Origin of the sequence: Pajaroellobacter abortibovis (assembly GCF_001931505.1) — a bacterium.
Classification (GTDB): Bacteria; Myxococcota_A; Polyangia; order Polyangiales; family Polyangiaceae; genus Pajaroellobacter; species Pajaroellobacter abortibovis.
Window position 1 is genome coordinate 1 of sequence record NZ_CP016908.1, and the last position, 57,671, is coordinate 57,671.

At 46.9% G+C, this 57,671-nt stretch carries 55 protein-coding genes, 1 tRNA gene and 3 pseudogenes (1 of these 59 running past the window's edge); 27 read left to right on the forward strand and 32 right to left on the reverse strand.

What is annotated here, in order from left to right; all coding sequences use genetic code 11:
- The first annotated feature begins 208 nt into the window (after positions 1-208).
- The 4 genes from dnaN to clpB all read left to right on the forward strand — a co-directional run bounded on the left by dnaN (position 209) and on the right by clpB (position 7,925).
- Positions 209-1,363, forward strand: a complete 1,155-nt coding sequence (dnaN, locus tag BCY86_RS00005) for a DNA polymerase III subunit beta (RefSeq protein ID WP_075275866.1) — start codon at positions 209-211, stop codon at positions 1,361-1,363.
- Positions 1,360-2,496: a DNA replication/repair protein RecF gene (gene recF / locus BCY86_RS00010; RefSeq protein ID WP_075275867.1), complete on the forward strand. Its 1,137-nt coding sequence runs from the start codon at positions 1,360-1,362 to the stop codon at positions 2,494-2,496. Before dnaN ends, recF begins: the two co-directional genes overlap by 4 nt.
- A gap of 75 nt (positions 2,497-2,571) precedes the next feature.
- Positions 2,572-5,106 carry a DNA topoisomerase (ATP-hydrolyzing) subunit B gene (gene gyrB, locus BCY86_RS00015; protein WP_075275868.1) on the forward strand — a complete coding sequence of 845 codons (2,535 nt, stop codon included), beginning with the start codon at positions 2,572-2,574 and terminating at the stop codon, positions 5,104-5,106.
- Between the two features lie 188 nt (positions 5,107-5,294).
- Positions 5,295-7,925 (forward strand): ATP-dependent chaperone ClpB, encoded by a 2,631-nt coding sequence (gene clpB, locus BCY86_RS00020; protein WP_075275869.1) that lies wholly within the window; start codon positions 5,295-5,297, stop codon positions 7,923-7,925.
- Between the two features lie 44 nt (positions 7,926-7,969).
- Here the strand turns inward: clpB and BCY86_RS00025 are convergent, their stop codons facing one another.
- Positions 7,970-8,770: a purine nucleoside phosphorylase YfiH/LACC1 family protein gene (locus BCY86_RS00025; RefSeq protein ID WP_172824744.1), complete on the reverse strand. Its 801-nt coding sequence runs from the start codon at positions 8,768-8,770 to the stop codon at positions 7,970-7,972.
- 135 nt (positions 8,771-8,905) lie between these two features.
- Here BCY86_RS00025 and BCY86_RS00030 point away from each other — a divergent pair, with 135 nt between their 5' ends.
- Entirely contained in the window at positions 8,906-9,559 is a 654-nt protein-coding gene (locus BCY86_RS00030) for an ABC transporter ATP-binding protein (protein ID WP_075275871.1), read from the forward strand.
- Here BCY86_RS00030 and bioD read toward each other — a convergent pair.
- The 6 genes from bioD to aroC all read right to left on the reverse strand — a co-directional run bounded on the left by bioD (position 9,553) and on the right by aroC (position 15,316).
- A complete protein-coding gene (gene bioD, locus BCY86_RS00035) occupies positions 9,553-10,218 on the reverse strand; it encodes a dethiobiotin synthase (protein ID WP_075275872.1) in 666 nt (221 codons plus the stop codon). The two genes, BCY86_RS00030 and bioD, sit on opposite strands and share 7 nt — an antisense overlap.
- The gene (locus tag BCY86_RS00040; protein WP_075275873.1) at positions 10,203-11,324 is read right to left on the reverse strand and encodes an aminotransferase class I/II-fold pyridoxal phosphate-dependent enzyme; all 1,122 of its coding nucleotides are present in this window, start codon (positions 11,322-11,324) and stop codon (positions 10,203-10,205) included. The genes bioD and BCY86_RS00040 overlap by 16 nt, the downstream gene beginning before the upstream one ends.
- 78 nt (positions 11,325-11,402) lie before the next feature.
- Positions 11,403-11,699: a cell division protein ZapA gene (locus BCY86_RS00045; protein ID WP_075275874.1), complete on the reverse strand. Its 297-nt coding sequence runs from the start codon at positions 11,697-11,699 to the stop codon at positions 11,403-11,405.
- Positions 11,700-11,709: 10 nt separating this feature from the next.
- Complete coding sequence (locus BCY86_RS00050) at positions 11,710-12,507, reverse strand: hypothetical protein (protein ID WP_156864922.1); 798 nt, start codon at positions 12,505-12,507, stop codon at positions 11,710-11,712.
- A gap of 32 nt (positions 12,508-12,539) precedes the next feature.
- On the reverse strand, positions 12,540-14,117 hold the full coding sequence (locus BCY86_RS00055) for a bifunctional shikimate kinase/3-dehydroquinate synthase (RefSeq protein ID WP_075277479.1): 1,578 nt from the start codon (positions 14,115-14,117) through the stop codon (positions 12,540-12,542).
- 29 nt (positions 14,118-14,146) lie between these two features.
- Positions 14,147-15,316, reverse strand: a complete 1,170-nt coding sequence (gene aroC, locus BCY86_RS00060; RefSeq protein WP_075275876.1) for a chorismate synthase — start codon at positions 15,314-15,316, stop codon at positions 14,147-14,149.
- 103 nt (positions 15,317-15,419) lie between these two features.
- Between aroC and dapF the strand changes: the two genes are divergently transcribed.
- A complete protein-coding gene (gene dapF / locus BCY86_RS00065) occupies positions 15,420-16,274 on the forward strand; it encodes a diaminopimelate epimerase (protein WP_075275877.1) in 855 nt (284 codons plus the stop codon).
- On the opposite strand, the gene pyrH is transcribed toward dapF, so the two are convergent.
- Complete coding sequence (pyrH, locus tag BCY86_RS00070; RefSeq protein WP_083604066.1) at positions 16,265-17,074, reverse strand: UMP kinase; 810 nt, start codon at positions 17,072-17,074, stop codon at positions 16,265-16,267. The genes dapF and pyrH overlap by 10 nt on opposite strands.
- 152 nt (positions 17,075-17,226) lie before the next feature.
- On the opposite strand from pyrH, the gene BCY86_RS00075 reads away from it, so the two are divergent.
- Positions 17,227-18,246: a peptidyl-prolyl cis-trans isomerase gene (locus BCY86_RS00075; RefSeq protein WP_075275878.1), complete on the forward strand. Its 1,020-nt coding sequence runs from the start codon at positions 17,227-17,229 to the stop codon at positions 18,244-18,246.
- A 231-nt stretch (positions 18,247-18,477) separates the two neighbouring features.
- Here the strand turns inward: BCY86_RS00075 and BCY86_RS00080 are convergent, their stop codons facing one another.
- The 7 genes from BCY86_RS00080 to BCY86_RS00100 form a co-directional block, all read right to left on the reverse strand.
- On the reverse strand, positions 18,478-18,666 hold the full coding sequence (locus BCY86_RS00080) for a hypothetical protein (protein ID WP_156864923.1): 189 nt from the start codon (positions 18,664-18,666) through the stop codon (positions 18,478-18,480).
- Between the two features lie 858 nt (positions 18,667-19,524).
- Positions 19,525-19,983 (reverse strand): hypothetical protein, encoded by a 459-nt coding sequence (locus BCY86_RS00090; RefSeq protein WP_075275881.1) that lies wholly within the window; start codon positions 19,981-19,983, stop codon positions 19,525-19,527.
- A 135-nt stretch (positions 19,984-20,118) separates the two neighbouring features.
- Positions 20,119-20,253, reverse strand: a complete 135-nt coding sequence (locus tag BCY86_RS10405) for a hypothetical protein (RefSeq protein ID WP_275935830.1) — start codon at positions 20,251-20,253, stop codon at positions 20,119-20,121.
- Between the two features lie 135 nt (positions 20,254-20,388).
- Positions 20,389-20,625 (reverse strand): hypothetical protein, encoded by a 237-nt coding sequence (locus tag BCY86_RS09440; RefSeq protein WP_156864924.1) that lies wholly within the window; start codon positions 20,623-20,625, stop codon positions 20,389-20,391.
- A 57-nt stretch (positions 20,626-20,682) separates the two neighbouring features.
- Entirely contained in the window at positions 20,683-20,937 is a 255-nt protein-coding gene (locus BCY86_RS09445) for a hypothetical protein (protein WP_156864925.1), read from the reverse strand.
- A gap of 13 nt (positions 20,938-20,950) precedes the next feature.
- Positions 20,951-21,298, reverse strand: a complete 348-nt coding sequence (locus BCY86_RS00095) for a hypothetical protein (RefSeq protein WP_075275882.1) — start codon at positions 21,296-21,298, stop codon at positions 20,951-20,953.
- 339 nt (positions 21,299-21,637) lie between these two features.
- Positions 21,638-21,934 carry a hypothetical protein gene (locus BCY86_RS00100; protein ID WP_075275883.1) on the reverse strand — a complete coding sequence of 99 codons (297 nt, stop codon included), beginning with the start codon at positions 21,932-21,934 and terminating at the stop codon, positions 21,638-21,640.
- 177 nt (positions 21,935-22,111) lie between these two features.
- Between BCY86_RS00100 and BCY86_RS00105 the strand changes: the two genes are divergently transcribed.
- From BCY86_RS00105 to BCY86_RS00115, 3 genes are all read left to right on the forward strand, one after another.
- The gene (locus tag BCY86_RS00105; RefSeq protein WP_075275884.1) at positions 22,112-22,576 is read left to right on the forward strand and encodes a YbhB/YbcL family Raf kinase inhibitor-like protein; all 465 of its coding nucleotides are present in this window, start codon (positions 22,112-22,114) and stop codon (positions 22,574-22,576) included.
- 600 nt (positions 22,577-23,176) lie between these two features.
- On the forward strand, positions 23,177-24,082 hold the full coding sequence (locus BCY86_RS00110; protein ID WP_172824745.1) for a UbiA prenyltransferase family protein: 906 nt from the start codon (positions 23,177-23,179) through the stop codon (positions 24,080-24,082).
- Between the two features lie 7 nt (positions 24,083-24,089).
- Positions 24,090-24,857 carry a CPBP family glutamic-type intramembrane protease gene (locus tag BCY86_RS00115; protein ID WP_075275886.1) on the forward strand — a complete coding sequence of 256 codons (768 nt, stop codon included), beginning with the start codon at positions 24,090-24,092 and terminating at the stop codon, positions 24,855-24,857.
- Here the strand turns inward: BCY86_RS00115 and BCY86_RS00120 are convergent.
- A complete protein-coding gene (locus BCY86_RS00120; protein ID WP_075275887.1) occupies positions 24,830-26,068 on the reverse strand; it encodes an MFS transporter in 1,239 nt (412 codons plus the stop codon). The two genes, BCY86_RS00115 and BCY86_RS00120, sit on opposite strands and share 28 nt — an antisense overlap.
- Positions 26,068-26,886 (reverse strand): TlyA family RNA methyltransferase, encoded by an 819-nt coding sequence (locus BCY86_RS00125; RefSeq protein WP_245776234.1) that lies wholly within the window; start codon positions 26,884-26,886, stop codon positions 26,068-26,070. Before BCY86_RS00125 ends, BCY86_RS00120 begins: the two co-directional genes overlap by 1 nt.
- A 93-nt stretch (positions 26,887-26,979) precedes the next feature.
- Between BCY86_RS00125 and BCY86_RS00130 the strand changes: the two genes are divergently transcribed.
- From BCY86_RS00130 to BCY86_RS00140, 3 genes and pseudogenes are all read left to right on the forward strand, one after another.
- On the forward strand, positions 26,980-27,225 hold the full coding sequence (locus tag BCY86_RS00130) for a molybdopterin-binding domain-containing protein (RefSeq protein WP_075275889.1): 246 nt from the start codon (positions 26,980-26,982) through the stop codon (positions 27,223-27,225).
- Between the two features lie 145 nt (positions 27,226-27,370).
- Positions 27,371-27,478 (forward strand): annotated as a pseudogene (locus tag BCY86_RS10615) (CinA family protein); the annotation flags it as partial.
- Complete coding sequence (locus BCY86_RS00140) at positions 27,448-27,687, forward strand: CinA family protein (RefSeq protein WP_156864927.1); 240 nt, start codon at positions 27,448-27,450, stop codon at positions 27,685-27,687. The pseudogene BCY86_RS10615 and the gene BCY86_RS00140, both read left to right, overlap by 31 nt.
- Before the next feature lie 129 nt (positions 27,688-27,816).
- Here BCY86_RS00140 and rpe read toward each other — a convergent pair whose 3' ends face one another.
- Positions 27,817-28,485, reverse strand: coding sequence for a ribulose-phosphate 3-epimerase (gene rpe, locus BCY86_RS00145; protein ID WP_075275891.1), 669 nt, complete (start codon positions 28,483-28,485; stop codon positions 27,817-27,819).
- Between the two features lie 160 nt (positions 28,486-28,645).
- Between rpe and BCY86_RS00150 the strand changes: the two genes are divergently transcribed.
- Entirely contained in the window at positions 28,646-29,155 is a 510-nt protein-coding gene (locus BCY86_RS00150) for a cyclic nucleotide-binding domain-containing protein (RefSeq protein ID WP_075275892.1), read from the forward strand.
- Between the two features lie 11 nt (positions 29,156-29,166).
- On the opposite strand, the gene BCY86_RS00155 is transcribed toward BCY86_RS00150, so the two are convergent.
- The gene (locus BCY86_RS00155) at positions 29,167-29,697 is read right to left on the reverse strand and encodes a hypothetical protein (protein ID WP_075275893.1); all 531 of its coding nucleotides are present in this window, start codon (positions 29,695-29,697) and stop codon (positions 29,167-29,169) included.
- A gap of 381 nt (positions 29,698-30,078) precedes the next feature.
- On the opposite strand from BCY86_RS00155, the gene BCY86_RS00160 reads away from it, so the two are divergent.
- Together BCY86_RS00160 and BCY86_RS00165 are read left to right on the forward strand one after the other, a co-directional pair.
- A complete protein-coding gene (locus tag BCY86_RS00160) occupies positions 30,079-30,549 on the forward strand; it encodes a cytochrome c maturation protein CcmE (RefSeq protein WP_075275894.1) in 471 nt (156 codons plus the stop codon).
- A gap of 186 nt (positions 30,550-30,735) precedes the next feature.
- Positions 30,736-32,646 (forward strand): serine/threonine protein kinase, encoded by a 1,911-nt coding sequence (locus BCY86_RS00165; RefSeq protein WP_156864929.1) that lies wholly within the window; start codon positions 30,736-30,738, stop codon positions 32,644-32,646.
- Between the two features lie 28 nt (positions 32,647-32,674).
- Here BCY86_RS00165 and BCY86_RS00170 read toward each other — a convergent pair whose 3' ends face one another.
- Both BCY86_RS00170 and gshB read right to left on the reverse strand, forming a co-directional pair.
- Positions 32,675-33,649, reverse strand: a complete 975-nt coding sequence (locus tag BCY86_RS00170; protein WP_075275896.1) for an FHA domain-containing protein — start codon at positions 33,647-33,649, stop codon at positions 32,675-32,677.
- Positions 33,650-33,789: 140 nt separating this feature from the next.
- Positions 33,790-34,764, reverse strand: a complete 975-nt coding sequence (gene gshB, locus BCY86_RS00175; protein WP_075277481.1) for a glutathione synthase — start codon at positions 34,762-34,764, stop codon at positions 33,790-33,792.
- A gap of 314 nt (positions 34,765-35,078) precedes the next feature.
- Between gshB and ggt the strand changes: the two genes are divergently transcribed.
- Positions 35,079-36,767, forward strand: coding sequence for a gamma-glutamyltransferase (gene ggt, locus BCY86_RS00180; protein WP_172824746.1), 1,689 nt, complete (start codon positions 35,079-35,081; stop codon positions 36,765-36,767).
- On the opposite strand, the gene BCY86_RS00185 is transcribed toward ggt, so the two are convergent.
- Positions 36,764-38,380: a HAMP domain-containing histidine kinase gene (locus tag BCY86_RS00185; RefSeq protein ID WP_075275898.1), complete on the reverse strand. Its 1,617-nt coding sequence runs from the start codon at positions 38,378-38,380 to the stop codon at positions 36,764-36,766. The genes ggt and BCY86_RS00185 overlap by 4 nt on opposite strands.
- A 125-nt stretch (positions 38,381-38,505) precedes the next feature.
- Here BCY86_RS00185 and BCY86_RS00190 point away from each other — a divergent pair, with 125 nt between their 5' ends.
- From BCY86_RS00190 to BCY86_RS10410, 3 genes are all read left to right on the forward strand, one after another.
- The gene (locus tag BCY86_RS00190; RefSeq protein ID WP_075275899.1) at positions 38,506-41,103 is read left to right on the forward strand and encodes an efflux RND transporter permease subunit; all 2,598 of its coding nucleotides are present in this window, start codon (positions 38,506-38,508) and stop codon (positions 41,101-41,103) included.
- A 93-nt stretch (positions 41,104-41,196) separates the two neighbouring features.
- Positions 41,197-41,270: transfer RNA gene (locus tag BCY86_RS00195), tRNA-Arg, on the forward strand.
- Positions 41,271-41,463: 193 nt separating this feature from the next.
- On the forward strand, positions 41,464-41,598 hold the full coding sequence (locus tag BCY86_RS10410) for a hypothetical protein (RefSeq protein ID WP_275935831.1): 135 nt from the start codon (positions 41,464-41,466) through the stop codon (positions 41,596-41,598).
- Between the two features lie 865 nt (positions 41,599-42,463).
- Here BCY86_RS10410 and BCY86_RS00215 read toward each other — a convergent pair.
- Entirely contained in the window at positions 42,464-43,618 is a 1,155-nt protein-coding gene (locus BCY86_RS00215; protein WP_216636020.1) for a cation:dicarboxylate symporter family transporter, read from the reverse strand.
- 780 nt (positions 43,619-44,398) lie between these two features.
- A complete protein-coding gene (dnaK, locus tag BCY86_RS00220) occupies positions 44,399-46,294 on the reverse strand; it encodes a molecular chaperone DnaK (protein WP_075275904.1) in 1,896 nt (631 codons plus the stop codon).
- Positions 46,295-46,503: 209 nt separating this feature from the next.
- Between dnaK and BCY86_RS00225 the strand changes: the two genes are divergently transcribed.
- Both BCY86_RS00225 and pcnB read left to right on the forward strand, forming a co-directional pair.
- On the forward strand, positions 46,504-47,616 hold the full coding sequence (locus BCY86_RS00225) for a glycosyltransferase (protein WP_156864930.1): 1,113 nt from the start codon (positions 46,504-46,506) through the stop codon (positions 47,614-47,616).
- A 52-nt stretch (positions 47,617-47,668) separates the two neighbouring features.
- Complete coding sequence (pcnB, locus tag BCY86_RS00230) at positions 47,669-48,934, forward strand: polynucleotide adenylyltransferase PcnB (protein WP_075275906.1); 1,266 nt, start codon at positions 47,669-47,671, stop codon at positions 48,932-48,934.
- A gap of 13 nt (positions 48,935-48,947) precedes the next feature.
- Here the strand turns inward: pcnB and BCY86_RS00235 are convergent, their stop codons facing one another.
- From BCY86_RS00235 to BCY86_RS00255, 6 genes and pseudogenes are all read right to left on the reverse strand, one after another.
- The gene (locus BCY86_RS00235) at positions 48,948-49,241 is read right to left on the reverse strand and encodes a hypothetical protein (RefSeq protein ID WP_075275907.1); all 294 of its coding nucleotides are present in this window, start codon (positions 49,239-49,241) and stop codon (positions 48,948-48,950) included.
- On the reverse strand, positions 49,238-49,444 hold the full coding sequence (locus BCY86_RS00240) for a hypothetical protein (RefSeq protein ID WP_156864931.1): 207 nt from the start codon (positions 49,442-49,444) through the stop codon (positions 49,238-49,240). The genes BCY86_RS00235 and BCY86_RS00240 overlap by 4 nt, the downstream gene beginning before the upstream one ends.
- Before the next feature lie 130 nt (positions 49,445-49,574).
- The gene (locus BCY86_RS00245; protein ID WP_075275909.1) at positions 49,575-49,910 is read right to left on the reverse strand and encodes a hypothetical protein; all 336 of its coding nucleotides are present in this window, start codon (positions 49,908-49,910) and stop codon (positions 49,575-49,577) included.
- A gap of 216 nt (positions 49,911-50,126) precedes the next feature.
- Positions 50,127-50,348, reverse strand: coding sequence for a hypothetical protein (locus BCY86_RS09450; RefSeq protein WP_156864932.1), 222 nt, complete (start codon positions 50,346-50,348; stop codon positions 50,127-50,129).
- A gap of 228 nt (positions 50,349-50,576) precedes the next feature.
- Positions 50,577-50,771, reverse strand: a pseudogene (locus BCY86_RS10620) (DUF255 domain-containing protein); the annotation flags it as partial.
- Positions 50,772-51,209: 438 nt separating this feature from the next.
- Entirely contained in the window at positions 51,210-51,539 is a 330-nt protein-coding gene (locus tag BCY86_RS00255) for a hypothetical protein (protein WP_075275910.1), read from the reverse strand.
- Between the two features lie 406 nt (positions 51,540-51,945).
- Here BCY86_RS00255 and BCY86_RS00265 point away from each other — a divergent pair, with 406 nt between their 5' ends.
- Positions 51,946-52,176, forward strand: coding sequence for a DUF167 domain-containing protein (locus BCY86_RS00265; protein ID WP_075275912.1), 231 nt, complete (start codon positions 51,946-51,948; stop codon positions 52,174-52,176).
- A 106-nt stretch (positions 52,177-52,282) separates the two neighbouring features.
- On the opposite strand, the gene BCY86_RS10625 is transcribed toward BCY86_RS00265, so the two are convergent.
- Positions 52,283-52,606 carry a GNAT family N-acetyltransferase gene (locus BCY86_RS10625; protein WP_083604317.1) on the reverse strand — a complete coding sequence of 108 codons (324 nt, stop codon included), beginning with the start codon at positions 52,604-52,606 and terminating at the stop codon, positions 52,283-52,285.
- Between the two features lie 790 nt (positions 52,607-53,396).
- On the opposite strand from BCY86_RS10625, the gene BCY86_RS10630 reads away from it, so the two are divergent.
- Both BCY86_RS10630 and BCY86_RS09465 read left to right on the forward strand, forming a co-directional pair.
- Positions 53,397-53,561 carry a Fic/DOC family N-terminal domain-containing protein gene (locus tag BCY86_RS10630; RefSeq protein WP_420814562.1) on the forward strand — a complete coding sequence of 55 codons (165 nt, stop codon included), beginning with the start codon at positions 53,397-53,399 and terminating at the stop codon, positions 53,559-53,561.
- An 88-nt stretch (positions 53,562-53,649) separates the two neighbouring features.
- Positions 53,650-53,928, forward strand: a complete 279-nt coding sequence (locus tag BCY86_RS09465) for a Fic family protein (protein WP_245776235.1) — start codon at positions 53,650-53,652, stop codon at positions 53,926-53,928.
- A gap of 238 nt (positions 53,929-54,166) precedes the next feature.
- Here BCY86_RS09465 and BCY86_RS10225 read toward each other — a convergent pair.
- Positions 54,167-54,400, reverse strand: a pseudogene (locus BCY86_RS10225) (IS1595 family transposase); the annotation flags it as partial.
- Between the two features lie 1,523 nt (positions 54,401-55,923).
- On the opposite strand from BCY86_RS10225, the gene BCY86_RS00290 reads away from it, so the two are divergent.
- Both BCY86_RS00290 and BCY86_RS00295 read left to right on the forward strand, forming a co-directional pair.
- Positions 55,924-56,190, forward strand: a complete 267-nt coding sequence (locus BCY86_RS00290; protein ID WP_156864934.1) for a hypothetical protein — start codon at positions 55,924-55,926, stop codon at positions 56,188-56,190.
- Positions 56,191-56,417: 227 nt separating this feature from the next.
- A protein-coding gene (locus BCY86_RS00295) for a hypothetical protein (protein WP_156864935.1) crosses the window boundary here: on the forward strand, positions 56,418-57,671 show its 5' portion. It continues 57 nt past the right edge of the window; the window shows 1,254 of its 1,311 coding nt (coding positions 1-1,254); its start codon is at positions 56,418-56,420; the stop codon falls past the right edge of the window.

Genomic DNA, 57,671 nt, shown 5'->3' on the forward strand with positions numbered 1-57,671 from the left:
TTATCCACATTTTCCACAACCTTTACTACTACTGACAATTATTAATTTTAAATAGAGATGGAGAGGAGAGATCAAAACCTGAGTGAAAGCTCACAGCAGGTGAGAAAAAAGAAACTTGAAAGTGGCTTTAGCTTATACTTCTCTGTGAAAAGCTTCTAAAAATCTCATGCGGGCAGTTACTCTCACGCTCTTGAGAAAGGCAAGGATAATGGAATTTACAGTCAGTAAACGAGAACTTCTTAGGCTCATGGCAAGGATGCATGGAGTTGCTGAGCGGAAAAGTACAATGACTATCCTTTCCAATGTTTTCGTCCTTGCTCGCGAAGGGAATGTTCACTTATCTGCTACAGATCTTTATTTGGGTGTAACGGGAAGGACCGCTGCTGAAGTTACAAAAGAAGGGAAATTGGCTGTTTCAGCACGCGACTTTTTAGAGCGTATTAAAATGATGCCAGAAGGTCCTCTTCAGATCCTGACGCAAGATCATTCAGCGCTGGTTATCAAAGGCTCAGGAACAGCGAGACGCTATACACTGCGCGGAATACCAGGGGATGATTTTCCTCGCCTTCCCAGCCCTTCTGAGGGGGCTGAAGCGCTCACGATAGGAGCGCAGCTTTTTGGAGAGCTAATCAGCAAAACCTATTTTTCAGCTTCTGTTGATGAAACGAGAGCTCACCTCAATTCCGCTCTTTTTGAGTGGGAAAATGATACCGTTCGTATGGTATCTACAGATGGTCATCGGCTTTCCAAGATGGAAATGAAAGTTGGGAAACAGACGGCTTCAGCGAGAGCGAGAATGTTAATCCCTCTTAAAGCTCTCCATGAGCTTCGACGTCTTTGTGAAGACGTTAGTGCGGGGGTTTTCCAAAAAGAGGGCTCTAAATCAGATCAGAAAGGCCTTATTTCCATTATGCAGAGCCAATCTAATGCTTTTTTTGAGGGGTCTGGAGTCTGTTTTAGCGTCAAGTTGGTTGATGCCCAATTTCCTCCTTACACTCAAGTGATCCCAAAGACATCCAGCAAAAAGTTCGTTATCCGGCGTGCCACATTTGCAGAAGCTCTTCGAGCTGTTTCTATTGCAGCAGGCGAGCGAATTGCTGGCGTCAAGTTGGTTTTAAACGCCGGTACCGTCCGAATTCTCAGTGAGTCACCGGAAGGTGGAGATGGCCTCGATGAGCTCCCAATTGAATATGGAGGTCCTTCTATTACAGTTGGTTTCAATGCGAAGTACTTTCTCGATGTGCTTACAGCGATGAATGAGGAAGAAGTTGAAGTTCTTTTGAACGGGGAGCTGGATCCTGCTCTTATTCAACCTGTTGGTGATAAAGATTGTGTTTTTGTAATCATGCCTATGCGCGTTTGAACGAGGGTATAGATCAAGCCCACCCTGTAAATACAGGGGCTCTTCTGACGAAAGAGGTAGAAATCCGCTCTCTTAGAAACCTTAGATCAGTTAATTGGGAGCCTGCCGAAAGGTTTAATATTCTTGTAGGAGATAATGGGCAAGGGAAGACCAGTCTGCTTGAAGGTCTCTATCTTCTTTCTACTTCTCGTAGTTTTCGTGGATGTAAATTGGCTGAACTGGTCACTCATGGAGAACAGATTGCAAGCATTCGAGGGATTTATCAAAAAGGGGGGCGAGATAGAGAACAGACAGTCGGAATCAGAAAAGGGGTTCGAGTTGTCCGGATGGAGGGGAAAAAACCGAAAAACCTTGCTGTCTATGCAATGGAGACTCCTATTGTTGTTTTTTATCCTTTGTCGATCCAGCTTTCGATGGGGGGGGGGAGTGAGAGGAGGAAGCTTCTCGATAGGGTTGGTCTCTATTTTTCAGAAACGGTCCTTGACGATTTGAACTCCTATCAACGAGCGCTTCATGCCCGTCAGCGTATTCTTCAGACGCGTGGAATTTGGGAAGCGGACATTGATGGCTGGGAGAGGTTGATCGCAGTGCATGGTTTTTCCCTTTTTAAAACGCGAACGAGAGCAGCAGAAAGTCTGGCTCTGGCTGCAAAAAAAGTCTTTGATCGCGTTGGTCCCTCCCTTTTTGATTTGGCGTTCGAGTACATAAGTAATGTTCCCAGTGACGAGCAGCAGTATCAGGGAATATTAAGAGAAAAGCGGGTCTCCGATGTGCGCCGCAATACTCCCGAAATAGGACCTCATAGAGATGATGTTGCGCTTCATCTTAATCAGACTCCCGTACGGGGTTTTGCTTCGCAGGGACAACATCGAACGGTAGCGCTAACTCTTAAGCTAGCTGAGATGGCTATCTTGCGTTCCTTGACAGGCCTCAATCCTATTTTTTTACTCGATGATGTGTTGAGCGAGCTCGACCCTTCTCGCGTGAGCGCCCTGCTTTCTTTTCTTCTTGAAAACAAGGGGCAAGTTTTCTTAACAACAACTGACCCGGATTTGCGGAGCAGTTGGTCTCTTCTTCCTCATTCGTGTTCTGCACGATTTTTGGTTCGAGAGGGGACAGTTCGATCTCTTTAAAGTCCTTCTTATCTCTCTCTCAGGATGAGCAGCCCTTTCCATTCTCCCCCATTTCATGATAGAACCAACCAATTAATGAACGAAAGGCTACTTTCCCCTCCTTCTTCTCGACATTCTTCCTATAGCAGTAAAAGTATCACTGTCCTTGAGGGGCTTCAGGCGGTTCGAAAGAGACCTGGGATGTACATCGGGGATGTCCACGATGGCTCCGGCCTCCATCATCTGATATGGGAAGTCGTTGATAATGCGGTCGATGAGCATCTAGCTGGATTTTGTACGAGCATTGAAGTCACTCTCCACTTTGATGGCTCTGTTACAGTTAAGGATAATGGTCGTGGGATTCCGACCGGTATGCACGCAAAAGGGGTCAGTGCTGCGGAAGTGGTGATGACTGTTCTTCATGCTGGCAGCAAATTTGACCACGCGAGCTATGATGTATCTTCGGGGTTGCATGGAATTGGGGTTAGCGCAGTTAATGCAGTTTCGGAATGGCTGAAATTGGAAGTTGAAAATCATGGGTTGGTTCATTTCCAACAGTATCATCGTGGTACCCCTTTAAACCCTCTCAGCGTCGTTGGAGAAACCAATAAAACAGGGACAAAAGTCTCTTTTAAACCCGATGCGGAAATTTTTACCAATACTCACTTTCAGTACGATCTCATCGCCAGTCGACTTCGGGAACTCTCTTTTCTCAATGCTGGGCTGGCGATTGCTTTAAAAGATGAGCGAGAAGAAAAACCGTGTTCAGAAATATTTGAATATCGGGGGGGGATATATGAATTTATTGAGCTCCTCAATAAGAATAAAGAACCTATTCACCCTCAAGTGATTCATATTCTTGCTCAGCATTCCCCAGGCTCAGAAAAAGAGCAGGATGGTTCTATTCCAGTTACTGTAGAAATCGCCCTTCAGTGGAACTCTACCTACACAGAACAGGTTTTTTGTTACACCAATAATATTCACAACCGAGATGGGGGGACTCACCTCACGGGATTTCGATCTGCTTTAACTCGGGTTTTTAATCAGTATGGGACTGAGAAAAACCTCTTTAAAGATATTAAAAGTGGACTGACAGGGGAAGATATCCGAGAAGGCTTGACGTGTGTGATCAGTGTTAAACATCCGGATCCTTCTTTCGATTCTCAGACCAAATCCAAGCTTGTTTCCAGTGATGTCAAGAGCATTGTGGAAGCTGTGGTGATGGACAAATTCAGGCAATTCTTTGAACAAAACCCAGCTGTCGCGAAGAAAATCATTGAGAGGTCGATTCTTTCAGCAAAAGCGCGTGAGGCTGCGCGGAAGGCGAGAGAAGGTGTGCGGAAAGGGCAACTCGACACGAGTTATTTGTTGGGGAAACATGCGGATTGTCAGTCTAAAGATCCGACGGAATCCGAAATTATTATTGTAGAAGGGGTCAGTGCAGGGGGTACAGCAAAGCAAGGAAGAAACAGAAGATTTCAGGCTATTCTCCCCTTGCGTGGCAAGATCCTCAATGTGGAGCGCGCCCGGATTGATAAGATGCTCTCTTCCAATGAAATCGCCCTTCTGATTTCTGCTCTTGGTTGTGGTATTGGAGAGGGGAACTTCAGCATCGAAAAGCTTCGGTATCATCACATTATCCTGATGACAGATGCGGATATCGATGGGAGTCACATCCGGACACTGCTGTTGACTTTCTTCTATAGGCAAATGCCTGAAATCATTGAGCGTGGATATCTCTATATCGCCCAGCCCCCCCTTTTTCGTGTAAAGAGAGGGAAGAAAGAGGAGTATTTAAAGGATCAGGCAGCGTTAGATAAATGGTTTTTGGATCGGGGAGTGGAAGGGATTTCCGTAAGAGCTTTGCAAGGCCCCATCTTGAGAGGAGATCCTCTCTTTCGACTGGCCGAAAAGCTGCAAACGTTCCGGCGGACCCTTCTTAAGATGGTCCAGGATACACGAATGATGATGGAGATTCTGTCCTTGGGAGGTCTTACTTGCATGGAACTCAGAGAAAAAGAGAAGGTGGAGCAATTTGTATCCCTCCTCCAGGCTCGTTTAGAAGAGAAGCATCCCTCTTTGGTCCCGCTCCAAATCACGATTTCATGGGAAAAGGAGCACGGAGCAGCTTCTCTTCACCTGGTTCCCTCCTCCAGCTCGAGTAGTCGACCGGTTCTTTTCAATTGGGAATTGATTAACTCTCCCGAGTATGAAGAGCTCTATTCGCTTTACCAGGATATTGCTTCAATCGGATCGCCCCCCTATTTTGTGAAGGAATACAGAAACAACTTTTCTTCATCTTCTCCATCCGAGGAGGATGGGCAAGAGCAACCCCCTACAGAAACGTCGGAAGGGCATCTTTTGAGAGATGCGTGGGCTCTTTGGGAGTTCATTGATGCGAGAGGACGCAAGGGGACTCAGATCCAGCGTTACAAAGGGCTAGGGGAGATGAATCCTGAGCAGCTATGGGAGACAACACTTAATCCTGAAGCGCGTATGATGCTCCAGGTAAAAATAGATGATGTGGTTCAGACTGATCAATTATTTACGATTTTGATGGGTGATCAGGTCGAACCGAGGCGCCAGTTTATCGAAGGAAATGCTTTGAGCGCGAGGAATCTAGACGTTTAGTAGAAGCGAGAAACTGCGCTGAAGGTGGTTTTTTCGCTTAGATGTGGGTCGAGGTTTCGAAAGGCGAAAGAAAAAGTTAATCCTTTTATGGATTGCAACTTTAAAAGTCGAGTTTATTCTTTCTTTTAAATACGATGCAGTACATGGGGTGGGGAAGCTGCTCTACCTTGAGCTGGAGGGTTGATCGAATGAATGCTGAGAAATTAACGACAAAAAGTCACGAAGCTTTTCAAGCAGCTACTAAAAATGCATCACAGTCCGGCCATCCTGAACTTGTTCCTGAGCACCTGATCCTCGCGTTGTTAGACCAAGAACAGGGGATTGTGTCTGCCCTCTTTCAAAAGGCGGGAGGGAATGGAGATAGGCTAAGAAACAGTCTCCAGCAACACCTAAAAGGCCTCCCCCGTGTCAGGGGGGGGGCTGGGCCTTCCCCTTCTAGGCGAATGATGGAATTGATGCAGCGTGCTGAAGAGGAGAGCAGTAAGCTCAAAGACGAATACATTTCTGTAGAACATTTCTTGCTTGCTGCTTCAAAGCACGACAGCGAAATTTCGTCTTTGTTAAAACTTGCGGGGGAGGTTACTTACGATAAACTTCTTTCTGCTTTGGCAGAAATTCGCGGTAGCCAGAGGGTAGCGGATCGGGATCCGGAAGATAAATTTCAGGCGCTTGAAAAATACTGCCAGGATTTAACAGAGGCAGCTCGAAAGGGGAAACTTGACCCTGTGATTGGGAGGGATGAAGAGGTCCGCCGTGTGATGCAGGTCCTTTCAAGGAGAACGAAAAATAATCCTATTTTAATTGGTGAACCCGGTGTTGGGAAAACAGCAATTGTTGAGTGCATCGCCCAGCGGATAGTGAGTGGAGATATGCCTGAGTCCCTTAAGAATAAGCGGTTAATTTCGCTCGATATGGGCTCGTTAATTGCAGGAGCAAAATATCGAGGTGAATTCGAGGATCGCTTAAAGGCTGTTCTCAAAGAGGTGGAGAATGCAGCGGGAGGAATTATCCTCTTCATTGATGAGATTCACACCATTGTGGGAGCGGGTGCAGCTGAGGGTTCACTGGATACGGCGAATATCATTAAACCACCTCTTGCTCGAGGGATGCGGTGCATCGGGGCAACCACGACGGGTGAATATAATAGGAAGATACAACCAGACCCTGCTCTCGATAGGAGATTCCAGCCAGTTTTCGCGTCTCAGCCCTCTGTGGAAGATACCATTGCGATCTTGCGAGGGATTAAAGAGCGGTATGAACTACACCACGGCATCCATATTCAGGATGCTGCGCTTGTGGCAGCTGCTACACTATCGGATCGTTATATCACCAATCGCTTTTTACCGGATAAGGCGATCGATCTGGTGGATGAGGCAGCAGCAAAAATTAAGATGGAAGCGGACAGTATGCCTGCTGAGATTGATCAGGCTCAACGCCGTCTCACCCAGTTGCAGATCGAAAAGGAAGCTATTAAAAAAGAGCGGGATGCCAATTTACAAAGCCGGTTAGATCCGATTGGGCATGAAATTGCCGATCTTGAAGCGCAAATTAGAACGATGCGAGCCCAGTGGTTACGTGAAAAAGAACTCATTGAGAATATGCGGGGCTTTCAGGATCAGCTTGAGACCTTGAGACTAGAAGCAGCAAAGGCGCAGCGTGAAGGAGAGTTAGGTCGAGCCGCTGAGATTTTGTATGGCAAAGTCCCAGAGCTTGAGAAAAAACTCGAAGAATGTCGGGGCGAGTTTGCTAGGATACAAGAAAAAGAGGCTTACCTGCGCGAAGAGGTCACAGAACAGGATGTAGCCGCGATTGTAGCGAAGTGGACGGGGATCCCGGTTACTAAGCTCTTGCAAAGGGAGGTGGATAAGCTGCTTCATTTAGAGGAGCATTTGCAGAAGCGGGTGGTTGGTCAAGAAGAAGCAGTTGCAGCGGTGTCTAAAGCAATACGCCGCTCTCGAGCGCGGTTGGGGGATGAGAAGCGACCGATAGGCAGTTTCCTGTTTTTAGGACCTACGGGTGTAGGTAAAACGGAGCTTGCAAAAGCAGTTGCTGAATTTTTATTCAATGATGAGCGTGCCATGGTTCGGTTGGATATGAGCGAATACATGGAAAAGCATACCGTTTCGAGACTTCTTGGCGCGCCACCTGGGTACGTGGGATATGGAGAGGGAGGGCAGTTGACAGAACCAGTTCGAAGACGCCCCTATTCTGTGATTTTGTTTGATGAAGTGGAAAAGGCTCACCATGATGTATGGAATGTTTTGCTTCAGGTTTTGGATGATGGTCGCCTTACGGATGGGCAAGGGCGCACGGTTGATTTTAAGAATACTGTGCTCATTTTGACCAGCAATCTTGGCTCTGCTGCAACTGCTTCTCTGGAGGAGCAAGTTGGGCTTTCTGCAGAGGAGAGGAAAAAAATGACTCACGCGATTGTGCTAGCAGAAGTTCGTCGCGCGTTCCGACCTGAATTCATCGCGCGGTTGGATGATATTCTCGTGTTCAATCGCCTGGAGAGGCAACAACTCGCGCGTATCGTCGAAATTCAATTGCAGCGAGTTCTTCAACGCCTCTCGCGTCAAAATTTCGCTATCGAATTCACATCCGAGGCAAAAGACTTTCTGGCAGAAGTTGGGTGGGATCCTACTTATGGTGCACGACCCATAAAAAAAGCCATACAGCGTTATATGGAGGATCCGTTGGCGATAAACATCCTATCGAGTGAGGTGTTGCCAGGAAGCACCATTCGTGTGGATCATCAGGCAGAAGCAGATGAGTTGGAATTCGTCTTTTCTGCTCCCACTGTTGCTCCAACTGCCTGAGAGAGGGGCCGTCATTTTTTTTCTTTTTCTACCTGTGCTTTCTCTTAGGAAGAGGGAGTATTAGCAGCTCGCGCTTCGATTAAAGAAAGAAGTCGTCCTGCGCGTTCTCCATCCCGTCGGTAGGAAAAATAGAGTTCCTTGTTGCAATAGGTGCATCCTCCTACGTTTTCAATGCATAGGGGGGGGATCGATCTGGTCTCTAATTGACTGCGGGCTGCTTTTCTGAGGTTGACGTACCTTTTCTCGTGATGGGAGCGTTCAATCACATGTGGATTGGAGCAGCTGTCGACAATCGCTTCTGCAGTTGCCCTTTCTACTTCAAAACAGCATCCTCCAATGCAAGGTCCTGCGGCGATGAGAAGAGGAAATGCACCGAGATGATCCATGAAATCCAACGTGGCAGGAATAATCCCCTTCACGATCCCTTGCCAGCCTGCATGAATGCAGGCAACCATACCTGTTGTAGGGCTTGCACAGAGCAAAGGGACGCAATCAGCAGTAAAAACAGCGACAGTAGGTTGTTCCTGATAGGGCATAGATTGAGCAACGATGGCATCAGCTTCTATGGTTTGAGATTGAATAGGATCCCCCTGTGCTAGAAAAACATGGTTTCCATGGACTTGTCGAACGCAATAAAAATGTTCTGAACTGAGCCCGAGCTTTTTCTGAACACGCCATATATTTTCTTGAAGATCGATCAGCTGCTGTTCTCTAGGAACAGAGGATTGTGGGGCGATCGAGAAATTGAGCGAATCACAGGGGAGAGAGCTTACTCCACCTATTCGTGTAGTGAAGCCATGACGAAATCCTGCTGCTGTTAGCAAGGGACTTTGATGGATCAACATATTCCTTAACTCTAGATCAGGCATCGATAGACAAGATAGATATCATATTCCTTTCTTTTTTTCTTCTGTGCGGTCATCTTTCTCTTTTACTCTGTCTAAGTATCCTCTCTGTTTTTCAAGCTTGATGTTAATTCGATGAATGCAACACCTTCTCTTCTGTTCAAGACTTGTAACCTAACCAAGATTTATGGTTTGCATCGGATCCTTGTAGATGTCTCTATTGATTGTTACAGCCATCAAATCAGTATTATCCAAGGGAAAAATGGGGCGGGGAAAACCACGTTATTGCGGTTGTTAGCGGGGCTGATCAAACCCACCAGGGGGAATATCCTCTGGGTCGGAGGAGAGAGACCACAGATCGGTTGGGCGGGGCACGAATGCTCGTGTTATGAATCGCTCTCAGCGAAGGAAAACATTGCATTTTCTGCGAGCCTTTATGGTATTAACCCGGAGAAAGCATGGGCGTGGGCGTGTGATTGGTTTGGCTTAAGTCTTCTTGAGCAACGTCCTTTATCGAGTCTTTCGTTTGGGCAGAAGCAGCGGCTCGCTTTAGCTCGGGCTACGCTTCATCGCCCTTTGATTTTACTTCTGGACGAGCCGATCGGCGGCCTTGATCGGCATTCTTGTGCTCGACTGGAGCAATTTCTGAAGAAGCAAGCAGCAGCAGGGGTTTGTGTTCTTCTGTCTACGCATGACACTTGCTTTGCAGCGAGGATGGGGGATCGTTTTCTTGTGCTCGAGAAGGGGAAAGTGGTTCAGAAAGCTTATCAGAGTGAAGTAGGTCAATGAATCGCTCTCCAGAGTTCAGATAGTCCTTTTGCGATTTCGTGAGGTTGAGCCCGTGGGACACTCCCCAAATAGGGTATTGAACAGTGACGTTGAATTTCATCTGCGTTGGTTCCGGTCGATCGGTCTGCGTCTTTCGGGTGATTCATAATAAATCCAGAAAGTGCGATCCCGCTTCGATACGAGGCTCTTTCGACGGCGATTGTGTCATGGATTGCACCTAATTGATCGGGGACAATCAGAAGCGTCCTTGTCGGATTCAGCTGAACGCATAGATCGACGTTGAGTTGCTTATCAGTCAGGGGACTAAAAAGCCCCCCAGGAAGCTCTACGAGAACGCCATCCGCTTGCTTTCGGATGGATTCGATCTCTTGAACAATAAGATTAAGATCGATCGGAAGATTTTCTTGCCTGCTTGCTTGAGACGGGGAGATAGGTTCTCGGAAGGAATAGCAGCAGGGGAGGGGATGTTTCACGTGCAACGTAGAAACCGCTGCGAGCCGAGCGCTGTCAGACAATTCCGCTTTTTGGGACCCGCTTTCGATCGGCTTGATCGCGATGAATTTTTGCGTTTTTCCTGCAAATAGGGTCAAGGATACAGAAAAATGAGTTTTTCCTATTTCTGTTCCTGTTCCTGTTACCACAATCAGCGGAGTTGGCATGCTAGACTTTCTTTAATACAACGAAGGGCCCATTCAAGATCATTTTCTGAATGGTTTGCTGTTACGGTGAACCGTAAACGCGAAGTTCCAGGAGGTACAGTAGGGGGTCGGATGGCAACTACATAAATCCCTTTGGAAGAAAGATGTTGAGCGAGTGCAAGGGCTCTTTCAGAACTTCCTACAACCCATGGAATAATCGGGCCGTACCCACGGACATCCAACTCAAGTCGCTTGAGTCCTGCTCGAAACAAGGTAGCATTTGCTAACACCTTTTCTCGAAGGAAGGGGCGGTTGGTAAAAGTTCGAAATGCTTCAAGAATATTGGTAGCTGTGCATGGGCTCATCCCTGTAGAGAAAACAAAACTGCGCGCTTTGTTCCATAGCCATTTGATCAGCGTTGAACATCCTGCTGCAAATCCCCCGCTATTGCCGAACGCTTTCCCAAATCCTCCAATGAGAACATCAGGTCGGATATTGGCCTGAGCGCAAAGCCCTTTCCCTTCAGGTCCTAGGACCCCAATCGCATGCGCTTCATCCACGAGAAGGGCGGCGCCGTAAGCATTACAGAGTTTGCGAAGGGATGCGAGATCCGGCGAATCCGCATCCATACTGAAATACGACTCTGTGATGACCCAGGCTCTTTTTTCACATCGATGTCGAAGGTGATGCTCAATAGCTTCCCTGTCGAGATGAGGTACCACCGCAATCCTAGCTTTTGAAAGTCGAGCGCCATCGATAGCGGATGCGTGAATCAGAGCATCGCTTACGATCAGATCCTCTTGTGTTGCAAGTGCGCTTAACGTACCCAATTGAGCTGAATACCCGCTTGTAAAGACCAGCATATCCTCGACCCCCAGCCAATGGGAAAGGGTGTTTTCAAGAAGAAAGAGTTCTTCCTGTTCACTACTGATGAGTCTTGAAGCGCCTGCTCCTCTTTTGCTAGAATGAGCCAGGGTAGATGCGAGACCTAAGTAGTCATTGCTCGCAAACGAAAACAGTTTTTCGTTGGATCTCCTAGACCGCTGCCGGAGAAGATGATTAGAGGCCAGGACCGCGAGTTGTTCTTCTAAGTGAAAGAGCGCTGGAGGAGTGTTTGAATGTTTCACGTGAAACTAAGCTTCTATCTCGTTTTTTCGTTCGAATATTCTGAAGAATGTGTGTAGGAAATCCATGCTTGTCAAACTTTAATCATCCATTATGCTTTCTATCTTTTTGAGAATATGGAATAGAAAATTGTGTGTTTTCGAGTAGAGAGCAGATCGCTGTGCACGCTCTTGTTCAAGCTCATACGCAAGTATGAAGGCGACCAAAATAAATGTGCGGGGGGGGCATTGTTTTGGAGAAGGAAGGAGTTCTTCCAATTTTTGATTAATGGTATCGGCTAGTCGATGGACGAACGCTTCATCCTCGGAGCTAACAAGGCGTATCCGTTGTCCTCCTACTTCTACTTCAATCGTGTTGGATTTGCTCGAGTCGTGCATGTTGTGATGCTCAAGGAGAAGGAGAGGAAACAGGAGGGACGGAAAGAAGCTGGACAGAAGTGGAGAATGACAGCGTGTGAGAGACTCTAGGATCGCAAGCTAATCTATCAGGGCAAGACCTGCAATCAATCCAAGCGTCTTGACCTATCAAACAAGGTAAAGGAGGGACTGTACTTCGGTTTGCACAATTCGGTTTCCCCTCGCTTTGTTCCAAGTTACGATCGATGGAATCAATTGGGTAGCTAACCAAGCAGGCTATGCAGGCTCTTACTTTAAACTGAAATGGTTTTGTCTCAATCGAGGTTCCTGTACTAGTGCGGCCATATACAGAAAACAGCACGATCATGATTTTGGACTTTGCCGCAGTTGTATCTTTCAGAAATGTTGTCAGACTTTTTGCATTGATTAGGTTAATCGAAGGAGCAGCATATTCTCCCCCCCCATTCAAAACAGGGTTTTGGGCGATAAGGGGGGCTATAAATGTATCGAGCTCTTTCCCATTTTCGTCTTGGACACTCACACGGACCCCTTCGATCACAACGTCTGCAGATTCAGGGATTCCATCTTCCTCTTTTAACGTATTCTGAATAAGTACGTAGGGAGTGTATGTCATCGTTAGAGCTAGATCCATCGTGCCCATCCGAATCAACTTTGCTTGGTCGAGGTTCCCCTGATATTGGCATGATTCTTGGCTTGAGGGAGGAGCAAGTACCCCTTGAATGAGGAGTTCTCTATTGTCTTCTTTGCGAGGGTTGCACCCCGTGAGGGTGGCAGCGATGTATCCTGCAATAAGGAGAGGTTTGAACATTCTTTTTTTTGTCTTCATTCATGTTCTCACAATTAAAACGCTTTTTGTTCGTTCAGGAATCGATCCCCTAGTAAAATTTTTTCGATATCAACGAGAGGAAGGCGCTCTACGCTGGCTTTTCCAATCCCCTTTACCATAGGAAAGAGAAGAAACCGCCCGTCACGTTTTTTATCCCCTTGGATAAAGCGCCATGCAGCTTGCAGCTCATGATGTGCAACGGAGTGCGGGAGTCCAAGACGGAAGAATAAGTTTTGGACGCGGTGCACAAGCGAAAGCGGAATCACCCCCATTGCGTAAGCCATGTAGAGCTCGGCTATCGTGCCGAGGGCGACAGCCTCTCCGTGCAGGTGGCGTGTATACTTGCCTTGAGCCTCTAGAGCATGCCCTAAAGTGTGCCCTACATTGCAGAGCAACCTATTCCCTTGATCGTATGTGTCTTGTCGCACGATCTGAATTTTGGTTTTTATTGCGTTCTGCATGCATGGAAGAAAGCGCTCAAATCTGTTTTCTGTGAGGTTCTCCGCGTTGTTTTCGAGATCGACAAAAAGAGGCTCATGGGCAGCCAGTCCGATTTTGACTATTTCTGCGAGTCCTGCTCGAAATTCCCGCACAGGGAGCGTTTCCAAATGGGCGATATCAATTATTCCGGCAGAAGGAAAAGAATAGGTCCCTATGAGATTTTTACCCAATCGGTGATTGAATCCGGTTTTTCCACCTACTACGGAGTCCGCCATCGCGAGTGATGTTGTGGGGACCTGGATGGCCCTGATCCCACGCAGGAGGGTGGAGGCAGCAAAGCCGGTGAGATCCCCTATCACTCCTCCCCCTAGACTAAGCAGAATGGTTTTCCGATCGATGCCAAGTGTGAGTGCAGATTCCCAAATAGAACTGATCGATTCGAGTGTTTTGGAGATCTCTCCTGGAGACAGGATCAATTGATGAGTTATCTCTTGAAAAGGAGCCAATGCTTCTTGGATAAAGGGACCTCTTTTCTGGTGTATGTTGTGATCCGTCACAATCATCAGGGAAGAAGGATTGAATGCAGTGAGTGTTTCTGTCAAAAGAGAGGGGTTGTGAGCTGCGAACAAGATCGGATAGCTTTTGGTCCCGATGGGGACAAGAGCGACCTCACGCTCTATTGTGCGGAGGATGTTTTCGATGATTTGATTTACGGTGTGACTCTCTGTGGAGAGGGACAGGTGGCATTCCGCGTAAGCTTCATGCCGCTCTTCGAGCAGTTCTTCTATCCGTTTGAAAAGATCGGAGTTTGTGAAAAGAGGACGTTTTTCCTGTGCTTTTTGAATTCGCTTGGCGAGCGCTGATGGGGTCGCCGTCAAGGTGATCACCCAACTTTTTTCGAGAGCGACATGCCGTGTTGCGCGATGCATCAATGTGCCGCCCCCACACGCGATCACCTGGGGAGTCCCTTCCATCAACAGACGTTGAAGTAGCTTTTGCTCTTCGCTCCGAAAAGAAAGTTCCCCTCGCTGACGAAACCAGTCTGCTATGGATATCCCGTGTGTTTGCGCGAGAAAGGTGTCTGTGTCGATGAAGGGGAGTTGTAAGCGATTGGCTAAAACAGGGCCTAAAGTGCTTTTCCCTGTTGCCATGAAGCCGCTGAGAAGAATAGGTTTGGTTTTCAATAGTCTCGAACTTGAGATTGATAGGATTTTGCGTTTGTCAGGAATTCTTGGAGGCCATCTCCTCCAAATTTTTCGAGGGCTGCTCCTGTGAGGATGATCGCCATCATTGATTCTCCTACCACACAAGCAGCAGGGACGGCACAAACATCACTTCGCTCCGTGATAGCGTGGGTGGGCTCTTTGGTGATGATGTCTACACTGGCCAAAGGGATACGCAATGTGGAAAAGGGTTTCATGATACATTTACAAACGACAGGTTGACCGTTGGTCATCCCCCCTTCTAATCCGCCAGCATGATTGGATAGCCGCACAAATTGAGCGGTGGATCGATCATAAGAAATCGGATCGTGAATGGTCGATCCTACTTGCTCTGAAATGCGGCAAGCGTCCCCTATTTCTACCCCTTTGACTGCATGAATACTCATCATCGCTTGGGCTAAACGCCCATCTAGCTTGTGATCCCACTGGGTGTGGCTCCCTAGCCCTGGGGGGGCCCCCAAAGCGATGATTTCGAAAGTTCCCCCCAGCGTATCTTTCGCGTGAGCAGCAGTTCGAATGATGTCTCTCATCGCTTTTTCGGCAACAGGATCAGCACACGCTAGTTCTGAATCACGTGCGCGTTGCCGGAGAAGAGCATGTGGGATATCCTCTGTGGACGCTTTTACAGGACCGATGGATGTAACGTGACCAAAAATATCAATTTCTAAAAAACTGAGGAGTTTCTTGCAAACAGCCCCCACTGCTGTGCGCAAGGCAGTCTCGCGCGCGCTTGCGCGTTCTAGGATATCGCGTAGATCGTGTCGAAAATACTTGAGCCCTCCTACTAGATCGGCATGCCCAGGCCTAGGCCGTGTCACTGGATTGGAGGGATTGGTCGAAGAGGGGAAAGGGGACATCGCTTCAGCCCAGTTGGGGTGATCGCGATTTTCAATCGAAAGCACAAGAGGAGAACCGAGTGTCTCTCCATGGCGAACGCCCGCTAGGAACTCGATCTGATCATGCTCAATTTTCATCCGCCCCCCTCGGCCGTAACCTCGTTGACGTCGAGCTAGATCTGGATTGATATCCTCAGGAGTCAAAGGGAGGCCTGCAGGAATCCCTTCGAGGATGGCTGTAAGGCGCATTCCATGAGATTCACCGGCGGTTACCCAACGAAGAAGAGGCATTGCACAGATGAATGATAGTCTATTTTGAAGGGGTTGGCCATAACCACCGAAACGCTTATTGCATCGGGTTCAATCCGGTTGAAAGCAAATCGAAAAGGTCGTTATGAAATGCAAGCATTTTCAAAAGTATGAAGGGTTGGGAAATGACTTTATCCTTGTCTACAAAGGGGAGGAGGACGAGGAGTCATGGTTTATCAACAACGCGAAATCGCTCTGCGATCGCCATTATGGGATTGGGGCGGATGGGATCCTTTTGCTTTCTCCTACGACGAAACGTTTTTGTGATGTTCGAATGAGTGTGATCAATGCGGACGGTTCTCGCGCGGAAATGTGTGGTAACGGAATTCGGGCGGTGGCTCTTCATAGAAGTCGTGTGCAAGAAAATACAGATGCGCCTTTGCTGATTGAAACCGATCAGGGTATTCTTACCTGTCAGGTCGAGGAAGTGAATGAAATGGAAGGAATTGTTCAAGTAGATATGGGACCGGTGCAATGGGAGGGGGAGATCCCGTGGACGTTTGCTGATCGGTCCTTTCGACTTTCTCTCCTTCGGGTGGGGAATCCTCATGCGGTGACGTTCGACCCCTTTCTGGAACAGGATTATGTAGCTATGGGCGAGCAAATATCCCAGCACCCTCAATTCATCGAAGGGACGAATGTGGAATGGGTGACCATGAGAGAGTCCACGTCGATGGAAGTGATGATTTGGGAGCGTGGGGTCGGCTTGACATTAGCCTGCGGTACGGGGGCCTGTGCTGTTGCAGCAGCTGCTTGTGAAAAGGGGTTGGCCCCTTGGGATATCCCTCTTTTTCTTCATTTACCAGGGGGAATCTTGACAATACAGATGCGCTCTTCTGATCGGCATGCTCTGATGCGAGGCCCCGTCCGGCACGTTTATTCGGGTGAGTTCTATTGCTTGAGGTATTGTGGGTTTAAAGGAGAGAAATGTTATTCTTGAACGAGGGTTCCGATCGGTTCCCCGAGGACAACTTGCTTGACGTTCCCACTCTTGAGTTTAAAAATTCGGATCGGCAGTTTATTGTCTCGGCAGAGGGCTGCGGCTGTTGCATCCATCACGCCGATGCGATCGGTGAGAAAGCGGTCGTAGCTCATGTTGGGTACCATCGCAGCGTCGGGGTAGTGGAACGGATCACGGTCATAAATCCCTTCTACTTTGGTTGCTTTGAGTAGGCATTCCGCGTGAATTTCCATTGCTCTCAGCGCAGCTGCAGTGTCTGTGGAGAAGTAGGGATTGCCTGTTCCTGCAGCAAAAATAACAATGTATCCGCGCTCTAGATGGCGAATCGCGCGGCGCCGTATATAGGGCTCGGCGATCTGCCGAATCTCAAGTGCTGTTTGAACTCGTGTCGGGATCCCTTCTTTCTCCAGTGCATCTTGTAACGCGAGCGCATTGATCACCGTGGCGAGCATCCCCATATAATCTCCTTGCGCGCGGTCGAGACCGCTGCGAGCCCCTTTAATCCCTCGAAAAATGTTTCCTCCTCCCACGACAATTGCGATTTGTACGCCGAGTTGATGTACGTCAGACAACTCAGCTGCAACTATCCGAAGCACATTGGCGTCAATCCCGAATCCGCCTTCACCTCCGCAAAGAGCTTCTCCACTTAGCTTGAGAAGGATCCGGCGGTAATAAAGCAATTGCTTTTCCTGAGGAGGAGGGAGGGGGGAACCTAAGGGAGGGGAGCCTAAAGAAGGATGGATGGGGGAGGTTGTAACTGCATAGGTGGAATTACTCATGCTGCTATCTTTATCCTATGGAATACCGCGCAAGGCGACTCATTTTTGTTAGGGCTACTTGAAGCGCTGTTGTAGAGAAGGATAACAAGAAAAAAATAAACATCCGATGTCTACCTAGAAGCGTGTGTCTCTGTAAAGAGGGAGCGAGTGTGATGAATGGTTTAAGGCCAACCCAAAAGTATCTCAGAAGTGATGGATGGATGTTTGTCATGCTTCTGGCTGGGTATTGTGGGATTGGTGGATGCCGCTGGAAGAGCTGCGAGGAAACAGAAGCAACCTCTCAGAAGCAGACTCAGAAAGAGGAGAGCCATTCGCTGACTGCAGCACAGGCCCATCAAGTATTGGCTCGGGTAGGAGATAAAAATATCACCTTGGGTGATTTTAATGAACTGCTTGAGCAGATGGATCGGTTTACTCGCCTTCGGTACGAAGACATGACCTCTCGAAAAAGGTTGCTTACAGAACAGATTCACATCGAGCTTCTGGCTCAGGAAGCAAAAGCCAAGGGGTACGATCGCGATCCAATGGTGCAGCAGGAGATCCGCTCGATTCTTCGCGATGCGATGTTGCAAGAGGGGCGAAAAGAGACGCTCTCTCCTGAGGCGATTCCGGAAGAGGAAGTGAAAGCCTATTTTCAGCAGCATCAGCGTGATTTTCGAGAGCCCGAGCGTCGGCGCATTTCTGCTATTGTGCTCAGGCAGGAGGAAGAAGCCAACCGTGTTCTCTCCAAGGTGCTGAAAGTAGATATCCCTTCTGCCTGGGGTAAGTTGGTACGTACCTATTCCATCAAAAGAGAGAATGTACAAAGAGTTCCACTTGATTTATCTGGAGATCTTGGGTTCGTGGACCCTCCTGAGGAAACGCGTCCCAGTTCCTCAGAAGTTCCTCCTGCTGTACGAGCAGCCATTTTCGAGGTGGATCAGGTGGGACATGTGCTCACTCGGGTTGTCCATGGAGAGGATGGGAGGTTCTACATTCTTTTGCTCAATCAAAAAACACCTCCCAGGCAGCGGTCCTATGAAGAAACTTCTCGACTCATTCGTGTTCGATTAGCTCAAGAAAAAATCAGAGCGCGGGACACCCAAACCATAGAAAAGTTGAAGCAGAAATATCCCGTCCGATTAGATGAAGCGGCTCTTTCTCGCGTTTCTGTAGAATTACCAAAACCCTAGAAACCCGACCTGCTGTGCCCTTTTGGGTGATTTTGGAGTCAATCAGTTGGGAGTTCCGTTTGGCAAGGATTGGGTGATTTGGAAATGACCATAACGGTGGAGAGCCTCTTCGTGGAATGATAATCTCATCCAATTGCAGTTGATCTCCTTGTTGGTCTCTACAAAGGGTCCCGAGAGGTGCCCTTCATGCCAGGTGCCTACCTACGATTGTAGTTGGGCCGAGAGAGGGATTTAATGTACCTTTCGCGGTGTTGGATGCAGTGTCGACTTGGATTTGATCGTCCCTTCTCCTAGCCCTGCATTCTCTTCTTCTTTGTTCCATGTGAGGATTCTAGCTTCTTGACTGCTTGGAAGTTCATGCATTCCGAGCGATGCGGTCTCGCTTCGATCACTCTGATAAGCTCCTTTCCAATGGAGCAAGGAGGGCTTTTGGGTCTCTTGTGAGGTGCTGTGCGTAGCAGATGCTGTCGGTTTAGACGAAGTGGTCTTCAAGTGGATGGGGGGGATGAGAGGAAGAACGTCCTTATCCCTTTCGAAAAGCAGTTCCCATTGCCGATTCCGAGTGCAACCGCTGCAATCAATGAGATGACCTAAGAAAATGGTGAAAATAGATGCGCAACCATCGGAATCGAACCCTTACTTACTACACCCATAATATGGTCTTCTTGGTTCTATGGATGTCTAATGCAATTAAAGTCAAGCTGAGTGCTATCGCTTCACAAAGGTAAAAGGTTTTCTCCTCCCCTGTAACCATCCCTATCACCCCTCCAATAGAGGGACGAAGTAGTCAGTGAACCATAGCGGGTTTCATTGATATGTTCGAGTAAAAGCAATCAGCGTGCAAACATGATCGGTTTTTCTTCAATTTGATCGATTGTCTGATTCCATTGGTAGAGGGTGAGGTAATCTTTTCCAGGTTCGATCCGGATGTGGCATGGATATGGACTCGGCTTTGGATCTCGAGTTTATTGTTTGAGAACAGATTTTGAATATGGATTTTCCGTTCCCTTTCCTTTAAGGTAAGGGAGGAGAGGTGAAGGGGTGTTTTGAGAAAGGTGGGGATGTCGATCTGAGGAGAGACTGCTGTGTGGGTAGGGGTTTTCAAGAGGAGAGGAGTCTTCCGAACAGGGAGAGTGATCAGATCCGTCATGTGAAGAGAAGAGAGCGGTTGTAAGATGCAATGATCTCCCTAGAGTTGCATCCAGTGAGGAATTTCAATATCCATCCCGATGACCAGGGGTTATTCAAGAACGGAAAGCTGCTCTCCTGAGGGGTGGCTTAATTTTCCACCAAGACGCGCAACAAAACGAGCCTCGAGAATTTTTTTCGCTCTCTTTCATTCAACCTTTCAAGAGAAGAACGCATGGAGAGGGCGGACTGCCCTTCCATCCTTTCTGTTAACTGAATATAAGCCGTTCCATCTTTATCGAGATATCCTCTGCCCTTTATCTGTATCCATTCTCTCTGTTCACTGCGAGGATGGATTACTTCGGTAGGGAAGCCTGGAGCAACGCGAATGACTGGCTGATGGGAGAAGAGAAGAGGGATGTATCCAGAAGTGGTAATTTTATTTTTGGCAGAAAGCCACTGGATATGGTTATTCCCTTTGTCTACCCGGAGAGTTAACAGTTCCCACCCTTCGATTTCAGAAAAGGGATCTTTTAGAGGGGATGCAAGCCGATTTCTGACCAATGCAGACTCGGAGGAGGTGCCTAGCTCTTTTAGCAACGCATACATTGCAGTCTGTAGTGTGCCCCGTCTCCCTAGGAGAACTCACCTACCATCTGTCCCCTCTCCTCCTTCGAGGGACTGAATAACCCACTGATAAATAGCACGAATTCTGGCTGCTCGATAATCCGGGGGGAATTTCTTTCACGATGTCATTAGCTGATTGTCCGATGCGCGGTCCCCTGAAGGTTGGAAAGCAAGCGCATCGGAGGGATGGGTTATGGCAGTTGGAAGAGCAATCCACCCCCCAAAACGTACGCTTGGGATCAGTTCAGTCACCGGGATGCTGTCTGATTCTTTGGGGGGGGAATATTATCCATAAGCCAGAGGCGTTCGATCGAAGGACCCGTCTTATCAAGGTGGGCTGTGGGACGGAACCTTGCGTCTCCAGAACAATCGGTCGATCTTGTAGGGTCAGGATGACAAATTCATTGCGCCTTCTGGTTGTCCCCCTCGCGAAACAAATACCATTACCGTTCCGATAAAGTCTCCTAATTGGAGGGATTCTATCAACCCATCCCGTAGAGACGAAGTATCTCCATGCGCAAAAGCTCGGTCGGCTAGGTGAAAACGGGTTTTTGAGTTGCTGGGATGGATTAAGTGCGAGCGCTTTTGTCCACTGGACTGTCGAAAGGACTGAATATCCCGCACGCTCCAAGAGTGCAGCTAGTCGAATAGAAGCATCTGCCCAAAAAGGATTCCGGTTGGCTAGGCGTTGTAGTTCATAGATTGCAGTGGACCAATCATGGCGTGTAGTAGCTCGCTGGAAAGGGATGTCGCTACTCGGGTAGAGCTTCCGTATCGTTTGAGCGATCGAGTCCGCTGCAAAGGAAAACCGTTTCCATCGAAAGCATGTAAATACAGGCGGAGTGATTCTGCGCGTTCTGGAAACTTTTCGATCAGTTTGCCGGTCAATGCCATTTGTTCTGTATGCCGGCCAAGTTGGCTGTATGCTTGTGTCAATCTCTCCTGGATTTCAGGAACCAGGGGGAACTCTTCGGCTAGAGCATGAAGGGAAGTAGCTCCATTCGCCCATCCTTAGAATCCTTTCCATCTTCCGTCGCATTTCTTCTGGAAAACCAGGATCACTACTGCTGAAGATAGGGGCCTGTTCCAGGGAAAGGGGAGTGGCTTGATCCATGGGAGTTAGCAGTGGCTCCATCAAGACCATCGCTACATCATCTATTCCTTCGATAGAAGCGAGTGAATAGCCGATCACCCGATCCGAAGGGTCGAGTATTTGTACATAGAGCAAGAGGGTGAGCGGATTGGGATCGGGTAGTAGTTCTGGGGATAACGGAGTATGAGCGAGATGGTCATCCACCTCAGTTTCTATCGTGGCTGTGGCAGTGATAAACGTCTGAGCATAGAAGATCTCATTCTCTGTCTTGTTGAGGCTTGTTACTGTACAGCGTGATTAAACTGTAGAGAGGAGAGTGAGGGGAGCTTGGCGAGATGGATTAGGAGGCCACACAAAAGGCCAAGGGTCTGGTCCCTCTGGTGGGAAGGATTAGTATCCATCCTGTACTCCTCCTCGTCCGAATGGACCAACTAAACTAAGTGAATAGAGGTAGTACATCAGAGAAGCTCGAGATTTTCTGCATAGAAGCTGCCTATATTCTTTTCTCTGTTGAACCCTTCTTGAGCGAGCCAGTAGCCTAGTTCAGGCCGAATACCAATTGATTCTTTCTGCTGCGGTGGACGGGACTTTGCTCGCTATATCAAGCACTTGGAGAAAGTCTTTGGCTGCGTTGGGCAGATGACCATGTGCTTTCTCATAGATGGCACAGACCAAGTTTATGTATAAACCTCTCTTCCGTGATTCACATCGAAGGATTGTTTGATTTTTTTCTACCTGGGTGATATCTCCTCCTGGATAGGACATCTCAGGAAGCATCAATCCACAGAGAAGCAGATAACTATAGGACTGGCCTATGAATAAAAAAAGGTGCGGTTTCATGAAGTGCTTGCTTGCATGGATGGGAGCATCGTCTGGTTATAAAGGGGTGAAGAGAAGAGATTTCTTGATAGAGGGTTCTGGATGGTTTCTAAAATGGGCACAGAGGAGAGGACGATTCCTCATTGATCTCGAGCCTGGTGTACCTTACACTTAGGGAAAAAAGAAGGAGATGTCTACATGCGTCTTGTCAGTTCTGTCTTCCAAGAAGGGGGGGAGATCCCACATCAGTATACTTGCGTGGGGGAAGATATCTCTCCACCGCTTTCATGGACAGATGTTCCTCAGGGGGTTAAAACATTTGTGTTGATCTGCGATGATCCAGATGCGCCTCGCCACACATGGGATCATTGGCTTGTTTACAATATACCCTCCGACGCGCGGGAGCTGGCAGAAAATGTAGCTCTCGAATCGCATAAGCTAGGGATCAATAGTTGGAAGCGCCAGGCCTATGGAGGGCCTTGTCCTCCGGATGGCCGTCATCGATATTATTTTAAGCTCTATGCGTTGGATACGGAGCTCTCCTTTGAAGCCTTAGGTCGCGCTCCTTACAAACGGGATCTTGAGGAGGCAATGGAAGGCCATGTTCTGGCGGAAGCGGTTCTCATGGGTCGCTACTGCAAACCGCAGCAGAGATCTTCCTAGCTCCGTTATTCTTCTAGATGGAGGAGGAGTGCTTATCCATTCTCTTGTGCAAAGGGGCTTTTTTTTCTTTGCACTCAGCCTTTTCATGTCTGATCTCTTGTGCCTTTCTTGAGCCATTTGGCTTGTGCCAGAAGCAATAGGATCCGTTCGAAGCGAGAAGGAGACGGGGGAGAGTTGGTCCTACCGTGCCTTTTTAAATAAGTAGCTGAGAGGCTTGAAGAGGGCCTTCTTGAGTAGGGAAAGGGGGGGACTTTGGTGTGAGTTGCATTGATTAGCAAGGAATTCCATCTTACTTAGGAGGGCCTAGGATTGTCCATTGGCTAATGAAACCCAATGAAACCCAGTGCAGCAATGCGCTGCTTTGCTCCTTCTAGATCCCCTTGCGGATAAGACGGTGAAAAAGAGGAGAAAAAAGACTTTAAAAGGGCGATGCTGTCTGCTTCATTGTGTGCAGTAAAGTATGTCTACTAGTGTTTGCCCAAGGCCGGGGTGGCTTGAATTGGACTCTAGAATATTAAGAAATTGAGAAGATTGATTAGTGTTCCTGTGTCGTTCTTATTCTATTCTAGTACTATGAGTTCAGGACTTTTTCAGAATTTTTTGAGAACACTGCGTCCCTATCAATGGGTCAAGAATCTTGTTGTCTTAGCTCCTATGTTTTTTCACAAAGATCTTTTCCTATCGACGGCTGCTGGCCCTGCACTCAATTTGGTGGTGACCATCCGCGCGGTAGCAGCCACTGCTATCTTTTGTCTTCTGTCGGGTGCTGTTTATACCATTAACGATCTCGTCGATGTGGAAGTGGATAGAGCCCACCCCCTTAAAAAAAATCGACCGATCGCACGCGGAGATGTCCCCAAGCCATTTGCTAAGATCATGTCTGTATTTCTCGTGGTCTTCTCTTTGGGGACCTCCTATCTGTTAGACCCTTATTTTGCTTTCCTTGCCCTAGCTTATTTCCTTCAGAATGTTCTTTACAGTTTTAAAGTCAAGCATGTTCCTTTTGGTGATGTCATTCTAATTGCTTTAGGTTTTGTATTAAGAGTTCTGGGAGGGGGGATCGTTACAAAAACCTACGTCAGCCGCTATTTGCTCGTATGTACAGCACTCCTTGCCCTTTTCTTAGGGTTTGGGAAACGGAGACACGAGCTTAAGATGAACGCTGCTGGGAAGCAGCGTCCTGTTCTTAAGGAGTACACAAGCACTTCACTCAACATCGCTTTAGGAATAACTGGCGCTGCGACGGTGATTGTCTATACGGCATACAGCTTAGATCCGATGACACGCGTTTGGTTTCAATCGGATTGGCTCTGGTTAACTATCCCCTTTGTTTTATTCGGTATCTTGCGTTTTCTATTTCTTGTAATCAGAAATGGAGATCGGGAGGAAACGAACGAATCTCCAACCCAGGCTATGCTGAGCGATGCTCCATTTGTCTTTAATCTTCTTCTGTGGCTTTTTGTTGTTATCGCTGTTGTTTACCACCTTCGTCCAGCAGTGTCTTAGTTAGTGAATGCCAGTTTTTGAATCAGCCTCTCAACCCATCCGGTTTCGCGATAAGTCAGGTGCGTGGGTGGACCTGGCGCTCACGCTCCCTGTATTTCTCATTTATCATTTGGGGGTTGTGTTCCTGAAGATCCGCAATGCTTCTGACATCATTACGGCCTATATTCTTGAACGTGCAGAGGGTGATCTATCTCACTATTTGCTGATCACTGCTGCGATTGGAGTGGCGTTTGTAGCTGTTTTTGTCATTTTGGGGAGGGGACAAGCGTTTGCTTTTGGTAAATTTATTCAAGTCGCGGCGGAAGCGCTGATCTATGCCACAGCGATGCGGTGTGGAGCTGTTTATGTCGTAGGTCGGATTTTTGCTGCAGCGGGTATCGTTCAGGACAATCCTTGGGTGGGAATGGTTATGTCATTGGGTGCAGGATTTTATGAGGAGATGACGTACCGTGTCCTCCTTTTCGGAGGTGGGCTCAAGATCATTCTGTGGATTTTCGTGCAGCAAGCCCCTAACCCATCGATGCCCCCCTATTCTCTTCGAACCACTTCTGCTAGTGTTTCCAGTGTTCTTTTCGCTTTTTCGTGGGCCCTAATCAGTGCCGCTTTTTTTAGTGGGGCTCATTACATAGGGCCGCTTGCTGACGACTTTTCAGCTGTCTCTTTTGTATTTCGAGCTGTTTTGGGGCTTATGTTAACCGTGATCTATGCCTTCCGTGGGTTTGCTGCGGCTGTGTGGACACACGCTTTTTATGATATTGGGGTGCTCGTTTTCTGAAGGGAAGGGGGAGAGCGCAACAGCGCTGCGAATAAAAAAGCAACCACCATCCCCAACGTGCCCGCGACAAAAGGGGCGCGAGGCCCTATGGAACCATAGGTGTACCCGCCGATGGCAGGCCCAATCATTCGTGCGAGGCTCCCTATGGCTTGGTTGGTTCCGAGGATACTTCCCTGAGAAGATACATCTGCCCGCTTTGAAATGAAGGATGAGATGCTGGGTTGCGTGGCTGCATTCCCCATCACGAGAAAAGTGCATGCGATAAAAATACATTTTTTTCCAGTGCTGGGGGCGATCACCATCCCAGCGAATCCACAGGCTTGAAGGGCGACACCGATACGTATGAGAAATGTCTCTTCCATTCGTTTAGAGAGAAAGCGAATGAGCCCACCCTGGATGATAGCGCTAAGGATTCCCATGTAAGCGAATACGATCCCTGTTTCTGAAGAAGACATTCCGAAGACATCTTTATTAAAAAAACGAAAAGTCTGATCGAGATTGGTAAAAGCAACGAGGAGAATAAAATTAGTTATTATTGCTGAGCTAACTCCTGGAACGGAAAAAGAGTGAGAGGCTGCTTTGTAATTGAGGGGGAAGAGTGATTGAATCCGAAAGGGGGCTCTTTTGTGTTGGGGCAACGATTCAGTGAGCCCGAAGGCTACCCATAGGGCATTGATGCCGCTGAGACCTGCAGCAATCAAACAAGGGATAGCTCCGTGCCGGCCGCGAATTTCGATCGGAGCGAGGACCCCACCGATCATCGGTCCTAAAGTGAACCCTATACCAAAGGCGGCGCCGATTAAACCCATGCCACGAGCTCGTTCTTCAGGGGAGGTTACGTCTGCGATATAAGCACTTGCTGTCCCTAAGTTGGCGGTTGCCATGCCCGCAAAAGCCCGCGCAATAAAGAGCCAGAGCACCGACTGGCTATAGGTGAGGGAAAGTCCAAGCCATGCGTTTGAGAGCGTTGTGGCGAGGATAGACCACAAGAGCACGGGGCGTCTCCCCGCGTAATCGGATAGACGCCCCCACACGGGAACAAACAAAAATTGCATTAATGAGTAGACCGAACCGAGCAGAGTACAGGTTAATTCCGTCGCTCCAAACGTGTCGCGTACTTCTTCTGCCAAAAATGGCATGACAAGACCGAAACCAAGTAAATCTAATGCAATTGTGAAGAAAATGGCCCCGAGAGGAGAGAAAAATCGCATTACCGTGATGAAGAAAGAAAGGTTGGAAGGGGAGCGTCTATCCTACGGGCATAGAAAAAAACTTCTCGGTTCCCCTTGGGGCCCGGCAGCATACTTGGTACAAGAGAAAGTGAGTGAAATCCGTAAGCTATCATGGCGGACTTGGTACGGCTGATAGCATCTTCACGGATGAGAGGATCCCGAATGACCCCCTTTTGGCGAGAAGCTTCTTCACGACCAACTTCAAATTGAGGCTTGATAAGGGCGACAAGATACCCTCCTATTCGTGTACAGGATGCAAGCGCAGTCCCTAGTTTTTGGAGGCTAATAAAAGAAGCGTCAACGACAGTCAAATCAACTTGTTTTCCTAGCTGGACGTGAGAAAGATAGCGGGCATTGGTGCGTTCGTGAATGGTGACCCGTGGATCTACTCTCAATTTCTGGGCAAGCTGTCCATAACCGACATCGACTGCAATCACGGAAGACGCCCCTCGTTGAAGCAAGCAGTCTGTAAAACCACCTGTTGAAGCTCCCACATCGAGACAATGGAGCCCAGAAACATTTATTTTTAAATCATCTAATGCACCTGCTAATTTAACGCCGCCTCGCGATACATAAGGGTGATCCTGTTCTTTAATCCAAAGAGCGGCTTGTTCGGAAACCAGTGTGCCTGCTTTGTCTATCCGTGACTCTCCCACCCGTACGACGCCAGAAAGGATAAGGGTTTGTGCTCGCGTCTTGGTTGGAGCAAGCCCCTGTCGTACGACAAGCTCGTCCGCTCGAATGCGCTGATTGTGTTTTTTGTGTTTGAGCTGGTTGAGTGTGGCATCCACTATCACTATCCATCTTGTGTTTTTGCGAAAACTGTCATCTTAAATCTTGGCATTAAAGGTGCGGTCATTTGGATTAATACAAGACTACCTCAAAGGAAGGTGAGCCCTTTTGGCAATTGGACGGCTGCTAAGTTAGCTGCCGTTGACTGTGAAATCATAGAACAGATTGTAGTGAAAGATCATCCTGAATTGATTGTTTGTTCTGTCGGTCGATGGGGGGGATCCGTAGATCTCTTGATAGGGGTTGGACCTTCCGATCGATTTGCTTTCTTGCAAGGGGAAAGTGCGAAAGCAGCAATGCACTTTTTCTTGAAAGAACACCCATTCATTTGTCGATGTGTTTGAGAGCGAGGTGATTCTTGCTGTGCAACAGTCTGATCGGGGGTTCAAGAGTTGTCTCCCCCTTGTAAAGGAAGTCGATTCATAGAGAGATCAAGCCTGTGCCTGGCTGATTGGAGAATGTTTGCGCAAATAAAAGTGTACGTTATCTGTTGCAGAATCGTGTACAGGGGGACTAGTGGACGCTATTCTTATAAGCGAAGTGGGGGCAAGTAAACTTTTTTTGCGGTGGCGGTGGCTTATACCCATGCGAAGATGACTGTCCTTGGAGTCGAACGTGACAGACTTGAGCGGTTCACTGCAGTAAGTCCTGAGATCACCTTGGAAATAGCTAAAAAAGTAAAAAGAATCACTTGTTCTGATCTGGCTCTTGCCATTACCGGCGTCGCAGGTCCTTCTGGAGGAGATTGGGAAAAACCAGTAGGTACTGTTTTGATCGCGTTGACGTTGATAGGGATGGTAAGATAAAATAAGTGCGAGCCTACTGATTTGGAGGGGACCTACGCTGTGTTCAATGCCCTGTTGTCGATACTGCTTTGTTACTACTCCTGCAACGGGTATTCTAGGAGGGGAAGGGGTGAGTGGTGTGTCTGTTACCTAAAACCCTTCTCGCGCGCGTGATCGCAAATGATGGATCGCATCTTGGTAGGCGGGCTGAGAAAAGATGGAGCTTCCTGCAACGATCACGCGCGCTCCGGCACGCGCTGCTTGAACAACCGTGGTGGTGTCAATTCCGCCATCGACGCCAATCCAGATAGGGTGTTTTTGCCCTCGGATCATTTGTGCTAGTTGATTGATTTTGGGGAGAATCGAAGGAAGAAAGGCTTGTCCTCCGAATCCTGGATTGACGCTCATCACCAGAAGCTGGTCCACGGAGTTGAGAACGTAGCGAACGGCTTCCTCAGAAGTGGAGGGATTTAAGGCTACCCCCGCTTTCTTTCCAAGATGACGAATTTGTGCAAGCGTTCTTTGCATATGAGGGGTTGCTTCTGCATGAATAAGTATGTGATCGGCTCCTGCTTTTGCGAAAGCATCAATGTGTTTTTCAGGTTCTACAATCATCAAGTGGACATCTAAGGGAAGCGACGTCACTTTGCGAATAGCTTCTACAATGATTGGCCCTAGTGTGATGTTCGGGACAAAACGACCGTCCATCACATCAACGTGTAGCCAATCCGCTCCTGCAGCTTCAAGTGCTTTTATTTCTTCTGCAAGACGGCCAAAATCAGCAGATAAAAGAGAAGGGGCGATCAGAGGGGAAATCATATCCGTTTTGGTTGAATGAAAATAAAAGAATAAAGCTATCTTAATTGTTCCTACCGGCTCAACTTATTCTTTGTGAATGTGATAAGTTTGGTTGCCTTCCTTTTTTATCAATAACAATAAGAAGAAAATAGGTATCTTACTATTAGAAAAGAGGTTGATCATGAATTTGATAAATCAAAAAGAAGGAGGGGATCATCCCGTTGAAATTGATTTGACGGTTGAAGATCTTAAAAAAATCCCTATTTTGGGGGCCATTTCAGATCCGGCTTTAGAATTGATTCGAACTTTTATGAGACCTCGCTATTTTTTTGGAGGGGATTTTATTTTTCGGCAAGGGGATTTCAGTTATGACGCCTATATTATTATTCATGGGGAAGCGGAAGTAATTAAACGGACGCAAGGGAGGGGAGAGGTGGGGATAGCTTTGTTAGGTCCGATGGATGTTTTTGGAGAAACGAGCATGATAGGAATACAAAATCGATTTACTACTCTGCGTGCCGTGAGCCCCGTCAGCGCTCTTTGCTTAGTAGTAGAAGGGATGAATGCGCTGTATCGATACGATTTAAAATCCTATACGATCTTGCTTCTTAATGTCGCTCGCAGTCTTTCTCGGCGTGTTGATCAACTTGTCACGATCATTGCTGATACAAAATGCGGCGCTTTTTCTTAAAAAATATGCTGTCAAAATTTCTTTTGAGCTGAGCGGACGAGTTGAAAGGTCGAAATTGATTTTCGTAGGAAAATGATACTAATTTTTTGTTGACACCTAAAGTAGATGACCATATAAGCCATGTAATGAATTGTTGCAGGAGGGCATCTCATGGCTGTTAAAAAAGCCGCAAAAAGGCCGGCAAAAAAGAAGACAACCGTAAAGAAAGCAAAAACAACAACGAAGAAGGTCACTAAGGTTGCAAAGAGGCCTGCGGCAAAGCGTGTAGCTGCAAAACGACCTGCAAAAAGTAAAAGCGTTAGCAAAACTGCTCCTAAAAAGGCTGCAGTAAAGAAGACCAGTCGTCCAACAACTGCCAAAAAGGCCACTTCTTCTTCTAAGGCAGCCGCTTCTAGGACGTATGCCTCAAGAACAGCTGTTTCTAGAACAATTCCCTCTAGGATGGCTGTTTCTAGACCCGCTACTTCAAAACGACCTGCTGCTTCTGTGAAAAGCAAAACAGCTTCACAGCGGCACGGCACGGGAGTCGTTGTGCCTACCATGTTGGGTGGAATCCACTCACGTCACACCCATGATGATGACGGTGAGGAATAAGGAGATCTACTTTTTTTAGGCGTAGTGCTATAAGAGTGGGGTGCACAGGAACGGGGCAATGCAATTGCTCAATGATTTAAAATGCGTGGTGGCTTAGCATTTCTTTGCTTGAATCTCTTGTAATTAACTTGATGCATCGTGGGCTAAAGTGATCTTGTCTTCTCCATACAAAAGAGGAAAGTTTTCTTCCTGGTTGTTTTTAACGTAGAAAATCTTAGAAAATCGGGTAGAAAAAATGGAAAAGAGCTTTCCATCAATAGGTTAATTTGGACTTTTCAAGTTCAGTAACAAATAGCTCTGGTTCCTTTGAGCAGGGTACACGCAACAGCATGAAGATTAACGCTGGTGAATGTCGTTTTTCTAAGCGAGGGTTGGGTGTTGTTATTGCTCTAGCGATGGCAGGGGCGACGATGGCGGCGCTTGTTCTCTACGGCATCAAAGGCGTCGCTATCTATTCCAAGCCTGTGGATGAGTTTTTGTCACAGCAGGGCAGAGTAATGGGGCGAGCTGTTCGAGTGGAAGGGAATCTTGTTCATGGTTCACTGCAGCAAAGAGTTCAACCTTGTGAATATAGGTTTCTGATTGAAAAGAATGGAACCGAGCTCGCTGTACACTACCCTCAATGTGTGATCCCGGATACATTAAGAGATGTACCTCAGATTCAAGTAGGGGTTACTGTTGAAGGGAAATTACAACAGGAGGGCTTTTTCTTAGCTTCTTCTGTACTTGCTAAATGTCCCAGCAAATACGAGATGAAAGAGCGCGAGCAAAGAGGAGACAGAGCTCCTCATTCTCTATAAAAAAGAAAAGTGAATCGTGGAAAGGGGTGTTTGTGATTTGAAAGCACAATCACATGTTACGGACTTTAAAAAAACCCACCAGCCCATGATAATCTCTTTTTACGAAATAGAGAAGCTTGAAAATAATCATTCCTGTTGTTTGAGGATAGCGATACAATGTTCGTGTAAGCTCGGTTGTGGCACGAAATGAGGCTATCCTTTTCTCCTGATAACAGCACCTCGATTCGTTATCTTAGCAAAGAAGAAATACGAATCTCGACGCTTAAGCCTTATTTGCTTCGCCTTCAAGCAGAGAAAGGGGAACAAAAAGTAGAGGAAATTTTAAATGCGGCTGGAATTTGTTCGTCAGGAATTATGCGGAATGAACACACTTGGATCAGCGAAGGAGCTGCCCTTCAAGTGCTTAGATGCGTTATTGATCTGCTTGGCCCCGATGCGCTCACAGATCCTGGCCACTGGATCACTCATTCAGATGCATTGGGTTATTTTGTGCAGATGCTATGCCATGCTCGCAATCCGTCTGAAGCCTATCGCTATTGGGTCAGTCATGGACAAGAGATCACTCGGCTTGGAGAGTGGAAAATGGAGCAGGACGAGAGCGTTCGATGGAAACTAGGGGGGCGGGCACATTCGATTCGGGTAGCGTATAAGCCACATGAAGCATTGAGGAAGGGGGAGGGGAGGAGGAAGATAAGTGTACAGGATGAAGAGCTTCTCTGTGCTGTTCGCCGAGGAGGGCTCGTAGGAATTCCTCGCATTTGGGGCCTTAGAGAGGCTACGGTCATCCATCCAATTTGTCTTGCTCATGGAGATGCAAAGTGTGTTTATGAGATCCGATGGGAGACGCCTCGTGTTCAGTGGGAGCGTTGGGTTGTGTTTGGCGTGATGACTGCCGTAGGAGGTTGGATTATAGGAGGGGGGGGGGATAATCAAATAGGCTTATGGATGATGGAAGGAGTTGCTTTGGCGGGGGCAGCTGCATGCTATCGATGGGATGTTGCTCAACTACAAAAGAATAAGCGCATTTTTGTAAAAAATCACGTGAAGGCTTTGGAACGCGGATTGGAGCTTTATGAAAAGAAAGAGCAAGTGCCAACAGAACTCTCTGGAAGCGTACTCAGAAATAAGTACAGGATTGGGTGCAAAATTGGGATGGGCGGAGTGGGAGTCGTCTATGAAGCGCAGCATATCACGTTAGGTCACGAAGTAGCTGTCAAAATCCTTCGCAGTGCAGCTGCCAAAGATGAGAATGAATTTACTCGTTTGTGGCGTGAAGCTTACGTCCAAGTTCATATCAAACATCCTCATATTGTTAGGGTGTTTGATCTGGACCAGATGCCGGACGGTTCGCTTTATGTTGTGATGGAGCGTTTAGAAGGGTGTTCGTTAGCGGATAAATTGACGTTGGAAGGGGTGATGGCCCCCCGGTTTGCTGTTCCTGTGTTTATTGCTGTTTGTCGAGCGCTGACAGCTGCACATCGAGAAGGGGTGATCCATCGCGATCTCAAACCTGCCAATGTTTTTCTTTGCCGAAACGGAGTGGCCAAAGTGCTCGATTTCGGCATGAGCAAGTTGTTGATGGCGGATTCTATCACAGAGTCGGGATATACGATTGGCACTCCTGAATATATGGCTCCAGAACAATGCATTGGAGCCACAGTAGAGCCGCGTACGGATCTGTATTCGTTGGGGGTTCTCATGTATGAATCCTTGACCGGAAAGCTTCCCATATTAGCCCCTACCCGTAGGGAATTACTCGAATTACATCAACGTCAAATCCCTCTCCCCATCAGACAGTGTCGCCGCGATTTACCCATACCGGAAGCTCTTGAGGCAGCAATCATGAAATGTCTTAATAAGCGAGCGAGCCAAAGGCCCACCAGTGCTCAGGAATTGGAAGTTATGCTTTCATCCATCCCTCTTGAAGATCTTGTGGCTTACTATCCTCCAAGCGTTGCTCGAGGTATCCCTTCCTCTCAACCCTCGCATGAAGATCCACCCATTCAGGATGCAGCGCAGGCAAAATCAGTAGCTGCCTCTCGCTGTATCCCTTCCTCCACAATTTCGAATGTTGGTGTGGGGCTGATCCAACCCTGAAGCTCGCCCTCGCCCAATTCGATTGTTTCTATCCTTGAAATAGCCATATCAAGCCAGCTGTACTGATCAGAGCAATGCCGATGGCAGCTAAGGCTACGAGAAGATCAGGAAGAGACCACCTCACTCCAAAAAAGAAAAAATGAATCCCCTCCTTCTTTTCTCTTTCCTTGCATGGTACAAGAGAGGAACTTACTTCAGGAAACGCTAGTGGTGGAGAAGTGGATAGTGAGGGTATGCGGTGAAGCGCTACTTGGTAATAGGGTTCATCGCTAGCTTGCTCAAGAGCAGCTAATTTTAAGGCGACTGGTTCTTCAAGAGTGAAATGGACCGGGCCTATGTGAAGGGGAACTGTGGACCGCCATACGATGTGTTGCTCGGGCTTCAGCACTCTTCCTCCGAGGAGACAAGGGGGGTCGGTTGCAAATGCCCTGACAAAAACCGAAGTCTCTGTTCTCCAAAGCGCGATATGTTGCTCATCTATGGAGGCATTTCGGAAAGTGCGATAGCAATAGAGATCGTTTCCTATCCAATATATTTTCCCTTCTTGTACAAGAGAAAGGGTTAGTCCTGCGGCTGCTGGGTGAGCTGCGTACACGGTAGGAATATTTTCTTCCCCCGCAGATTTCATCTGTTTGGCTACCAGCAGCAGCGCGAGCAAGCGAGCAGCATGGGCTGGATCAGGAGTGATCGGTTGTTGTTCAAAAGAGATGACAAAACAGAATTTGCCGACTTGGATCATCTGCCCTTCCTGCATCCGTACGGAGGTATGGGTAGGGATCCGGTTCCCTGCTAAGAAAGTGCCGTTGCAGCTGCCTTCGTCCATGATCCAGTGAGCATTGTGGTTGGCTTCAATCGTTGCATGGCGTGAGCTCACTGTCCGGTCGGGGAGGCGAATATCACAACTGCTTCCTCGTCCAATCACGATCCGAGAGCCTTCCAGCGTCAGCTTGAGAAGGGTTTCCTCTAAGGGAAAGTCTGCCTGGAGAATCAACGTGATGGACATACAGTCAGAAAACTCAATCAAAGGAACTCACAGCACCTTTCGCTCTGCTGGAGGAAAGGTTCTTGTGAGCTCTATGTTCTTTAGTGGAAGGTGTGCGCAAGATCTATTCTTCTGATCGGAGTGAGGAAGAAGAATAGACATCAGCAGGGGATGAATCCAACTTCATTGAAATCTGAGCGCATGAGAACCTGTTCTTCAACCCATTGGATCACTTCGATGCTAACTTCACGACCCACATGACGACTCAATTGTTGGAGTCCTGTCGGGGAAGTGACATTAATTTCCGTTAATTTCCCTCCGATTACATCAATGCCAACCAGCAAAAGCCCGTCTCTTCGGAGGCGGGGGGCTAGTTCATCGACGATTTGACGTTCTCTGAGCGTAACCTCACAGGGCTCGACACGTCCTCCTACATGGATGTTTGAACGGAAATCATCCTGTTGAGGGACCCGGTTGATTGCACCGAGAATATTTCCATCCAGGAGGAGAATCCGCTTGTCCCCTTGTGAGACCTCGGCGATAAACTGTTGAACAATAATCGGCTTGCTCCCTTCTTGAGTAAGCATTTCAAGAATCGAACGAGTGTTAGGATCCTTTTGTTGAAGGATCATGATCCCTGCCCCTCCTGCTCGATCGATCGGTTTGGCGATAGCCTTTCCACCTACGGTGGCAAGAAATTCAAGGATATGCGGTGTGTGTGAACTAACGAGCGTAGTCGGAATAAGCGAGGGGAAATGAAGGATGTACAGTTTTTCGTTGGCTTCTCGAAGGCCTCTGGGATCGTTGATGAAAAGCAGCTGATTCCGCATGATTTCTAATAAAAGCGTTGTGTGAAGGAAAAGACTGTCTACGGGTGGATCCTTACGGAGAAAGAAGGCATCCATGTGGCGAAGGGATACCTTTTCTACAGTACCCAGTTCAAAGGGGGGTGTTGTACTCAGTGGCAGGATCCGGCGCATCCAAGCGAAGGCCTCTCCTCGCTCCACCGCGATATCTTGGAGCAAGCAATGAAAGCATTCATGCGCCCGCTGTTGAGAGGCGCGCTGGAGTGCGAGCGTTGTATCGCATTCCGGGTTCAATTGATGCATAGGATCCATCAAGTATAAGAACTTCATTTTTTCTTCCTCAGTTTGCGTTGGATGGATATCGAGAGAGCGTATTGGATGAAAGATCAAGGATTACGTTTCCCTAAGCCATGAATGTAAACTTTTATCCAAGAACTTTATATAAGGAAGAAGAGTGATCTTGAGATCATAGAGCGGATAAGCTATACAGTTGGGCCAAGCGTATTCTATGCAGGGAACACCTTCTCTCACTTTCTAACGAGGAAATCAATATGTTGCTTCACTGGATTAAGAACAAGCCAAATCGTTTTCTCAATCAACGAACACATCATACAATTAGGTTTTTGAGCTTGGGCTTTATTCTGTTGGGATCTTCTGAATCTCAAGCAGCTTTTCCTCTTGCTGCACGGGGTGCTACGGCTGCCGTTGCGACAGAAAGTGAGGAAGCGACTCAAGCGGCGCTCGTCATCCTTAAAAAGGGTGGGAATGCAGTGGATGCAGCGATTACAGCTGCACTTGCATTAGGTGTGACGAGACCGGCTGCTAGTGGTTTAGGAGGAGGGATGTTCGCGCTTGTGTATAGAGCACGCGATGGTCAGATCATTACTCTTGATGCTCGCGAGAAATCACCCGCCAAGTTCAATGTTGAAAAGTTTAAAGACGTATCTAAGAATATGCAAGACCAGCCGGTTCAGAAAGGCCGAGGAATTACTGTAGGTGTTCCTGGAGAACCTGCGGGATTAGCATGGCTAAGCGAAAACTATGGTAGGTTACCCCTCAAAGACGCTGTCGCTCCGGCTGTTGAATTGGCGGAGAACGGGTTTGTTGTCAATCCGTACCTGCACCATGTGATTGAGACGCATGTTAATTCCTTGCGTGAGGAGCCTGCACTCGCGTCCTTATTTCTTCTGCCAAGCGGCGCTCCTCTTGCAGAGGGTTCTAAAATCAAACGGTTACGATTGGCAAAGACTCTCCGTCAATTTGGAAAGAAGGGCGTTCAAGCAATTTATCAGGGAGAAATTGCACAGAAAATCGTTCAGACCGTTCATTCAGCAGGAGGGGAGATGAGTCTGGACGATCTGGCATCCTACCGGCCAATCAAGCGTGAACCTCTCAAGCGGGTGATTCAAGGACGTACTATTTATACGATGGGGGCACCTTCAGCAGGGGGGTTGATGTTGATTCAAATGCTTTTGATGTTTGGAGCTGGCCCCACCTCTCCTCTTCATTCCTATGGATTTAATTCGAGCCAGTATTTCTATGCCCTTTTGGAAGGAATGCGCGGCTCCGTTGTAGATCGCGCTTACGTTGTAGGGGATCCCGATCAAGGTGGGTTCGTTCTTCAGGCATACCAGCAAGCGCTTGATAGCAAACGGCTTCGTGCACGCAAAGATCTAATCACTCAAAGGAAATCTCGGCTGTCTTCTACCTTTGCAACAAGGGAAGGAGGGACAAGTCATCTCATTGTGACAGACGCAGAAGGGAACATTGTTTCTCTGACAACTACCATTAATTCTGGGTTTGGCTCTCATCTGGTTGCTAGGGATACAGGGATCCTGCTGAATGACCAACTCAATGACTTTACGCTCGATTCCGATCTAGTGAGCCTCCCTTCCTCTGATCTCAAAGAAGTAGTTGGCGATGAGTTAAATCCCAATCGTCCTCGCCCTTCCGCTCGTCCTGTCTCCAGCATGATGCCCACTATTATATTTGCTGGTGATCTTCCTATCCTTGCTGCGGGAGGGACAGGAGGTCGTCGGATTGCTACGGGTGTGACCCAGGCTATTCTAGGACGCCTTATTTTTGGTTGTGAAGCGAATGCTTGTGTCTCTGCGCCACGCATTTATGTGCCCGGAGATTCTTCTGTTTTTGTCGAATCAGATATTCCTGTGGATGTTCGCGATAACCTTAAAGAAGAGGGAGTAAAGTGCATCCACGAGAATTTCATGCATACCTCTGTCCAAATGTTGTTGTGGCAATATAAGGTCAAGGGGGACAAGACGATTTCGGCTGCAAGCGATCCGCGAAAAGGTGGTTGTGCGTTAGCTTATTAAAGTACTTCTGCCTGGGGCTTGTCTTCGCGCATTGGTAAAAGGATAGTGAAGCAGGCCCCACCCAAATTCTTGCTCGCGCTGACATCTATGGATCCCCCATGCTCCATGATGATTTTCTTAACGATGGCGAGTCCTAGTCCAGTACCTTCTGGCTTAGTCGTCATGTAAGGTTCGAAGATGGAAGGGATCAGAAGAGGATCGATCCCTGGTCCACTGTCTTCAATGTGGAGGCAAACCTGACGACCCCGCGGTGTGGCATGAATTCGGACGGTGACGGATTCTTGTTGACCTTCTCCTGAAGGAGCAGGAGTTTTTTCTCCATATTGCTGTGTCGCTTCAACAGCATTACGAATGAGATTGATAAGAGCCCCTCTCAGCATTTGGTGGTCGATCCAAGTAGGCATAGGCCTTGTTGAGATATTCCACTGGATGCGGAGGTCGTGAAGACCTATCGGTGCGCTTGAAGTTGGTTCTTTGGAGAGGGACAGAAAGCTATCCTCTGTTTCCAAATAGGTGTTCCATTGTTCTGCGCATTCGCGCAAGAAGTCGCCTATGTCGACAGGTGCAACCTCTGCCTGGGGCATCCGCGCAAAATTTGAAAATGTTTCGACAAGCCTCCGCAAGATACCGATCTCCTCTTCTACGATTTCGAGGGTCATGTTAAGTATTTTTGAGTACTTCGGATCATTGCCTGTGTACTGTCGATGGCACTCCTGAACTGCAAGTTGGATCGGGGTTAATGGGTTTTTAATCTCGTGAGCCAGTCTTTTTGCTATATCTTGCCACGCTCCTAGGCGCATCAAATATTCGATGCGTGCGTGAGAGGTTCTCATCTCATCGAGCATATGATTGAAGAATCGGGCTAATTCTGTCATTTCATCTGAGCCAGTAATCGGAACCCGCACAGACCAATCTCCCTTGGTGACAGAGGCCATTGCTTGGCTGAGCCTTGAAATCCGTCGTGTGATGCCCTGTGCGAATAGAACACCGATGGTGCAAGTCACTAAGATTGTGATCCCCAAGAGAAGCGCAAAGGCCTTGATGTACCCTTGGTAGAGCTCCGAGCGAGAGTGGACTAGTCCGTGATAGTGGCTTACGAATGCCCCTCCTGCGGCAAAATGTTCGAATTTTTCTTGCTCTAGTGAAAAGAGCGCGATCAGGGTTACACGGGGATTTAGAGGGAATGTTTTTCGGACTTCGAAAACCCTCTTGCCAAAAGAGGAGGACATGTGTTTCTTAAGGAATTCGAAATGTATTTGGTCTCCTTCCAGGACGCGCACCCCCACCAGGTTGGGATCTTGATCGAACAACGGATCAAGATGGGTTTGGATAGCAGCTTGGTTTTGATGGAGGAGCGCCTTTTGTATGGATGGATTTTCCCATAGCTTTTCTGCTTGATAAAAGGCTTTTTCTTTAATTACTTGGACATAGGCCTTGTATAATAGAATACCTTGATCGAGATGGCGTCCTACCTCGGGATTAAACCAAAAAGCAGAAGCTTCTTTGAACAGGGCGTTCGCTAAGTATACAGCAATCCCTAGCGGGATTGCTCCTGTGAATAAGATCACAAGAGCAAGCCGCCGTTCGATTTTTCCTCCTAAAGAAGTATACACGCGAAGAAATCATAGACAAAAGAGAAAGAAATAGCGAGATGGGCTTCTGTGCAAAAATAGAGTGAATTGATATCTATTGTAGAAAAAGCAGGAATTTGCTCTAGGGCAAGTTGGAGGAAAAACGAATGTGGAAAAGAATGGTCGGCAAGCTTGTCGATTTTGCAAGTAATCGACCCTTTTTAATTCTTTTGATCGCTTCTTGTTTGATGGGTACGAGCACGTGGTATGCTCGTAAGCTCGAGCTCAAAACAGATTTTCTCGAATTACTTCCTCGGAATAGTCCTAGCTTTATGGCCTACGAGCATCAGTTGGGGCGTGTGGGGGGAGGGGGTACGCTGCTGACTGTTGTGGAATCTCCAGATTCGAAGGCCAACGCCCGGTTGATTGAGGATCTCTCTTCTGCGCTCACGGATCGAATGCAAACGTGGGATTCCTGCGTGGCGGCTTGCTCTGATGATACGTGTCGCCTATCTCAGTGTGGTCCTAGACTGATCAGTTATTTTGAAAAAGGGACACACGCTATCAAGCAATTTTATGAGCAGAACAAATGGCTTTATCCTAGCCTTTCAGAACTTGAAGAATTAGATGCGGATATCGAATATCAGATTGCGCTTCATACCGGTCTTGTCGAGCATACAGAAGAGGAAGGGGAAAAGCAGGGGGCTCAATCGTCTGACTCATTATCTGAGCAAGTCAAGCGTTATCGAACTCGGTGGGAACAAAAAGCACGCCAATACAATCAGTTCCCTCAAGGATATTTCTCCTCTCCAGACGGTACGAGATATGTCCTGGTTATCGTTTCAGAATCTTCCGGAACAGGGGATGCAATAGGGGACCGGCTGATTCAAGAAGTGTCGGAGTTGGTTGAGAAGCTCCATCCGAAGCTTTATCACCCCGACATGCAGGTGGGCTACGGCGGCGATCTGCCGAATGCGCGAGCGGAGAAACAATCGATTGAAAATGATGTGATATGGGCAACCTTAATCCCTATGCTGCTGATTATGGGGGGGTTGGTCTTCTATTTTCGCTCGATCTGGTCTCTCGCTATCCTTGGGGTCCCAGCTGCACTCGGCATTAGCTGTGCTTATGCCTATGCTACGGCTGTGTATGGATATGTCAATACCGCGGGGGCTTTTCTGGGGGCGGTTATTTTGGGAAACGGGGTCAATTATCCGATTGTTCTGTTGGCACGCTATGTTGATTTCCGAGCGCGTGGACAAGCCCCTCGAGAAGCTCTGCGAGAAGCTGTTTTTAATGCATTTCGAGCGGAATTGGTAGGCGCTTGTGTCGCTAGCATTGCGTATGGCTCGCTATCGATCACGCAATTCCGAGGATTTAGCCAGTTTGGGGTTATTGGATTTTTGGGGATGCTATTCGTTTGGATGGCGATTATCCCTGTCGTCCCAGCGCTTATTGTCATTCAGGAGAAATGGCAGCAGTTTTGGCAAACGAGAAAAGCGGCAACGGCACTAGCCTTTCCTCAAGCTTCTTATCGGGGGCAGGTGGGGTGGTTTGTCCGATGGACGATGATCACTTTGAAGAGACCTGTTCTCTGCTTGACCCTAGCCTTTCTTTTTACAGCGATTATTGTATATAAATTGCCTTCTTATCTTCGCGATCCGTGGGAATACGATTTTAGTCGATTAGGGTCCAGCAGTACTCATCGAACTGGACCTCAGGTATGGTCTTCTAAAGCGGATCAAGTGTTCAATCGATCTCTCAGTGTCTCTGGAGCTAGGCTTTTGGCTGATTTTCCTGAACAAGTTCCGCTTCTCAAAGCGCAAATTCTAAAAAATGTGGAGGAAGACGCGCTTTTTCAACGTTCTCTCGGATACACCGATCCACCGCTCATTCGGAACGTGATCACAATCGATGATTTTTTGCCTGGCTCAGCAGAGGAACAACAACAGAAACAGGAGCTATGGAAGCGTATTCGCAGCAGGCTGACCCCTGCGATCATGACTCAGCTGTCTCAAGAAGACCGATTGCAAGTGGAGGAACTTCTTCCCCCGGATCATTTGCATCTCCTTGGGCCTCGTGACCTTCCAATACAAATTCAACGAAAATTCATGGAAAACAATGGTGTATTGGGGACGCTGATGTACCTGCAACCGAGAGAGGAGCTCAATCTGCAGGATGGCAAGATTCAGCTCCGTATTTCCCAAATCGCAGACAATATTACCCTCCCAGACGGTACGCTGGTCAAAACAGCCAGCCGCTCCACAGTATTTGCTGAGATGCTTAACTCGATGCACCGCGATGGACCTTTGGCCTCTGGGGTCGCCTTTGTTGCGGTGCTCGTTGTGGTTATCCTAGCTACCCGTAGCGTTCGGGGTATCATCAGCATTTCTTTAGCGCTCTTTTTGGGCGTTGTATGGATGCTTGGCTTGACTGCTTGGTTCAATCAGAAGCTTAATTTCTTAAATTTTATTGCGCTGCCCATCACCTTTGGAATCGGTTCGGAATATCCCTTCAATATTTTCGATCGCTCGCGTTTATTAAAAGGGAATATTCAGGAAGCACTCGAGCGTTCTGCAGGAGCCGTAGCGCTGTGCAGCTATACAACCACCATCGGTTACGGATCCCTGCTCGTTTCGGATCAACAAGCGCTGCAATCATTTGGAAGGCTTGCTGTGATGGGTGAAATTACCTGTCTCTTAACGGCTCTTTTCGTTCTTCCTGCTTTTCTGCAGTGGAGGAGCAAAAAAAGCGTGAAGGGATAGAGAGGAAAGGGTAAACTTCTTTTTGATTTCCTCTCTCTTAAGAAGAGGATTTGCCTTGCAGTTTATTTCTGCTTGGGCTGTCTTATTTTTCATGCGCCACTAGCTCAGTTGGATAGAGCATCGGCCTCCGGAGCCGAAGGTCGCAGGTTCGACTCCTGCGTGGCGCGCATTGCTGAAGCGATATGTTTATATTTTGGCGCTGGATAAGATAAATAGTCAAGGGGTAACCTTGCGGAGCTCTCTCTATACTACAAAGGTTGGAATGGTTTACGCATGTATGCTACTCCTTGCCCACTGTGTCTTTTTTTTCTGCCTTTAAAATCTTGATCAGGGTACTCTCAAGGTAATAAGAAACCTTCTTTGAAGCGAGCTCCCGGAACCCCCTTCCTTTATCAAACGCTCTATCGGTACGAAGAACCGACTGGAATGCAAAAGGTTGAAGTGGTGCGGGGTGCTTTGCTTTGGGCTTCCTCCGTGGATGAGGGGGTAGGTTGACCTCAGCTGTTAAAAAATATTTTTGAAGATGGAGATAACAACCCTGCTCCAGTCTCATCTCAAGCCAGGAATGCGATTTGCTGACATAGGGGTCAATATTGGTTATTACAGTGTGCTGTCTTCGAGACTTGTGGGGGATACCGGAGCCATTTTTAGTAGTTTGTGGCTGAATTCCACCGGAGAGCAGCTTTTTTGCAAGGTGATTTCCATTTTTATACGGTCAAGCAGATCAGCCAAGAGATAAAAAAAGCAACACCACTCAGCAATCACCCTCAGTTCATTGACGGGGACGCGTACCTCACCAATATGATCTACGGGGCGCAAGGAAAAAAGCGTCCATCTCGGTGGGGAGAGTCACGTTGTGGAGGACATATGCTGTGTGGCCTTATGAGCATCTGATGAAAGAGCTTTCTTCGAAGATACCTCTTGTGGCTGGGACAGATACTCACATTCATTTTGATGTTGCAAGAAACAGTAACTTTCAAAGGAAGATATTCAGCAAAGCGAAACTTTGGCTTTCTCAAATAGTGCTGAGGAAATTTTTACGGATACGCTATCCTGTATAAGCATCATTTGCTTGAGATGTTTGATACGAAAGAGACTCAAGATCGCCTGTCTGGAACCATTTAAATGCTAGTTACCAAGCTGCTTCGTTGAAACCAGAATCAATTGTGTTTTCTATTCCTCCTTTGAATACCAACTTAATCTTAGTGGAGAATGAAAAATAAGAAAATAATAAAAAGGAAGAGAGAATAATAAGAAAAAAGATTTTTTTGTTCGTTGTGCTTATCTCCAAGCTAAGATTTTCTATATCGTGCAAGATACCTGCGTCAAAGCTGTACGAAAATTCCTTTGAGGAAGGAAATTAATGCGAGGTTAGTTTTTGGTTTGCGAGGAATCTGTCGATGTTTATTGCGAAGGCGCCATTCCCGAGAATATTGGCGCACGTAATCACGGGATCGAGTAAAGTATAGAGCGCTGTGATCAGAGAGAGCATTTCTGCGTGAAATGAGAAATAGGTCTGCAGGATGGGGAGCATGACGAGAATCCCACCTCCGGGGATAGCGGCTACCGAAAACTTAGCGAGCACGAAGTAAAGGGAGAAAACAAGGTAGGTGGACAGTGAGGGTTCGCTCATGCCGTAGCTCTTCATCACGGCATAGGCGAGTATAGGAATTGCGAAGCAGTCGCCGATCAAATGGATATTAACGGTTGATGTGATAATTGCTTGTGCTAATTGTGGCTTTCGAGAATTTTTTTCTGTACCTAAAATGGTCAAAGGCATGGCGGCTGCACTGGACATGGTGCTTAGTCCAGTGATTGCTGCTGGGAGCATATTTTTTATACTTAGTGCAAATTCTTTTTGACTACCTCGACTTGCAATGAAGTACCACGCTAGAATGTATCCATATTGAGCAATTACGATAATCCCAAAAATAAGGGTGTAATCTTTCAAGATGATGGTCATAACGCGATCGGACTGCAATTTTATAATGAATCCGATCACAAATAGCGGGATCAGATAAGTCGTCCAGGAGAGAAGAAAAGAAACAATTTTTTTAAGTTGATGAGCAAGGATATCGACTTTGGAAGGGTAACAACGCCCCATCAGAATTCCTGCAACTAGCCCAGAAAGGAGGGCTTTATCATTACTTACAAAAGGGAGAATCTCGAAGGTCCATCGGGGGACAAGATGGCTTGAAATCTCCGGAAGTCTCGTCTTTGAGTCGAAATGATAGACAAACGAACCAACATAATGACTCAGAAAAGTAGAGAAAAAGTTGGAACAAAAGACCAAAAGGATTAATCCAAGAATCCATTTTGTGGTGTTGTGGGAGATCTGAATCGCTGTGTTGAAAATGAGTCCAGAGATAATAATAGGAAGCAAGAAAAGAATAAGCGATTTGATCGTCAGACTAATTGCGTAAAAAGTGGATTGCAGCGCGAGCGGCAAAGCGTTTCCCAATAATGAGACAGATGCGATTAAAATAAGAAGCACAAGCGGCATCTTACGAAACACCAGAGCGGTTATTTCCTCAAATGCAACGTAAAAAATCGATTGCAGAGGGTAACGTTCTTATAAAGAAAGAAGGGGGGCATGGAACTATGAAGACTTGGCTGCTGTTCTACGGTTTATTATGCCTTTAGGTTCAAATCCACCTCTAACTATTTATGGATCGAACCCTTGGATTGTCAATTAGAAAGAAAATAGTCAAAAGTAAATGCAAGCCTTCGAACTGTCCCATTGGAAAAATGGTTTGTTCACCAGTATTGAGCTTCCATAGCTCGCAAAAGAAGAACGCTCTTTCATGCCGTCCTACGGTGATGAGACTTCTGTATTGGTCGATAAGAAAACGAAGGAATGAGCGAAAGAGAAGTGTGCGCACCATTTTCTCCTGAATAAAAACGATGTCCTAGTTCTACACCATAAGTGCTAATGTGGTTTTGAGCAGAGAGTCTGAAGAGAGATACCAATAAGGAGGGAACTACTGCGATTCCATGATGTTTTACCAGTATGGGGTCAACACTTGGCCTTACTTAAAAGAAAGGTACTGAGGGGATTCGCTAAGAGAGAACAATTATAAAATTTTTCTTCTTCGTCTGCTTTAGTAGTGGCTTTTCGATATCTGGATGCAGCTGCTTCTGCAGTGTTGGGTGCAAAAAGATAAAGCGGAAGAAGAGCGAGGTGTAGCTTTTTTCATATTATGAAGTTAATTTTCGTCTGTTTTTAAACGATTGTTTTTGTAAAAAAAATAAAAAGCCCGCCGATAAAAAGAGCGGGCTTTGTAAAGAGAAAAGATTAATGATCGGTTTCTTCAAATTCTGCGTCGATTACACTATCATCCTTCTTCCCTCCAGTTTCTTCTGAGGGATGAGGAGGGTGAGCTCCATCTCCTGATTGGCTGTACGTGGTACTAGCTAGTCGGTGTGATTCTTTTTCTATTTTTTCAATAAGGGATTGAATTTGTTCATCGTCTTGCTTTTCAACAGCTTCTCGCCCTTCCTTGATCAGCGATTCTAGCGTGTTGATGTCATTTGCGGGAATCTTATCTTTATTCTCTCCCATCATTTTTTCGAGCGTGTAACAGAGATTGTCTAATTTATTTCGGCGCTCAATTTGTTCTTTCCTGATTTGATCTTCTGCTTCATGAGCAGTTGCATCTTTAACCATTCGCTGGATTTCATCCTCAGTTAATCCAGAATTAGCTGTAATCGTGATTTTTTGATCTTTTCCAGTCGCTGTATCCTTCGCGTGAACAGAGAGAATACCATTGGCATCGATGTCGAAAGTCACTTCGATCTTAGGAATACCTCGGGGTGCAGGCATGATCCCTTCTAGATGAAATCGTCCGAGGGTACGGTTATCTCGTGCCTGCGCTCTTTCCCCCTGAAGCACGTGAATTTCCACAGAAGGCTGGCTATCTGCAGCCGTGGAGAAGATCTCCTTCTTCTGAGTAGGAATTGTTGTGTTGCGCGGAATCATAGTGGTCATGACTCCTCCCAGTGTTTCTACGCCGAGGGAAAGGGGGGTGACATCGAGCAGGACCATGTCTTTGACGTCTCCAGAGAGAACGCCTGCCTGTACGGCTGCTCCAATGGCAACGACTTCGTCGGGATTGACCCCTTGATGGGGCTCTTTGTCAAAGAACTTACGTACGGTTTCCTTAACCAGGGGAATACGGGTAGAGCCTCCGACAAGCACCACCTCATGGATGTCTTTGGCCGTCTTTTTGGCATCTTTGAGGGCTTGTCGCACAGGTTCCATCGACCGCTGAATTAGAGGAGTCATCATTTGTTCTAGTTTGGCACGCGATAGCCGTAGGTCGAGATGGACTGGTCCTCCCGGTCCTACAGTAAGGAAGGGGAGATTGATCGGAGTCTCCTGAACTGAAGAAAGCTCAATTTTTGCCTTTTCTGCTGCTTCTTTAAGGCGTTGAAGAGCCATTTTATCGTGGGATATATCAATTCCTGAGTTCTTTCGAAACTCGGCGATGATCCAATCGATAATCAGGTTGTCAATATCGTCTCCTCCTAAATGGGTATCTCCATTTGTCGAGATCACTTGAACGACATTGTCTCCTACTTCGAGGATCGAAATATCAAAGGTCCCTCCTCCGAAGTCGTAGACTGCAATCACCTCATCTTTTTTCTTGTCGAGGCCGTAGGCGAGTGCGGCAGCGGTCGGTTCATTGACGATCCGCTTGACGTCAAGACCAGCAATCCTCCCCGCATCTTTGGTGGCTTGTCTCTGCGCATCGTTAAAGTAAGCTGGGACTGTGATCACCGCCTCTGTGAGAGTCTCTCTCAAGTACGTTTCCGCGGCTTTTTTTAGCTTCATCAGAATTCGTGCTTTGACTTCGGGGGGGGTCATTTTCTTCCCTCTGATCTCAAATACTGAATCCGTGTTATTGTCTCCGCGTACTACTTTGTAAGGGACCCGTTTAGTTTCTTCTTGAACTTCGTCGAAGCGTCGACCAATAAATCTTTTAGCGCTAAAGATTGTGTTTTCCGGATTGGTAACGGCCTGTCTTTTCGCGATCTGACCTACTAAAATTTCTCCTTTGTCATCCCAAGCAACAACGCTTGGGGTGATCCGTGAACCTTCTTCATTGACGATGACCTTAGGTTCTCGCCCTTCCATGATAGCGACAACGCTATTGGTTGTTCCCAAATCAATACCGATAATTTTTCCCATGATCTCATTTTCTCCACGTCAAGACAAAAGTGCCAGTCCTACCTCTTGAAAAGCGGACTGCGTTTTTATTATAAATTGGTTTTATCCTATTTCTTCACGCGCCAAGCTAACCATAGGCTCTCGTGCGTCAACCGAGAACATACAGATTGTGTAACGAATCGTTGGAAAATAGAGTGCATGGGGTAGAAAAAATGAGGGTGGCCTGGATCATGGCTTGGGAACCAGCACAAGGAAATGCGAATGATCAGGAACAAATGAGCCCTCGCCAGGAGCTGGTGCGCCAGTTGATTACTTGTGGGGTCGAGGTGAAAGTGGTCAAGGTTTCCTCTACTGAACGGTATGGGGGGTTGGGATTCTTGAAGGGATTGTGGCTGAGCTTTCAGCTAAAAAACCGAGGGTATGATATCCTCGTGGGGGATGAGCGTTGCTGGAAATGTATCCTCCCTCTGTTTTTCCTTCTCCGAAAGCGCTCTATATGTCTTCTTTGGGTCGATTATCCTGAGTGTTGGCAGATTAAAAAGAAACTGCACAAATTCTTCATGGTGAACGTCTTATCAGCAACCATTGCCTGCGCTCGTTCGGTAATTACTCTCAGCCGGGGTACGTCTGCTCGACTCCTTATCGATCATTTGGCTTGGCAACTTCACACCTTCGATCCCCCCACTGGCTGGCTCCCTTTAGTAGGGACCCGCAAGCGTTCTCTTTGTTCGGCTGGTGTGAATCTGGTGGCTATTCTATCATTGGGTGCAAGCGGAAGTGTGCAAGTGATTTTGGAAGCTCTCAAATTAATACGGTCTCCCGATGTCGTACTTCGTTTGGTGATGTGGATCCCTGATGCTTACTCCTCTCGAGAGAAGCAGGAGGTGCAGCGCTGGGTGAATCAATCTGATTATCTTACTCAGCATGTAGTGTGGGTAAATGTTTACGGTGGGGTACCGCCGGAAAGGAGGAGGGAGCGATTGGCCATCGAGATTGCCCATGCGGATGTGCTTGTCTTTGGTGCTAGACATGCACAAGATATCCAGTGGGTCATGGAAGCCTATCGTCAAGGGACCCCCGTTTTGATCCCTGAGATTGGCATGTTGCCTAGAATTGCTCGCGATAAACGGGGAGCGCTGGTTGCTAGCTCTGAAAGGAAGAAAGGCGTCGCCGACCTGTTGCATCGTTTTATACAGGATTCTGAGCTGAGGCAAAAACTTTACCAGGAAGCTAGAACACAGAGAGAAATTTTGTGGGCACAGCCATCTTCGACAGGTGAGAAGTTGTATACTTTATTTTGCCAATTTCAGAATCAAGAGAGGGCAGTAAACTTACCTGACTGATGGTATACATCGAACGTGGAATTCGCCAATGCGTTTTTTAAAGATCCTATGAATGTATAAACCCAAACCCTCTTTCTCTGTACTCTCTGAGCTACCAGAACTTCCATCTTTCACTATCGAAGAGGACGTCCCCCCTAGAGCTCCTCCTCCCCCTTCGATGCGAGCATCTTTACACGAAGGGACAGGCTTGGTGCGGCACCGGGTTTCTTTGGATGAGCATGCGATTGATTCGGATGCAGCTAGGGTGATTCAACGACTTCGTCAGAGTCATTACCAAGCTTACCTTGTAGGTGGATGTGTAAGAGATCTCTTGCTTTCGGGAAAGCCAAAAGACTTTGATATTGCAACCGATGCTCGTCCTGAGGATGTGCACGCTCTTTTTAGAAATTCCAGAATCATTGGGCGTCGATTCCGTTTGGTGCATATCTTCTTTCGAAGAGGCAAGATCATCGAAGTTGCTACGTTCCGTCGCAATCCGTTGGGCAGTTTGGAGGATACTTCTTTTCTGCAGGACGAGCATAATTTGCTGATACGCAACGATAATGCATTCGGCGAAGCGCATGAAGATGCTCTCCGCCGAGATTTTACAATCAATGCGCTATTTTATGACATTGAACAACGACAGGTGCTGGATTGGTGTGGGGGAATGGAAGATATCAGACGCCATACGCTCCATACCATTGGAGAACCCGCGATTCGCTTTTGTGAGGATCCCGTTCGGATTCTTCGCGCGATTAAGTTTGCTGCGCGACTGGGGTTAGGGATTACTCCCGATGTGTATGATGCCATGATTATATGCCGCCAGCATTTATCTCGTGCTGCGCGACCTCGTCTTTTTGAAGAGATCATGAGGCTATTGCGAGGGGGGGTTGCTCATCGCTCGCTCTGGTTGCTGTGGGAGTCGGGAGCGATGTCTATCTTATTGCCTGAGCTTGCTGCTTTCCTGGATGACGATGGAGGGAATGTCGGAGGGAGCAAACGATTTTGGCAGCGGATCGATCTGATGGACCGCCGTACTCACGAACTGGGACGTCCTCTTCAGGATGTGGTTCTCTGTGCAGTGTTACTCCAAGATCTCTTGAATGAATCGATAGAACGTACGAGAGATAAGGCAAGAGCCATTCATGAGTTTTTGAACCCGATTGTTACACGCATCGCCATTCCGCGGCGGATTGCAGATGCTATTCGACATGTGATTTTAATACAGCCGCGCATTATTGCCCGAGGAAAAAGAGGCCTGTCTCGATCTGAGTTATCGAATTGTGCGCTCGAATTGTTCGAAATCAACCGAAGACTTGGCTCAATCGCTGCCATGTGATAGCCTCTTTTTTTTACTGAGGAACGTTTCGGGCTATTCTGGCGAGGAAAGAGGGGGAGAACAAGTGCGGGTCTCCCAGATATAAACGGTCTCCATAGAAGGGGATCCGCCCCTCTATTTTTCCTTCAGCGAGTGATGGGTATGTATTGGATTCCGGTTGAGAAGGGTCGAACCACCCTAAGGCCTGATGGGGGAGATAGAACATCAAAGCTGTGCGAGTGAGCGCTTGATAGGCATGTTCATGTATCGCACCAACGAGGACAATTTGTATCTGTTCGCGTGTCCGTGCATCTATCTCACGGCTCAATCGTCCATAACTGATCGGATCGCGTATGACAAGGGGACGAGCCGATGAAGCTCTTGTTCAACATGGGGGAGGTAACGGTCATCCAGCATTGTTCCTAACCTATGGAGCAGATGACAGGTAGCTCCGGTTGCGTTTGGGATTACATGATCGATCCAAACTTGAGGGCGATAGAGGGTGAGTTTCTCTCCAGCAGAAGTCAGCACAAACCCCTCTTCTTCGCTCCAAAACGGGGATAAGATAGTTTCTGCAAGATCGCGCGCGAACAAAAGATAAGTCGATTCGCCTACTGCTTCATAGAGATCGACCGCTGCATTGGCAAGAAAACATAGTCTTCTAAACAGCCTTTTCCTTTGGAAGTCCCCCTTTTTGGTGTCGGCTCACAAGAGTGTTCCCCTCTTCCTTTTTCCCTATTTGGGAGAGCTCTGCGAAAGCTCTTCTCGCTGATTCTAACATCCAGGGGGCATCGACCGCTATCGCTGTCCTAACCAGCGATCCGATCATCAGGCCGTTCCAATCCGTGATGATTTTTTCATCACGAAAAGGCTTTATCTGTTTTTCGCGTTCTTTTAAAAGAACATGGCAAGCTCGTTCAGGAGCAGCTCCAGCCGTAGATACATCGAGTTGCCAAGTGGAAGCGACCTTTTCGAGCGAAGAGCATACCGACAGCACGTTTTGCCAGTTGCTTTTGGAATTGCCTCTTTCTATTATCCCAAAATAACGGAGCGCGACGGTTTGCGCCTGTTCTCACTGCTCAATGCCTCTTGTATTGCTTTGGGCGTCCAGACGAAAAACTTATCCTCTTCTCCCTCGCTATCTGCATCCTGAGCGGGGGAAAAAGTGCCTGTGGGGGGAGGTCATTTCATGTTGAAGATAGGTAGCTGTCTCTTAGGCGATTATTTTATATCTGAAGTGGCTAAAGACGCGGAAGGCGTCTCCGTACAGTTGGAGTAGGAGCGCTTGGTCATAGAGCATTTTCTCGAAATGAGGGATTTTCCATCGTTCATCCATAGAGTGGCGATGAAATCCCCCTCCTGGTTGATCGTAAATCCCTCCTTGATGCGTTCTAACGTGTGTTCTACCTAGGAGAGAAGAGATGTGTCTTGACACTGAGCACCAAAACACCAGAGCAGATCAAATGCTATAAGGTAAGGGAATTTTGGTGCCTGCCTGATCCCTCCATACGTGTTATCTACATGCGGTGAACTCACACGAGCCGCTTTTTCTAAGAAATCCGTTGGGATCGGGCTCGTATTCTGTTGAGACGGAGGTCGATTGAGCTGATTGATTGGGAAGAAGAAATACGATGAGAGGTCATCCCCCTCGTTGTTCCATCACCTAATCGCGATTGATAGATCCAATTGAGGATGGGAGATGTTCTTCCCGATCGACTTTAATGTTAGTGAAATGGAGGCTTATAAAAGAGGCACTAGCCTCATTACTAAGGCTTTCTTTCTCCATGACATGGCACCGATGGCATGCCGAATAGCCGGTGATCAAGAGAATAGACTTGTCTTCTTGGATGGCTCTCTGGAGCGCTTCGGATCCCTAGGGATACCAAATCTAGAGGATTGAACGCATGCTGCCAGATGTGGGGAGGGAGTTCCTCTGCGAGACGAGCGAGGGAAACGATGCACCAATGCGGCTCTTCAACATTTGAGGAGATCGTCACTGGTCAACCATCATTCCATCAATAATCGCTCTAATTTGATTACAAGGGGTCAAGAAAAACTGTCAAGAGGGGTATCCAAATAAAAATCAACCTGTAAAAAGGGAAAGTAACTCTTCCAGAAGATGGTTGTTTGAAGCCCCTTCACTTATCGAGAAGCTCGAATGCGAGTGGCTAGAAGGCGAAGATCGGAGAAGAGCAAAATGGCTGTTACGGTTACTGTTAAGAACAACATGTAGATTAATATACTACATGTATGCAACAGTAGCAACAGATTTAAATTCTTATTATCGCTTAACTCTTCAAAAAAGCGTTTTCAATTCAACAGTTTCTTTCTTTTTCTGTTCAAGTAGAAAATTAACAGCTCGGACAATTCTCGTTTTCGTGGGTCCCTTTAACTCACCGCCGTGCATGGCTGCATGAATCGCTCTCAGAGAGACAGGGCGCCCGGATCTCGGTTTAGCAATTTCTGTGGAGGTCCCCCCTTCCTGCTTTTTACCTTGTCGTTTTTTTAATTTCATCAAGCGGTCCTGAGGGGTCAGTGACTCCAATTTGTGAGAGACTACAAGAATACGGCGTGGATCCAATTTTTCAGCTGTAATAAAGTCAGAAAATTTAGTGGAAGTGGACATAGTTTCTACTTTGCTCCTTCATGCTGCTTTTCGATTCCTTTTTTTAACCCGAGCCCTTTTAGAATGAAATCGCCTATTCTTCAAGTCTTAGGTATTCACAGACCTTTTTAGGGGATGGGCGTGCAAAATACATTCATTCGGTCTCTTATCGATAGGGGAGGCACTTTTGTTGAAGAACGATGGGGGGTTCATTCCCCTCTTTTGTGCCGAGCCATCGGGTGTTTCGGGGGGTACAAGTTGGGGATTATCTGCCTGTTCCTTGTGGAGATACACATTTGGCTACGAAGGGTAGATCGGAAAGATAATGTTGGGTAAGATCAAGTTGAAGAATGAAGTCCTACGTATTTCCTATGAAGTGATGTAAATTCAATGTGTAATTGTATTTAATAACTTCCGGTGCTATTGCATGTCAGCGTTCATTCAAGTTCTTGTGGTGCCTAACGCTAAACAGACGCGGGTTCTGGGTATGTATGGCGATGCTCTCAAAGTTGTCTTGCATGCTAAGCCTATTGAAGGTGAAGCGAACCGTGTCCTCTTAGAAATCTTGAGTGATTATTATCGCGTGCCAAAATCGCGGGTTGAAATCGTTAAGGGTCTCCGTTCTCGAAAAAAGTGGATCAGAATAAAAGAACGCTGAGCCTTCTTTTCTGAGTTTCTCCTAGAATGGTAAGAATCAAAGGCAAAAAGATAAAGCTTCTCCAAGCTAAATTTTTGATCTTTTCTGCTGTTGCATCAATCAGTATTCAGCAACACTTTGCTGAGCGTAGCATGTATTCATCCACTTTCGTAAAGCCAGCTTTTTCGTAAGATTTGATAGCGGCAATATTGGTTGATTCAGGGTCAACAAAAATGTGAGAGTGCTTACTGCCATATAGTCTTAAAGGCTTTGAAGTCGCTTGCGAACCTAGATCTCGTCCTAAGTATTTCCCCTCGCCAATGAAGATATCAAATACGCCTAGGCTTTTCGGTGATCCCGAGAATGGCGTGATGCGTGGGACATCATAAGTATCATAAATTTTGATATGTCCAAGGGGAATTTGTTCTACATTAATGATGTAACCTTTGATTGGATCATTATTCCGTCCACCTGTTTATAGCCTTTGACAAGGGACTCATATTTCTCCCTCACCAAATCTATCGTGTAGGCAATATCCGAATCCCACCATTTTTGATATGAGGTGACTCAAGCCACTTTAGCAGCAACGGAAAATGTGATTCATTTAAGGGCTCAAGAGGGATGGTTATAACTATCCCCTTTGAATTCTGTCCCATAATGTAGTCTATGTGACTGAATCTGATTAAATCCAAATTGGCTTTAATTTTCTCTATGCTCCAGTCCCACCATTTTATTTCCAGGAGTTTTTCTATAGCTTTATTAGAGAAGCGTTTCTTAATTAATGTTGCTGGAATTCCTCACTAAACTATATTTCGTATAGGCCTCCGTTCTTTTCTTTGTAACGAGGATTTGTGCGCTGATCACAGCATTATCTATCATTGTGATATCAGGCATGATCATGAATTCTGCACCAATCCAAGTATCATTACCAATACGGTATCCCCTTGTGTTTATGGGCTTTTGGTAGTACCGAAAAAAATTGTTTATTATCACAGCACTATTGTCGATTTTTGATGTATTCGACAATAGATTTTACTCTTATGTTGATTGGTGGTGATGAGAAGGTTCGTTATTGGCGAACATTGACATTTTCGATAATAGTAGACATGCTATAAACATCACTTTGTAGATAAAGCTGTTGCGTGGATATACAATAATCGCGTGCTGGGCAAATTATTAAGTCACCTAAAGGGTGTATGCCTTTGTGCCTCACGGCTTGCCACCCAAATTTGAATGGGATCATGCAGTGGTTAAATAGCTTATCACGTGCTGATTTTTTGCTGGGTAAATTGGCGCGAGAAGGCAATAAATTGCCGAATCCTCACCTTTTGATCCGTCTATTTATCACGCGAGAGGCAGTATTATCCAGTAAAAAGGCAAGCGGACCACTCTCGGTGAAATCTTAGTGGCTGCCGCTGGTGCTCGTGTTAAACAAAATCCTGATGATTTACAAAAAGTGAAAAATTAATCAAAGCCTTAGATTACGGAATAACGTTGTGTCGCCATTGGTTTAAAACCATTCATCCATTTTTAGATGGGAATGGACATGTAGGGCATCTTCTGATTATGTTGCTGCTCGTAGAACAAAAAATGTTGTCTTTGCTCTTGCTCTATTTGTCTGCATTTTTTGAAGCGGCACGTGATGAATATTATAAACAACTTTATAACCTTAGCGGAGATGGTAGTGGCACGAATGGTTTGGTTTTTTTGATGGGGCTGCTGTTTAAGCCGAGGAGGCTTTATCGCGAGTTGAACGCATCAATGAACTACTAAATCAGTGAAAAATTAATGTTGTAAGTGCCGGTTCATTAGTTCCAGTGGATGTCGTGGAGTATCTTGCTGTGAATCCTTGCTTCACTAAACAATAAGATTGATGAAGATCTTGGTATTGCTTATAGCAATGCCTAAATGAGGCTTGAGGAAATTTGAAGCAGCAAGCATTATTAAAAGCACGCATGACAACAAGCAGGACAAACTCTACTGCACGGGCAAAATCCTCCGCATACGCATATTAGAAGAGCATGCTCCGTTTTTTTAGAATGGTCAATTGCTCTTTTGAAGAACCATCATTGAATCGGAAGCACTCTTTCAAGAAAAGATGAAAGTGTTCTCGGGGGGCTCTATTGTACTTTCTTAATGTGCGTCTTGCTTAGTTCCAGAAACTTTCAACCCCATTAATGCGATTGTGTTAATGAGCAAGTGTCTTACTGTGACGAATGTAATCATGTTTAAAATCGGAAACATCAGCTTGTAGTAGGCATCTTATTCGGTAATTTTATATTGGTTTTTTTGGGCTTTTTTGAATTTATGGAAGGAAGGTAGATGGGTGAACCTACCGGCAGAAAACTCCCCCATTCAGCCAGTTCATGGTTATGGCTTAACAGAACTGCTACTCCACTTTTCGTTCTCTAAAAAACGGTGAGGTAACAAAATACTCATCTTTAAAAGATCTGGGAAAATTAAGAACTTTGGATATGCGTACCTTCAGGCTGCGTGTTCACATGTGTTCAGAGAAAGAGAGGGGAAAAATAGAAAGTTGGGTNGAAATCAGGTGTGCGGGCAACCGTACCGCGGGTTCGAATCCCGCTCTCTCCGCCAGAGTTCCTTGAACTGGCTTTTCTCACGTCCTTGCAAACGTAGTGGACCAATCCAGCAACTCCAATGTTCATGAGCTTTCTAGCGTTTCGCACGCGGCATGCACCCGTATCTCACTTTCTCCGGTGTAGTAATTTTTCTACCCAACTTTCTATTTTTCCCCTCTCTTTCTCTGAACACATGTGAACACGCAGCCTGAAGGTACGCATATCCAAAGTTCTTAATTTTCCCAGATCTTTTAAAGATGAGTATTTTGTTACCTCACCGTTTTTTAGAGAACGAAAAGTGGAGTGGTGGGCGACAATAGCAGCGTCAATCAAAATCCCTCATGACGCTGATTTCTAGGAAGAGACTTGATTCTTACAGGCTTTGGTTTGTTTGTGGTTGCTGGAAGCTGTATGAATTAAGCGCATTTATAATGCGAGAAAAAGTTTCATAATTTTTTGTTATTCAACCATTGCACAATATACTCAGGGCATTCTGCAAAACACTCATCCACCTTGTAATCGCCAAGATTGATGTCGGTGTTCAAAAAATAAGGTCCTTTTTTGAAAATCTAATATAAAGCGATTTCCAAGCTCCCTACCGTAATTTGGTATTTTGACCGAAGGTAAGCGTCATCGCCAAAGGCGCTGTGCTAAACATGAGGAGACCAAATGGTACTGTTTGGCATTTTGGTTAATTGATCGTTGAGCATCTCTTGGCATTGCATCATGCCTCAAATGAATAAAACAGGCTTAGCATCTGGATTGGGCGACACACCAACACGTCCATAAACTTTACGCTCTGTAATCTGGGAATTAATATCAAAAAAGACCATTATCCTTTTGTCATAAGACCCTTTGATAGATATCTTTTATGGTTATATCAATGACTTCAGCATCATAACTATAGCGATAATGTTTATTTCGCGTCAAATATCTTTAAAAAATAAAGTAATTTTAGTTCCATATCAGAAAACTTCACCAAGTTAGCCATATGGGGTTGATCCATAGTAATGACAATTTATCCATGAGATGCTATCGTCTCTTTTTGCCTTTCACCACTACGCTCTGGAAATGAAATAGTGACTGGAAACTTTTGAGCTGAGATGGCTTACGCATTTGGAATGGCATGCCCCAACAATTTCACACCACAAACAACGCTGTCTTCTAGCATTCATGGCATGTAGGGATGAATGCTTCTTGTTTTATGGGTGAGATAAAAAAACAGTTGTCATCCAGCGGTGTTTTTCACTGCTTCGAAGCTGAGTTCAAGAAGAAGCCGATAATTCTAGCTAAAAAGCTTCCTGTCAGCGAATCTGCACAGGAAAAGATCATTCGCATTCTTTCGAGACAGGAGCCGAGGGTGACAGATGATTGGCAGCTTTATGGAAAGGCGGGGAGTGGGTTCTTGTTTGATGAACAGGGTGTACGGAATCAGGATCAGAAAATAGGCTAGTTTGTGAGGTGGATCGAGAAAGGCGAACGGAAGGTTTTCTTTGCTCATTTTATCCAATGCGAATATCCTGTGGATGCCTATAGAGGACCGCAAGCCAAAGAAGCAGCGATAGAAAAATTGGTGCGGTGGATTCAGGCGGACGCACAAAAAAATAAATCGATAAAGAGGCATAGGCTGATTGAATCAAACGATTGCATTGTCCTTGGAGTCGGCGATATATTTTTCCGATGGGCCGTCGTGCTGTTCTCTTTGGTAAGCTCCTTTTCCCTCCTCATCAAATTGCTGTGTGGCGTGGGCTATTGAGCCGTCCTATTGAGTCGCAGTTCTCTGATTTTTTTCAACCGACTCAACGAACTCTAATGATTTCTGAATTGCTTGCGGAATGCAATACGCTCAATGAATCTTTGGGTCCAAGTTTCTTCCTGTTTATTGAATCCAAGGATACCATTACCATTCGTGCTTGGCTAGAAGAGGAGGTGCTGGCTACGCTCAGCACCTCCCTGCTTGCCGCATTTCAACAGGCAGGTCAATTAGGTGCGTGTGGTGATGTGTTTTTTGTAGATATCGATCAGCGGTGTGGGGTGTGTGTCCACATTAGTGATGACACAGAGGTCTATCCCATTCTCTTTCATGGGGAGGTTGAAAAAACGTATGCAGGAGATCTGCAGGAAGTATTCGAGCTAGGTCGAAGAAAGTTGTTCGGACCGAGCACAAAGCTTGTTGTTGTTCCGGATGTGCGTCCGACGAGCAGCCATCTCCCTTTATCTCCTCTCTCTTTTCTTGAAGAGCTTTTATTTGTTTCCTATCGGGCTAGTTTAGAATCTCAGTGGTTGGATATTCAGATTCAAACAAGTCGAGTGGAGCAAGAGTTGGTTCCTCTTTTCTCTCTCTTTGTGTCTGCAGTTCATCAAGGGTTGGGAGGAGGGCTCTATTTTTCACCTTTGACAGGTTCTGCTGCGTTGAAACGGTGTGAATGTGAAAAAAAGGAAGAGCTTTGGGAATATCGTTTTTCGCTTGAGTTGTCTGCTGTCTCCCCTCCGTTTCTTGGTCTTTTGATTGCATTTATTGTTCGGATGTTGGATCAGGGTATCCAACATATTTCTGTGCTCGGTTCTTTGCCGTTGGACGGAACTGTATTGAGCATTGGGGAGAATACCATCTGTCAGTGGCTCTCTTCTTGTTTCATCCCGTTGGATGAGTGGCCTTATTCCGAGTTCTCTATCGTTCGAAGGCCTGAAGGGTCTATCTCCAGCGTGCGCATCGAGTTTGCAAGCGAGCCGACGGCACAGAACATACTCAAGCTGAAACAATGGATCCACCAAGTGCTATCGATGATGCACTGTGAGCTATCCCCAAAGGGGTCAAACAAAAAAACGACTTCCCCCTTTGGTTCGTTCAATATACAGAGGAACCGATGTCATGTTCGGTTAAATTCTCCTTCTTGCCCCTTTCGTGTTCCTATCCATTCTATCTTTATTAAT

Coding starts and splice junctions, on each gene's coding strand:
- dnaN (WP_075275866.1), top strand. CDS start 209: ATGGAATTTACAGTCAGTAAACGAGAACTTCTTAGGCTCATGGCAAGG.
- gyrB (WP_075275868.1), top strand. CDS start 2,572: ATGAACGAAAGGCTACTTTCCCCTCCTTCTTCTCGACATTCTTCCTAT.
- clpB (WP_075275869.1), top strand. CDS start 5,295: ATGAATGCTGAGAAATTAACGACAAAAAGTCACGAAGCTTTTCAAGCA.
- BCY86_RS00025 (WP_172824744.1), bottom strand. CDS start 8,770: ATGTTGATCCATCAAAGTCCCTTGCTAACAGCAGCAGGATTTCGTCAT.
- BCY86_RS00030 (WP_075275871.1), top strand. CDS start 8,906: ATGAATGCAACACCTTCTCTTCTGTTCAAGACTTGTAACCTAACCAAG.
- bioD (WP_075275872.1), bottom strand. CDS start 10,218: ATGCCAACTCCGCTGATTGTGGTAACAGGAACAGGAACAGAAATAGGA.
- BCY86_RS00045 (WP_075275874.1), bottom strand. CDS start 11,699: ATGCACGACTCGAGCAAATCCAACACGATTGAAGTAGAAGTAGGAGGA.
- BCY86_RS00050 (WP_156864922.1), bottom strand. CDS start 12,507: ATGTTCAAACCTCTCCTTATTGCAGGATACATCGCTGCCACCCTCACG.
- BCY86_RS00055 (WP_075277479.1), bottom strand. CDS start 14,117: ATGGCAACAGGGAAAAGCACTTTAGGCCCTGTTTTAGCCAATCGCTTA.
- aroC (WP_075275876.1), bottom strand. CDS start 15,316: ATGCCTCTTCTTCGTTGGGTAACCGCCGGTGAATCTCATGGAATGCGC.
- dapF (WP_075275877.1), top strand. CDS start 15,420: ATGAAATGCAAGCATTTTCAAAAGTATGAAGGGTTGGGAAATGACTTT.
- pyrH (WP_083604066.1), bottom strand. CDS start 17,074: ATGAGTAATTCCACCTATGCAGTTACAACCTCCCCCATCCATCCTTCT.
- BCY86_RS00075 (WP_075275878.1), top strand. CDS start 17,227: ATGAATGGTTTAAGGCCAACCCAAAAGTATCTCAGAAGTGATGGATGG.
- BCY86_RS00090 (WP_075275881.1), bottom strand. CDS start 19,983: ATGTATGCGTTGCTAAAAGAGCTAGGCACCTCCTCCGAGTCTGCATTG.
- BCY86_RS00100 (WP_075275883.1), bottom strand. CDS start 21,934: ATGAAACCGCACCTTTTTTTATTCATAGGCCAGTCCTATAGTTATCTG.
- BCY86_RS00105 (WP_075275884.1), top strand. CDS start 22,112: ATGCGTCTTGTCAGTTCTGTCTTCCAAGAAGGGGGGGAGATCCCACAT.
- BCY86_RS00115 (WP_075275886.1), top strand. CDS start 24,090: ATGCCAGTTTTTGAATCAGCCTCTCAACCCATCCGGTTTCGCGATAAG.
- BCY86_RS00120 (WP_075275887.1), bottom strand. CDS start 26,068: ATGCGATTTTTCTCTCCTCTCGGGGCCATTTTCTTCACAATTGCATTA.
- rpe (WP_075275891.1), bottom strand. CDS start 28,485: ATGATTTCCCCTCTGATCGCCCCTTCTCTTTTATCTGCTGATTTTGGC.
- BCY86_RS00150 (WP_075275892.1), top strand. CDS start 28,646: ATGAATTTGATAAATCAAAAAGAAGGAGGGGATCATCCCGTTGAAATT.
- BCY86_RS00155 (WP_075275893.1), bottom strand. CDS start 29,697: ATGGTAGGCACAACGACTCCCGTGCCGTGCCGCTGTGAAGCTGTTTTG.
- BCY86_RS00160 (WP_075275894.1), top strand. CDS start 30,079: ATGAAGATTAACGCTGGTGAATGTCGTTTTTCTAAGCGAGGGTTGGGT.
- BCY86_RS00165 (WP_156864929.1), top strand. CDS start 30,736: ATGAGGCTATCCTTTTCTCCTGATAACAGCACCTCGATTCGTTATCTT.
- BCY86_RS00170 (WP_075275896.1), bottom strand. CDS start 33,649: ATGTCCATCACGTTGATTCTCCAGGCAGACTTTCCCTTAGAGGAAACC.
- gshB (WP_075277481.1), bottom strand. CDS start 34,764: ATGAAGTTCTTATACTTGATGGATCCTATGCATCAATTGAACCCGGAA.
- BCY86_RS00190 (WP_075275899.1), top strand. CDS start 38,506: ATGTGGAAAAGAATGGTCGGCAAGCTTGTCGATTTTGCAAGTAATCGA.
- dnaK (WP_075275904.1), bottom strand. CDS start 46,294: ATGGGAAAAATTATCGGTATTGATTTGGGAACAACCAATAGCGTTGTC.
- BCY86_RS00225 (WP_156864930.1), top strand. CDS start 46,504: ATGGCTTGGGAACCAGCACAAGGAAATGCGAATGATCAGGAACAAATG.
- pcnB (WP_075275906.1), top strand. CDS start 47,669: ATGTATAAACCCAAACCCTCTTTCTCTGTACTCTCTGAGCTACCAGAA.
- BCY86_RS00255 (WP_075275910.1), bottom strand. CDS start 51,539: ATGTCCACTTCCACTAAATTTTCTGACTTTATTACAGCTGAAAAATTG.
- BCY86_RS00265 (WP_075275912.1), top strand. CDS start 51,946: ATGTCAGCGTTCATTCAAGTTCTTGTGGTGCCTAACGCTAAACAGACG.
- BCY86_RS10630 (WP_420814562.1), top strand. CDS start 53,397: ATGCAGTGGTTAAATAGCTTATCACGTGCTGATTTTTTGCTGGGTAAA.
- BCY86_RS00290 (WP_156864934.1), top strand. CDS start 55,924: ATGAATGCTTCTTGTTTTATGGGTGAGATAAAAAAACAGTTGTCATCC.